The sequence below is a fragment of the Methanothermobacter sp. EMTCatA1 genome, assembly GCF_002356395.1.
GTDB lineage: Archaea > Methanobacteriota > Methanobacteria > Methanobacteriales > Methanothermobacteraceae > Methanothermobacter > Methanothermobacter thermautotrophicus.
This window is the reverse complement of sequence record NZ_AP018336.1, coordinates 918684-976354: the sequence shown is the minus strand read 5'-3', so window position 1 is coordinate 976354 and position 57671 is coordinate 918684. Positions and strand designations below refer to the sequence as shown.

Genomic DNA, 57671 nt, shown 5'->3' with positions numbered 1-57671 from the left:
GGGATTGGAATAGTCCCCCTTCATATAAATTCCATTTTCAATGACGCATGGACCTTTAAAAAATGGAAGTCTTCTGGAGCTGGTAGGGACATACTTCAACGTGAAAGGATCTACATGGGCAAATTTTTAATCTATGTGTTAACACAGGACTCCCATCTTCTCGATGATGTGATGAGATCTCTTAAGTATCCTTCAAGAGTTCCATCTCTTGGTATGGATGATGAGATGGTGATCATAAGAGAGCCGCAAAAAATTACCATGGAATCAAGGGAGGAAAGCACCGTACACAGCGTATTTACCTTGGAAGAGGGCATGAAGTTCAGGTATCAGCCACTGGCAACAAAAGTCTCTAATTTATTCCCGCCCAGAGTGATTTCAGTCAATCTCAACTTTAATAATAATGTAACCCCAAGAAAACCCACTAAATTTGCTCAGATAGTAGAGTTTGCAGGTCTTTCATGTGAAATGAGCAGAAATAAAGATCTTTACATTGACGAAGAGTACCACTATAACATAGAGTTCCTGTGATTCATTCAGTTACTACTTTTAACGGGGTGACGATGATGCTAATGATGAATTTAAAGGAGTTTGTCAGCGATCATAGAGCCAGATTTGAGGAATTATATGACACAGATCCTTCTTTTTTTGAGGAGAATCTTATAGCGAAAACCAATGATGAAAAATCATTCACCCTTGAAGGACATACGAGGGGGGCTTTAGAATCATTAAGGAAATTTCTCAATGAAAATACAGAGACCTTTGATTCATTTGCAAAGCGACACAAAATCGAAAAACAGCTACTCTTAGATGTATTATTTTTTGCAGTGTTTTTTCATGATATAGGAAAGGGAACCCTTGAATTCTATAATGATAAAATTTTAAAGAAACAGAAGTCATACCACCCCTTGTACTCTGTTTACTTTACTTATAACCTTGAAATGCCTAAAATTGGAGATGTTGACTACATTACGCTTTCGATACTCACACATCATACACTTCTTCACGATGATATTTATTCGGATGAAAGATTTGCGGAGCTGGAACCACCCACCTTTTTTAAGGAGACATTAAAATTTGCTAAAGAATATAAAAGATATTATAAAGAATTTTTTAATAGACCATGCCCCTACGAATTCAAATTTGAGCTGCCGTCCAAAAAGCCATACAACCTATTGAGGGACACATTTTCCTGGTCATCATGGGGAGAAGGAATCATTGATAACCTGAACACTATGCTCAGCCAAGCCACTCCTTCGAAAAAGAAAGAAGTAAAGGAGATATATGGCTTCATCACAGGAAACTTAATTAGAGCAGACTGGTTTTCAAGTGGATCCTATGAACTTGATGCAGAATTAATTTCTAAGGATGAACTTATCGATAAAATAAGAGCCAGAGCCAATTTAAGAGGTCATGAATTTCATGGTCTAAAGAGATTCCAGGAGGTCTCTTCTAAAAGTTCAGACAACATTTTTATAAAAATACCGACAGGCGAGGGTAAAACGGAAGCAGCCCTCTTATGGGCCTTAAATAATCTGAAGAACAGGCATACTAAAATAATATATACTATGCCCACGCAGGTGACTAGCAATTCAATGTATAAACGTCTTAAAGACTATTTTGGAAAAGATAAAGTGGGTATATTGCACGGATCATCTTCTATTATACTTGCAGAAGAATATAATGACGATCAGGAAAAGATTTGGAAGGAAAAAATAATTAACAAAACCTTTTCAAAGCCTATAACGGTTTCTACACTTGACTCATTTCTTTTGAGCTTTTTCAATGTTTATAAGTGGCCTCTCTCCCAATTGAATGTAGAAAACTGTCTCTTAATTGTTGATGAGGTCCATTCCTATGATTGGCAAATGATGGGTGTTCTAAAAAGAATATTGTGTGAACTTAATAATAGGGGCTGTAAATTCGCGATAATGAGCGCAACCTTCCCTGTGAATGTTGAGAATATTCTCTTAGAGGATCTGGACTATAATATGATAACTGAGGAGGGCCTTTTTGAGCACAGACCCTTTTCATTGAAGGCCGAAAATTCTTCTATCCTTGATAAAATAGATAGCATAATAAATAAATTCAATAATAATAAAAAGGTGCTTGTTGTCCTTAACACTGTTAACAAAGCAAAAGAGGTTTATAGGGCACTGGAAGAGTCCGGAAGCTTCAAAACAAGCGATTCTTTTGACAGGGATTCTAACCTAATTCTCTATCATTCTCAATTCACAAAGGCCCATAGAAAACAAAAAGAAAGTGAAATTGAGCTTAAAGAAAAATGGAAAAACAGGGGACTAGTTGTTGTAGCGACTCAGGTGGTTGAAATTTCCCTGGACATAGACTTTGATGTACTTTTCACAGAAATAGCACCAATAGATGCGATAACTCAGAGATTGGGTAGAATAAATAGATCTAAAGATCCGCATAAAAAAGGAGAGGTTTACATAGAAACCTGTATAGAAGCCGAAAATGGAAATGGTCGATGGGTCTATCCCTATGGGAGAGAGGTGATAGAGTGTTCGAAGAACATAATAGAGGATGGGGAGCCGTCCCTGGGTGAAATGAGTGAAATGGTCTTTAATCTTTACACATCCCTCCTTGAAATAGAGTCAATTAACCTTTCTTTTAACAAAAAACTCGAAAGAGGCTACAATAAGTACGATGAAATCATCAACAAAAGAGGTCCTTACACCATTCGCTTCAGGACTGAGAACATGGAAGAAGTTTCACGTTTACTCTCAATTAGAGATGTTGATGAGAGATTTGAAAAAATTGATGTAGTTCCTGCTGCATTCTTCGATGAAGAAGATCCTGATAAGTTTGAAAATACTGTGGGGATTTACAAATGGCTATTTCTTAAGATGCTACGTGAAGGGAAGGTGGATGATATGAAAAGGTTCTATCTTATTCATGGGGTTAATTATAGTTATGCCTATGGGTTTGAGGTTTCTGAAGGGGAACTCTGGAACATTATATAGTTTAAAGTGATTTCATGAAAGTAACTGGTGTCATGGTTCAGTATTATGTGGCCTGTAAGCGAGAATTATGGTTCTTTGCGAACCAGATAAACATGAACTATGATAACGAAGACATACAGATGGGGAGGCTCCTCCATGAAAAAACTTTCTCACGAGAAAAGAAAAGCATAAACTTCGGAGAAATTTCTATAGACTTCATGAATAAGAAAAATCTGACTATTTTTGAAATAAAAAAGTCAAGCAGCCTTGAAGAGCCTGTCAGATATCAGCTTTATTATTATTTATGGTATATAAGGAAATTCACAGGAAAAAACGTGAAAGGAGTGCTTGTGTACCCTACTGAAAAGAAAAGGGAAGAACTCCACTTAACGCCTGAATTGGAGTCGGAAATCGAGAAAATTGTTGAAAGCATAAAAAATGTTGTTAAAATGAAATACCCCCCTAAACCCGTTTCTAAACGTTACTGTCGTAGATGTAGTTATTATGAGTTCTGCATGATCTAACAGGTGATTCAATGAAGGACCCTTTGTATATAACTTCTCATGGGATACTGTCCCGGCAGGGAAATACATTATATTTTATCAATAAAGACATTAAGAAGCCTCTTCCAATAAACCGCATAAACGAGATAAACTGCTATGGTAAAGTTTCAATTAAATCAGGGGCATCATCTATATTGATGAAAAAGGGCATCCCGGTTAATTTTTTCAATAAATACGGTTATTATGAAGGGTCTTTATACCCGCGCGTACAGCTTAACTCCGGGCTTGTGGTGGTAAAACAGGCGGAACATTACTTGGATCCAACGAAAAGATCAGAAATCGCGAGGGAGATGGTTCTCGGTATTAAACATAACCTACTCAAAGCAATGAAGTATTACAAAAAAAGAGGGAAGGATGTTAGCGAATATATTGAGATGATAGAGAAAGAGGTTGTGGAAGGGAATGTTGCGCAGATAATGAGTAATGAGGGCCGCATGTGGAATTCTTATTATCAGAGCTTTAATAAGATCCTTAAAAGGTTTAAAATGGATAAACGTGAAATAAGACCGCCAACGACAGAATTAAATGCCCTTTTATCCTTTGGTAATTCATTATTATACGTATCCGCATTATCTGAGATATATCACACCTATCTCCATCCATCTATTAGCTTTCTGCATGAACCTGCTGAAAGGAGGTTTTCACTTGCCCTGGATATAGCAGATATCTTTAAACCGCTAATAGTTGGCAGAGTAATATTTAAACTAGTAAATAATAACATGATTTCAGAGAAGGACTTTGATAGAGATGTCGGTGTAATGCTTAAAGACAGGGGTAAACAGATTTTCCTCAAAGAATATCAGGCTAAGCTTGATACGACTATAAAGCACCCTAAACTCAAAAGAAAGGTATCCTATAAGTATCTGATGAGGCTGGAGTCCTATAAATTAATAAAACACTTTCTGGGCGATCAGAAATATGAGAGTTTCAGGGCATGGTGGTGAAACTGTAATTTATTATTTTAAGCACTTTTTTAGCAGGTGATTAAGTGTACCTCCTGGTGGTTTACGACGTTGATGTCAAAAGAGTTAACAAGGTTCATAAATTTTTGAAAATGTATCTTCATTGGAGACAGAACTCAGTTTTTGAAGGCGAAGTAAGTAAAGCGCAGTTTGGTGAGATAAAAACAGGACTCAGTGAATTGATAGATGATACATGTGATTCTGTGATGATTTATGAATTTCCCAGTAAAAAATATGTTTCTTCGCATGTCCTTGGAATTGAAAAGAACACTATTGGTTTTATAATTTAAGTCAGCCTTTATAAATAAGAGTCATCATTATAGGCAGACTTATAAGCATGTTAAAACAAAGCATTTTCAGCAAGTATTTAGCCTAAAAACAAAATAATCGGCTCGGCTTTAAAATAGACTGAATAGTATGGAAATATTTTCCGGTCTGAGTTAAGTGCAGGGACAGTGTTGTGCTTTAAAATAGACTGAATAGTATGGAAATTTGATGGGGAGGGTTCTTTGTGGTTTCGAATGAATGCTTTAAAATAGACTGAATAGTATGGAAATAAATCACAGTTTCATATAGTGTTCCTAATTGGACTCGCTTTAAAATAGACTGAATAGTATGGAAATTAGATTGTCCTGTAATCAGCTACCGTGTCAGTCCCGCTTTAAAATAGACTGAATAGTATGGAAATACTTGAGTGACGCATTCAGGTTTGCATGTCACATCATAGCTTTAAAATAGACTGAATAGTATGGAAATCTCGACTGGTTCGTCCTGGGTGCAGTTATGGGTTGGGGGCTTTAAAATAGACTGAATAGTATGGAAATTTTTCACAATTAGAGGGCAGATATCAGTCCATATTGGGCTTTAAAATAGACTGAATAGTATGGAAATTTCTCTCACATGTTCCCTTATCTCACGCATGTTCCTCGCTTTAAAATAGACTGAATAGTATGGAAATAGCACCGTTTCAAAATTTTTATGAACTTCATGAATATTGCTTTAAAATAGACTGAATAGTATGGAAATTATACAGATATACCGAAGTTAGGGATTTCCATACTAGCTTTAAAATAGACTGAATAGTATGGAAATTCCTTACGCCTAGCTCTCTGAAGGGCTAGGTCATACAGGCTTTAAAATAGACTGAATAGTATGGAAATCTCACTGAAAAGTCTCAGAGCCCCGGGGATCTGCGGGCTTTAAAATAGACTGAATAGTATGGAAATCGAGTACAGGTCACTCACAGCGGATGGGTACAGTTACAGCTTTAAAATAGACTGAATAGTATGGAAATGGAGTTCACGGGCAGTCTCCAATGGTGGTTTAAGGCGCTTTAAAATAGACTGAATAGTATGGAAATATGAAAATGGGGGCTTGGTTGTGGAGGTCTTACTTCGCTTTAAAATAGACTGAATAGTATGGAAATCATCTATACTCCTGCGGACCGTCAGTACCCTCCCCCGGGCTTTAAAATAGACTGAATAGTATGGAAATTGGGTTGTAAAGAAGTAGAATTAGAATTGTTCAGTGGGCTTTAAAATAGACTGAATAGTATGGAAATTTATATTCCTCAAGTGTGAGAATGTCACACTTGTAGAGCTTTAAAATAGACTGAATAGTATGGAAATTTCGTCGATTAGGCGTTTAATATCGTCAAGACGGTCATTGCTTTAAAATAGACTGAATAGTATGGAAATGCCACGCTAAACGGTCTGATCCAATGCCGGTTCATAGCTTTAAAATAGACTGAATAGTATGGAAATTATATTGATATAACGAATATCCAGGAGAATAAGCAATTGCTTTAAAATAGACTGAATAGTATGGAAATAATCATTCATCTGTTCAATAATATCCATAAATACCACGCTTTAAAATAGACTGAATAGTATGGAAATAATCATTTTCAACGTTTAACAAAACCCGTTCCGCCCGGCTTTAAAATAGACTGAATAGTATGGAAATGTATCTCCCCCTTTTTATGTTGTCAAGGGTGTTTTGCTTTAAAATAGACTGAATAGTATGGAAATTGGGTACTATTTTGTGGATATGTTAAAATTGTAGCTTTAAAATAGACTGAATAGTATGGAAATATAATAGTCGGGCATTTTGTATTCTAATTGCTATTTCGCTTTAAAATAGACTGAATAGTATGGAAATTACTCCTCAAGCGTAATGATATTACACATGAAGAGTGCTTTAAAATAGACTGAATAGTATGGAAATTGATGAATAAGCTATTTCCGGGCGTTTTTTGGGAAAAGCTTTAAAATAGACTGAATAGTATGGAAATAGGCTTTAAGGTTGCTTAAAGCTTTATTTGGTTTATTGTGCTTTAAAATAGACTGAATAGTATGGAAATTTTTCTATATCTTCGTCATCTCCAATGTGTAAAGCCCGCTTTAAAATAGACTGAATAGTATGGAAATAGTGTTTGTTTATGTTTTTAGTTGTTATTTTTGTTTTAGCTTTAAAATAGACTGAATAGTATGGAAATAGTACCTAATCGAAAGAGGGTATTCAGATGAGTATAGGGCTTTAAAATAGACTGAATAGTATGGAAATGAAGGTGATAGGATCACCATCACCTTCAACGAAGAGGGCTTTAAAATAGACTGAATAGTATGGAAATTGGGATGGCCTCTCCGTCAAATGTTATCTCTGTTGCGCTTTAAAATAGACTGAATAGTATGGAAATGGAGGGTGGAAAGGGAAAACCTGACACCCTCAAAATGGCTTTAAAATAGACTGAATAGTATGGAAATTCCTGTCAATAAAACTCAATATGTCACCCCATAAGCTTTAAAATAGACTGAATAGTATGGAAATCATTCCACATAAACCCTTCCTCAAACAGGCCATATTCCGCTTTAAAATAGACTGAATAGTATGGAAATCTCCTACATCAAGGATATAGGTTCAAACCTTGTTGAGCTTTAAAATAGACTGAATAGTATGGAAATAAGATTACGCGGTAGATCTCTACCGCGTAGCGTTAGGCTTTAAAATAGACTGAATAGTATGGAAATGTGACAGTTCATTGGTTTGTCGTTTGCTGTCAGGCTGGCTTTAAAATAGACTGAATAGTATGGAAATCCGGTATACCATTCACGGAGTGGTAGTGGGTCATCGGGCTTTAAAATAGACTGAATAGTATGGAAATTGAGTCCAGTCCTTGTAACTCCATGCATATCAGTGATCGCTTTAAAATAGACTGAATAGTATGGAAATCGTGAACGTGAAACATGTCTTCAACAAAGCAGATCATGCTTTAAAATAGACTGAATAGTATGGAAATGGGCGATCAGCCAGTACAATCAGGTTGGGGAAGACCCGCTTTAAAATAGACTGAATAGTATGGAAATAGACGTTCTGGTGGAGTTTTGGCTTGTAGGCTTGTCTGCTTTAAAATAGACTGAATAGTATGGAAATTCCGCGTTCCCGCGCGGGCAGATCGCAGGGTACTATGGCTTTAAAATAGACTGAATAGTATGGAAATAACTCGCTGACCTCCTGTCAGCGCAGATAGAAGAGCTTTAAAATAGACTGAATAGTATGGAAATTGTACTCCCGTGTGATGACCTGGCCTGTTTCTCGGAGGCTTTAAAATAGACTGAATAGTATGGAAATTGTTCAACGTATCCTTCTCTCCCTTTCAGGAGTTCCTGCTTTAAAATAGACTGAATAGTATGGAAATAAAGGGTGGTCGATGACGACCGCCTATACCTTTACGTGCTTTAAAATAGACTGAATAGTATGGAAATCACTGCTGCAGGATGTAGTAGTTGATGACGTAGAAGCGCTTTAAAATAGACTGAATAGTATGGAAATAAGGCCCTGCGCCCTGCCTCGTAGCAGGTCCTCATGAGGGCTTTAAAATAGACTGAATAGTATGGAAATATACTCCTCTCAGGGCCAAGGGAGAGATAATAGTCGAAGCTTTAAAATAGACTGAATAGTATGGAAATTTGAAGAGGTGAAAAGAATGGAGATAGGAAAAATGGGGCTTTAAAATAGACTGAATAGTATGGAAATCTGCGCCTAATTGCTATGTAATAGAATTCGTCAGCTTCGCTTTAAAATAGACTGAATAGTATGGAAATTCCTATTCAGCTCTTCATCGCTATATTCATCTGAATGGGCTTTAAAATAGACTGAATAGTATGGAAATTGCGGAGTCTGCGTGGTCTGCTCCAGGGGCAGTCACGCTTTAAAATAGACTGAATAGTATGGAAATTTGATTGCGCGGGCTTCCCTTTTTGGATCATCGTGGGCGAGCTTTAAAATAGACTGAATAGTATGGAAATGGCCCTCACGGGATTCCAGGAGGAGCCATCTGATGGCGGCTTTAAAATAGACTGAATAGTATGGAAATTAATGATCGTGATGGGTCGGGCGACTTCCTCGTAGAGCTTTAAAATAGACTGAATAGTATGGAAATAATGACCCTGACACAGAATACAATGCATTCAAGGCCCGCTTTAAAATAGACTGAATAGTATGGAAATATCTTCAATTTCATTTTCTCCCCTCTTCAAGGGGATCAGGCTTTAAAATAGACTGAATAGTATGGAAATTGAAGAGGTTATTCATGAATTGGGTGTGCCGGGTTCTGCTTTAAAATAGACTGAATAGTATGGAAATCTCTTCAGCAGAAACAGGAAGACAGAGGACAACCCCGGCTTTAAAATAGACTGAATAGTATGGAAATCGGTCATAGTGCCTGCTGTTCCGGCGTCGAATGTGGGCTTTAAAATAGACTGAATAGTATGGAAATATAAACTTGATAAACTTGACACCACCCTGTCATCAATGCTTTAAAATAGACTGAATAGTATGGAAATACACCAACGGATGCTGAATGGAATGCTGAGAACAAGACAGCTTTAAAATAGACTGAATAGTATGGAAATGGTGGAAATAATCAGAAAAAAGAAACATAGAAAAAAGAGCTTTAAAATAGACTGAATAGTATGGAAATTGGTGAATATCGATGACTGGAAGCACAGGGCAATATAGCTTTAAAATAGACTGAATAGTATGGAAATTATAGTAGTAGCTACATAAGTATGTATGCAAGCAGTGCTTTAAAATAGACTGAATAGTATGGAAATACGTTGAGTACTTGGAGTTCCTGGAGCCACCAGAATTGCTTTAAAATAGACTGAATAGTATGGAAATGTATCTGTGCTATGAGTTTAAGTACACGATAAAGTCCGCTTTAAATAGACTGAATAGTATGGGAATCAACTAACGGCGTGTCATGTTATTGCTTTAATAACAATATAGAAGTGACAAAACTTATATTCGTAATATAAAGCTATAACGAATAATAGAACCGGTTGACCTAGATCTTATTTTATGATTAACATTTCATTACAGCCGGTCTCCTCATGGTACTTAACCTTCCTTATCTTCATGTCATAATCATTAAATTCATCCATCAACGGTTTGAGGTGTACAGAACGTTTTCTTCTGTGTATATTGTACACAGGAAATATTCTAACCTCTTTCCCGATCCTGAGCATCTCCCTCACAGATTCAGCATGGAAACTGTAGTCCAGCAGGTCCTCATACAGGAAAAGGAAATTTGCAGATACCACCAGGTCAAATTCTCCATCTTCAAAGGGAAGATCCGGGAGTTCGCCGGCTATGTACCATGAGGGGTTCCTTTTATAGTCATCCAGGAACCTGCTGAGTACCATCCTCCTGTAATCTTCAACGGGTCTTCCATCCACCTTTAAATCCCTTAAAAAGTCTCTGTGGTTCGTAGTGTATCTCCTGAAGCTTTCATATGCCATTTTTTTAATTTCATCGGGTGTCCTCCTGTACAGGGGGTCCAGTGCAGTTACATTGAATCCCCGGTCATGCATTTCGCTCCTGAATGAACTCACACCTGCAGCACAGTCGAGGATCCTCGTCCCCTCGAGTTCTAAAGGGTCCAGGTTGAACATATCAATGTATTCCCTGAGCCCCCTCCCAATGAAAACCACAGCCTTCATACAGTTTGATTGTATGACCATCTATAAATTCCATTCGATATGGCCATATATTGACCATCTGATGTATATGTCATCTGCAAGATCATATAATTCTGACCGGTTTTTAGTGCCTCATCCCTCATTTTTTTGTCTTTCCGGGAATTATTAGAAGATTATAAATATCTCCATGAACAGAATAGATAAACGTGTAAAAAAATTGAAAGGGGGGTGAAAAATGAAGAGATTTACACTGGCACTTTCGCTTCTTCTTCTGGTTCTTGCAGTGGGAACCGTAAGTGCCGCAGACTCTGATAATCAGACTGATTCTAATGCACTCATAACAGGTACTGTTACTCAGTGTAACGGTACAGATCCATTTGAGGGCGCAGTTATAAATGTGGCCTCCATGGATGGCTCTACTGTAGCATCAGGGGTAACGGGTTCTGATGGAAGTTACTCTGTGAGTTTCCAGTCACCTGACCGGACATTTGTTGTCTCAGCTCTTGCAGCGGGGCATGTGGTACCTTCAAAGACGGTGACTCTTGATGAGTCAGGAAGAGCCACTGCCGACTTCAGGCTCGGAACCCTGAACCTGACCAAGGGTTCATGGGACATCATAGGGCTTGACCATAACAATGTGAACGTCGGCCCCAACCAGTACCTCATCCAGATACGTGTCAGGAACGATGCCCTGACCACCGCAACTAATGTAACAGCCAACCTCACATTCACTTCAACCAATCCCTACGTCTACCTCGCGGCGAATGAAACAGCCAGCAAGTACCTGGGTGATATAGCACCGGGTGCAACGGTGGATGTCTTCTACCTTGTGGAGGTATCAAGGAATTCACTTGCCTACCTGACGTCCAGGAATTATACGGTGACGGTGGGCGGGACGAACACGGGTTCCGCTGACACCATAAACGGAACACTCTATGTTGAGAAACTTATCTCACAGAACCGTAATGACGTGGTATCCATAACTGTGAGTAACCCGGCACCGGCCATTGGAGACGTGATTGCAGTCACAGTCGTATCAACAACGGCATCAGCCGGATATGATATCGTTAACCTTCCACTAACCAACTACAACCCGGCAATTATCCAGCCCATCAACGTAACGGTGACCTACGGACCAAACACCAGCAACAATGTACGCCTTGACGCACCGGGTCAGACAAACTTTGTATCTGTCTGGCTGTTCAACGTTACCGGCGCAGGGGTGACCAGGCTCTTAGGTCTCATAACAGACAGGAGCGGTTCAAGCTACCACTACAACTCAGACTTCGGTGAGAACATCACCATCAGGGCACTTGAGAGGGCCGACCTTGCAATTGCAAAAACGGCCAATAACACGGCACCCAACATTGGCGATACCGTCAGATTCACAATCACCGTGGTGAACTACGGCCCAAACAATGCCACCGGCGTTTATGTAACGGATCTTCTACCACCACAGCTGAGCTTCGTATCAGCAACTGCATCTAGGGGAACCTACAATAGCACCACAGGTATATGGACCATAGGAAACCTCGGATACTTCGAGACGGTAACCTTGAACATCACAGCCACGGTCACAGCAACAGGACCAGTTGTCAACAACGCCAACGTGACAGGTGACGTCTTTGACCCCGACATGGCAAACAACTACGCATCAGCAACCCTGAATTCTCCACCGGCATCAGACCTCACCATAGACAAGTCTGTTAACAATCCGGAACCCTATGTGGGTGAAAATATTCAGTACACAATCACTGTGAGCAACAGGGGACCTGATAACGCAGCAGGGGTTGTGGTGGAGGATGTTCTGCCGGCTGGACTGATACTCATCAGCGCGACGCCATCCAAGGGCTCCTACTACATGGGCACATGGAATGTGGGGGCACTGAACTACCTTGAAATAGCAACACTCACAATAATAGCCAGGGTCAACGCAACTGGATCACTGACAAACTTTGCAAATATCACATCACCAAACTTTGATCCCAACCCGGATAACAACAATGACACCGCCGAGGTGGTGGGAATCCCGGTGGCTGACCTGCGTATAGTGAAACAAGTGAGCGACCCGCGACCAAACTTTGGATCCGTTGTGACCTTCACGGTTGCTGTCACAAACCTCGGACCGAGCAACGCCACAGGTGTAACCGTCACAGATATACTTTCACCGGGCCTTGTCTACCTCAGTCACAGTGTCACACAGGGAACCTACAATGCCACAACCGGTGTCTGGTACATCGGAGCACTGAATTACGCGGCATCAGCCCTGATGAACCTCACAGTCCTTGTTAACACAACAGGTGATTCAAATAACACAGTATCAGTCACCGGTAATGAGCGCGACCCTGACAGGACCAACAATGATGCGGTATCAACCCTTAAAGCGGTATCAGCAGACCTTAGCATCCAGAAGACCGTTGACAGACCTGTTATAAATAACGGGGAAACCGCCACCTTCACGGTGATCGTGAGGAATGCGGGTCCAGACACACCATCAAATGTCGTGGTCTCAGATCTCCTGCCTGCAGGACTCTCAATCATATCATACACGGTTACACAGGGATCCTTCAACACAACAACTGGCGTCTGGGAGGTTGGCTCACTACCGGCCCTGTTCCAGGCAACCCTCATACTAATTGTAAGGGCAACCCAGGCAGGCTTCCAGACAAACATAGTCAACGTATCATCAGAGCTTCCAGATCCACTACCCGGAGACAACGTTGATGCGGTTACAGTTGATGTGAGGCCAAGCGCGGATGTTAAGATCACGAAGACCGTCAGCAACACAGCACCAGACTTCGGTGACACCGTGGTATTCTACATAACGGTAACGAACCTTGGACCGGACACCGCCACGGTTGTGAGGACCGTTGATACAATGCCATCAGGCCTCGTCTACCAGTCCCACGATGCATCCGCGGGTATCTACTTCTTGGAATTCAATGTATGGACTGTTGATTCACTGGCACCCGGTGCATCAGAGACACTGAACATCACCGTGCTTGTCAATGCCACGGGTGAGATGATAAACACGGTCTCAGTCACGAGCACCGAGTATGACCCTGACCTGACCAACAACCATGCTGCTGGGCTATTAAATGCAGAGGCCGTGGCTGATATCGCGGTACAGAAGACGGTCCTCCTGACACCAATCAACAATGGACAGATAACAAACTTCACGGTCACTGTCACCAACAACGGACCGAACGATGCAACAGGTGTCGCTGTAACGGATATACTACCACCAGGACTCGGACTGCTCAGTCACAGCGCCTCACAGGGAACCTTCGCAGGCGGGCTCTGGACTGTTGGAGACCTTGCAAATGGCACATCAGCAACCCTGGTGCTTGAGGTAATTGCAAATGCCGCAGGCATATTCACGAATTACGTGAATGCATCAGCCGAGGAGTACGACCCTCTGCTCTCAAACAACAATGCAACTGCTCTACTCACCGTGAACCCATCATCAGATATATCAATCACAAAGACGGTGTCAAACAGCACACCGAACTTCGGTGAGCAGATAACCTTCTTTGTGACGGTTACGAACAATGGACCCGACGATGCAACAGGGGTTACGGTAACAGAAATGCTTCCAGAGGGCCTTGTCTACCAGTCACATGCAATTTCACAGGGTATCTGCTATCCCCTTGCATGCATCTGGATAGTTGGAGACCTTGCAAACGGTGCATCAGCAACCCTCAACTTCACGGTCCTTGTGAACACCACAGGTGAACTGATAAACAGGGTTCAGGCAGTTGGGGATCAGTTCGATCCATACCCTGAAAACAACACTGCAAACGTCACAGTGACCATCCCACCGGCTGCTTATCTTGTGATAGATAAGGTGGTTAATGAGACGGTGGTTGACTTCAATGATACTGTGAGGTTCGTGGTTTCAGTTACCAATATGGATACTGATGATTCAGCGGGTGTTGTTGTTCATGACGGGTTACCTGCAGGTCTTGGCTACCTGAGTCACAGTCGTTCACAGGGAACCTATGATGCGGGTACTGGTGTGTGGCTTGTTGGTTCACCGGTGAGGGATAATGTGGCGACTATGGAGATTATAGGCAGAGTTGTTGTGAGTAACACTACCTTGACCAATATTGCCAATGTCACGTCTGATACGTACAATCCGAACCCTGATAGGGATGCTAACGCCACTTTCACAGTCAACCCACGGGCAGAGCTCACCATCACCAAGACGGCTGATAGGAGGGCTGTACGCCTCGGACAGAACGTGAAATTCACAGTAACGGTGACAAACAATGGACCTGATACTGCACTCAACACAACAGTGGTTGACAGGCTACCAGATTCAATGAGGTACGTATCATCCAGCGCCACTGTGGGATCATACAATCCGGTAACCGGCGTATGGCTGATAGGAGACCTGCCATCAGGTTCAAGCGCAGTCCTTGAAATAGTGGTCCAGATGATAAGGCGTGGCACATTCATCAACGTGGCAACGGTGAGCTCAGGCTCATCAAGCGGCGGCAACAACACGACAGAGGTCGATATCGAGGTCACAGAACCCACACCGGGTCCAGGACCTTCACCTGGCAGGGTACCGATGCAGCCAACGGGTGCTCCGGTAGCTGCACTCATGGCAGGCCTGCTGCTTCTAGCTGCAGGTTCAGCCATAGCAAGGAGAAGATAAAAAAATTTCCCTTCATTTTTTATTTTGGTATCCATCTACTGTGTAAGTGCTATTCTAAGTGCATCTTAAAGAGCACATTAAACCTACCGTGTAAGTGTTATTCTAAGTACAGCGTATGCCAGGTAAAATGCTACCAGTGCAACCCCCTCAACCCTCCTGAGCTCCATATCAGTCCACATGAAGTACATGACGGCCACTGTCACCCCCATGAGCACCGGAGCGTCAAGAATGAGGGATAGGGGCTCAACAGGGATCTTAACAAAGAGGGATGGAACCCCGATGCCTATCAGGATGTTGAATATGTTGCTCCCCAGGACGGTTCCAAGGGACAGGCTGCACATACGCTTCATTGCAGAGTTAACAGCAACGACCAGTTCAGCGAGGCTTGTGCCTATTGCGAGGGCAAAAAGACCGATTATCATCTCAGGAACATTCATGATCTCAGCGATCCCAACGGCACTGTATACGAGTATTCTGCAGAACACCACAAGACCAATGAATCCCAGGATGGCGGATATTATGGTTTTAGCATCAACCTCGCCATGATCCATGAGGTGGCTAGTATAGTAGCCCCTCTGTTTTTTTATGAGGACCCAGAGGTAAACACCGTAGAGTGCAAGGAGCACGACACCAGTCAGGGGTCCAACCGGCCCCATGAGCATGAAGAATGTGAGGATGAGTATGCTCAGAAGCCCGAAAAGACCATCCCTCCGGATCTCATCCCGGTTTGTTGTAACCGCACATGAAAGGATGGCTGATATGCCTATGATGCCGGCTATGTTCCATATATTTGATCCTATGACAACACCCACACCGAGATCAGGGTTTCCTGTGAGGACGGATATCAGTGCCGATCCAAATTCAGGAAGGGAAGTCCCTGCAGCGGCGACTGTCACCCCCAGTATTATCTGGGATATCCCCAGGCCCCTACCGATATCAACGATCCGATCCACGAATATGTCGGCCGACTTTATAACGCCAATAAGTGAGACAGTGAAGAGGAAGAGGAGGATGATAACTGACATGTTTAAACTTCTCTCCCCCATAAAACATAATCCTTTGGTATCCTCCATATATATATGATCGTGATAAATAGATCTTTAAGTGTAATGGTGGTCTTATGAAGAATCTTTCAAGGGAACTGGTTTCAAGGATACAGGAGATATCACGTCCAGTTAAGATAATGCATGTATGCGGGTCACATGAGCACACAATAATGCAGCATGGTGTAAGGTCCCTCCTTCCTGAGGAGGTGGAGGTGGTCGCTGGTCCTGGCTGTCCGGTCTGCTGTGTCCCGGCAAGGGAAATCGACGAGTGCATTGAACTTGCAAGGCAGGGTGTCACCATAACAACCTTCGGTGACATGCTCCGGGTACCGGGCTCCAGGGGATCCCTCGCGGATGCCAGGGCGGACGGTGCGGATGTCAGGATAGTCTACGGTGTGGGCAACGCAGTGGAGATAGCAAGGAAACTTGACCGGGAAGTCGTATTCATGGCAGCGGGATTTGAGACCACGGCGCCAACAACAGCCTCGGAGATACTCTCAGGACCACCTGAGAACTTCTCGGTTCTTTCATGCCACAGGCTCATACCACCCGCCCTCAGGTTTCTCATAGAGTCAGGTGAGGTGAACCTCAACGCCCTCATAGAACCAGGTCACGTGTCAACCATAATCGGCATGAAACCCTATGAGCCCTTCTCAAGGGACTACAACATACCCCAGGTCATAGCGGGCTTCAACCCCCTGGATATACTCATGGCGGTCTACATGATACTCCGACAGATCGATAGGGGGGAGGCAAAGGTTGAGAACGAGTATAAGAGGGCCGTGAAACCCGAGGGTAACCTCAAGGCCCAGAAGGTGATGGATGAGGTCTTCCAGGTAACCGAGAGGGAGTGGAGGGGATTCCCGGTCATACCCGAATCAGTCTATGAGATAAGGGATGAGTTCTCTGAATTTAATGCCCGGGAGAAATTCGATATAGAGGTTGAAGATACGGTTGATACACCGGCGGGATGCATCTGCGGTGCTGTATTGAGGGGTGTTGCAAGGCCAGAGGAGTGCAAACTCTTCAAGAATGAGTGCACCCCCACCAGTCCCATCGGGGCATGCATGGTGTCAAGGGAGGGCACCTGTAACATAGCCTACAGGTACAGCTCATTCTAGGTGTCAGGATGAGGGCCATTGCAGTTGACATCGACGGCACAATAACCGACAAAAAAAGGAGGTTGTCTCTGGAGGCTGTGAATGCCCTCAGGGGTGCCGAGGAGGCAGGGGTGCCTGTTATAATGGTTACCGGTAACATCCTCTGCTTTGCAATGGCAACATCGGTCCTGATAGGGACCAGCGGAGGGGTTGTGGCTGAAAATGGCGGTGTACTGCACATCAATGATGAGGTGAGGGTCCTGGGTGATATAAGTAAGGCTGAGATGGCCTACAGTCACCTCAAAGGGATTTATCCTGTCCGGAAGGTCCAGTTCTCTGACCTCAGGGTGTCGGAGATAGCACTGACCAGGGACGTACCTGCAGATACTGTCAGGGAGGCCCTCAGGGATTTTGATGTTGAGGTCTATGATACCGGCTTTGCCATACACCTGACAGACCCCTCAGTGAATAAGGGTTCATCCCTGGAGATCCTGCTTGAATCCAGGGGGATAGGAATGGAGGATGTCATGGCCATAGGTGACAGTGAAAATGACCTGGAATTCATTGAGGCTGCTGGATTCAGGGTTGCGGTTGCAAATGCAGACCCTGAACTGCGGGAGATGGCAGATTATGTGACCTCCGCAGCCCATGGAGAAGGGGTTGCAGAGGCGGTCAGGAGATTCATGGGGTGGTGAGCTGATGTTCGGGATTGGTGAAGAGGCGGTTAAACTCGCATTAAGGTATGGTGAGATGGCTGAGGTCTACATTGAGAGGGAGAAGACACTGGAGGTTGAGATCCAGCGTGACCTCATAGACTTCGGGAAAATTGAATCCATGACAGGGATAGGCATCCGCATCCTGAAGGAGGGGCGGATGGGATTTGCCTACACATCGGATCCTGATGGGGTGGACGTGGCTGTGAGGATGGCGGCCCAGAACCTCCAGCTTGCAGATCCTGATGAGAACTTCGGGTTCTCTGAACCCTCCACATATCCATCGGTGAAGGGGATCCATGACAGGTCCTTCGATGACCTTGAAGTTGAGGACTCCGTGGAGATGGCCGGTAGAATGATCGACAGGGTCCTGGAGGAGGGATGCAAACCCACCAGCGGCGGGTTCACCGCATCCAGGATTGAAACATTCATCATAAACTCGGAGGGTGTTGAGGCGTCATCATCTTCAACAGGGTTCTCAGCCCACATATCTGTGACAGCCGGGGAGAATGGCATGAAGACAACCGCCTACGAATCAGACTCCTCCTGCAAACTTGACATCAACCCTGAATGGGTAGCTGGAAGGGCCTGCCGGATTGCAAGGGATTCGATGGGGGGCAGGAGTATTGAAAGCGGCAGGATCCCGGCATTCCTGGACTATCATGCAGCAGCAGGACTCCTTGGAACATTCGCAGGTGCATTCAGCGCAGATAACGTCCAGAGGGGGAGGTCCGTACTGGCAGATAGGATTGGAAGCCAGGTCACAGGTGAGGGCCTCTCAGTATACGATGACGGTACCCTTGAGGGGGGCCTCGGATCAGCCCCCTTTGATGGTGAGGGGACACCCTCCCAGAGGACAGCCCTTGTTGAGGATGGAATTCTGAGGGGATACCTGCATAACATATACACAGCATCAAAGGGGCGGGCTGATAGCACAGGTAATGGCCTGAGGGGCTACATGGAGGTCCCGACTGTCTCAACCACCAACTTCATACTTGAATTTGACAGCACAGTGCCACTGGACGACTTCAGGGGGATCTTTGTCACAGATGTCCTTGGAGCCCACACAGCAAATCCAATATCCGGTGACTTCTCGGTGGAGGCCAACAATGCGTTCATGGTGGACTCAGGGGAATTCACACCTGTTAAGAAGGCAATGCTCTCAGGGAACATATTTGAGCTCATGATGAAGGTCTCATCAACGGACCTTGAAAGGAGACAGGTGGGGGGCTTTGTAACCGCGCCCCTCATGGTTGAGGATGTTCATGTCACAGGGTAACCGCCTTTATCACTCATGATCATGTCACTGAAGGATGCACTTCACCACTACCTCTCTGTGAGGGACGGTAGGACGGATGCCAGTTTCATGGTGGCCGCCAGGACAGCGGCATCCTTCCATGAAACCTCAGGGATGTCTGAACTCTGGAGGGAACATGAAAGGATAGAGAAGGGCATAGAGTGTTCAGGATCATGTGAAAGGTCCTTCCTTGATCTTAAAATCGAAATCGCTGAAAGGATCCTGGGGGAGTGTTCACTGTGCCCCTGGAGGTGCAAGGTTAACCGCCACAGGGAGCAGGGACACTGCGGTGTCATGGAGCCACGGGTGGCCTCGGAGTTCCTGCACTACGGGGAGGAGACCCCCCTTGTACCCAGCCATACCATATTCTTCTCTGGCTGCACCCTGCGGTGTGTCTTCTGTCAGAACTGGGACATATCCCAGAACCCCTCTGCAGGCAGACACATTGAGGTGGATGAACTTGCAGCGCTCATAGAGGAGAGGAGGCGCATGGGGGCAGCAAACGTCAACTTCGTGGGCGGAGACCCGACACCAGCACTTCCATATATCCTTAGGGTTCTATCCAGGGTTTCCATCAGTGTGCCTGTCGTATGGAACAGTAACATGTACATGACCAGGGAATCCCTCAGGCTCATAATGGGTGCTGCAGACCTCTACCTCACGGACTTCAAGTTCGGCAACAGTGAATGTGCAGAGAGACTGGCAGGTGCCGGTAACTACTTTGAGGTCGTATCCAGGAACCACCTCATGATAGCAGGTGAGGATATGATAATAAGGCACCTGGTGCTTCCAGGGCACCTGGAGTGCTGCACGAAGCCCATCATATCATGGGTCGCAGAGAACCTGGGAACAGACACTGTAATGAACATAATGGGCCAGTACCGGCCCCTCTACAGGGCTTCAGCTTACCCTGAGATCAACCGTCCCCTCTACATTGAGGAGCTGGAGGAGGCCAGAAGATGGGCCATGAGTGAAGGCCTTGAAAACCTTATCTAGGGGGAATCTGATGAAGATACTGATCACCGGGAGACCCGGCAGCGGGAAGAGCACCATGGTTGGAAGGCTGAGGGATTACCTTGAGGGCATGGGTCTTTCGGTTGGGGGGATCATAACACCTGAGGTGAGGGTGGGTGGTTCAAGGTGGGGATTTGAGGTCGTTGACATAGCATCGGGCAGGAGGGGCCTCCTTGCCTCAGTTGAAACAGAGGGCCCCAGTATTGGAAGGTACGGTGTAAATGTGGGGGTCATGGATGAACTGGCTGTCCCTGCAATCCGGAGGGCCATGCTGGAGGATGACTGCATAATCATAGACGAAATCGGCCCCATGGAGCTTAAGAGCCGGGAATTCAGGAGGACGGTAGACGAGGTCCTCAGCTCTGACGTCCTCCTCATTGCAGCGGTACACAGGAAAACCCTTCAAAGTATAAAAAAGAGGGAGGACATAAGGGTATTTGTTGTTGATCCTGAAAAACGGGACAGGGTTTACCAGAGGATAATTGACTTACTTGGTGATTATTATGGAATGCGCTGATTATGGTCTTACAAGAAAACTTGAAAGGGATAACCTCAACCTCAACCCCCTCCAGCGTGGCGGTGTTCTCCCCGCTGCTGCAAGGAAGGCCCTCCATGAATTCGGGGATGGTTACAGTGTCTGTGACTACTGTGATGGGAGGCTGGACCAGGTCACAAGGCCCGCCATAAACTGCTTCCTTGATGACCTTGCAGACTTCACAGGCTCCGATGCCGTGAGGACGGTTCATGGTGCAAGGGAGGGTAAATTTGCGGTGATGCATGCACTCTGTGAGAGGGGTGACACCGTTGTTGTTGATGGAAATGCCCACTACACAACACACCTTGCAGCTGAGAGGAACGGCCTTGAAATCGTTGAGGTGCCATCAACCGGACACCCCAGCTATGAGGTAACACCCGAAGCCTACAGGGAGGTTCTTGAGGAGACCATCGACAGGGTTGAGGTTAAACTTGCTGTGCTGACCCATGTAGATGGTAACTACGGAAACCTGACAGATGCACCTGGCGTGGCGGACGTCTGCAGGAAGCTGGGGGTCCCATTACTCCTGAACTGCGCCTACTCCATGGGAAGGCTCCCGGTTAACCTCAGGGAACTCGGGGTTGACTTCGTTGTTGGGAGCGGTCACAAGAGCATGGCGGCCTCTGGGCCTATAGGTGTGCTGGGGATGAGATCTGAGTGGGAGGACACTGTGCTCAGGAGGTCAGGGAGGCATGAGAAGAAGGAGCTTGAACTCCTGGGCTGCACATCACGTGGAGCGCCACTGGCAACCCTCATGGCCTCTCTGCCCTATGTGAGGGAGAGGGTTTCACGCTGGAACGAGGAGGTTAAGAAGACACGCTACCTTGTCTCTGAACTTGAGGATATCGGGGGTATAGAGCAGCTGGGTGTGAGACCCAAGGAACATGATCTCGTGAGGTTTGAGACCCCTGTTTTCCATGAGATAGCGGCTTCACATCCAAGGAAGGGCTTTTTCCTCTATGAGGAACTTAAGAAGAGGGGTATAGTTGGAATAAGGAGGGGCCAGACAAAGTGGTTCAAGTGCAGCATCTATGGAATGACAGAGGAGCAGGTTCAGTACGTGGTTGACTCATTCCGGGATATAGTTGAGGAGAACCGGTGAGTTTAGATTTAGTTTATTGAAAATAGAACAGTGAATGTTGCTTTCTATGAAAGAAGAGTAAGGGGGAAAATTAGAGCTGATTCCAGTAAGCTGTTCTCAATGATGTGAGGTAACATTTAGAGGACCACAGGGAACTGGATCTCCCTCACATCTCCATGGAGGACCTCCCGCGGCGCACCTATTACGTCCAGTCCCTTGTCCTCGACGTAGTCTATGAGCTTTCTGTAGGCCTCCTCACGGTCTTCTGAGTATTCTGTAAATATCACAGTATGACCCGGGATTGTGACTATCTTCACCTTCCCGTCACCCTCAGATTCGCCCTTTACAGGTATGCCCACATCGTATCTTCCCTCGTCCTTGAGGGGTGCTGTGTAGAAGATTACTGTGGGGTCACCGTCAGCTTCAATTTTATCATCTGATGATACAAAGTCTGAAACCTCTTCAAGGACCTCAAGTGTTTTACTGAATGGTCCTGTAAAGGTTATCACTGCAAGTTTCTCATCATCCAGTGTCCTTTTACCTATCATTATAATCACCGTTAACTAACGACCATCACGGGCTTTGTGGCTGATTTAAGAACCTTTCGTGTTATGCTTCCGGATATTATACGGTCAAGGCCGTGTTTGCCTGAGCTGCCCATTACAACGAGGTCCACGTCCTCGTCCTCCATGACCTCGAGGATCACCTCTGCGGGGTTACCCTCAAGTATAACCGTATCAAGACGGGTTTCTGTCATATAGCCCCGCTCCTGTTGAGAGCTGAATTCATCCTTAAGGAGGGATATTGCCTTCTCTGACTGTTTTTTCAGTATCTCCTCGAGGCGTCTGCTGATATCCTCGTCCCAGAGTTTCCTGTAGGAAGTGTCAACGACACTTATAGCCAGTATGTCTGCCCTGCTCATCCTTGCCATGTGGAATGCGTGCCGGGTTGCTTTCATGGCGTCCTCTGAGCCGTCTGTAGGTATCAGTATTCGCCGGTACACCTCTACACCCCTTCGCTTCCAAGGATTATGGAGTCGTCTGCTGAGTTCTGGAGTGCTATACTGAAACCTGGCTCTGCACCTATGACCAGGGTCTCCTTACCGTTCTCCTTTGCTATGTTTATGAGGGGGAGGAAGTCGGCGTTCCTTGTCATAATGGCAACCACATCGATGTTGGGGTTGTGTATGAGTTCAAAGGCTTCAACTGCAAGCTGAACATCCACATCACCCGCAACTATCATGGGTGAGAAGCCCTGGTTCACAACGGCCTCTATCAGCTTATCTGAGGCGTACTGGTTCAGTAGCACCTTTCCTACTTTGAGGTTTCCCCTGTCAAAGAGGAGGTTCTTTACAAATTCAAGGTCTGAACAGAATTCCTTTCTGAGCATGTTTGGACCATCAACAAGGAGTCCAAGACTCTTTTTATACTTTCTGCTGTTGTTTATTATCACAAAGTTATCGTCATTATCCATTTCATCCGTTCCTCTTTTTAACTTTTAATACCCTTATGTATCTAAAAACTTATATAGTTATGTGGTGCTGTTGAGAAGGAGTTTCGATGTTATTTTATGAGGACCTGAGGGCGGATTCAAGGAAAACCTCAAGGTCCTCCCAGAACCTGTCCCTGCTGATATTCCTGGCCTCCAGGACCATCCTGGATGTGAAATCAAGGTTCAGGGCATTTATGGCCAGTGTATGGATGTATATGGATAGCTCCACAGGGTCCAGGTCGCTGCGGATGCTTCCGTCATTCATGCCCTCCATTATGGCCTCAACCATGAGCCTCCACATTCCGGTACGGAGGTCCACTATCTCCCGCGCATCCTCACTTTCACTCAGCTCGAACCTCTCGGTGCCACTGTAGCAGTATATCCTGAAGTAGTCGGGGTGCTCCTTTGAGAAGCTGTAGAGGGCCTCCACCATGGCCCTGACCTTACCGTATCCATCTGTGTCGAGCTCCAGGCACCTTCTGTACATGCTGTGGAGTATGCGGACACCGTAGAGGTTCACTGCGAAGAAGAGGGATTCCTTGTTTTTGAAGTAGTAGTAGAGGAGGGCCTTGTTGACCTCTGCCTCCTCGGCTATCTCATCCATGGTCACTCTGTCGTATCCCCGTGCAAAGAATGCCTTCTCTGCCGCCCTTATTATCTGTTCACGTCTCCTTTCCCGTTCACGTTCGCGTCTTGATGGGGCCATGTGGATTCACCATTCTATATCTCTATGAATATCTGTTCCAGTATTTTAAAACATTTTTGCACCGGAAGATTTATATGTCATTAACTACAAGTTAAATTTTAACCGAAGGTTAAAAATTAACTGACGGTTAAAGAGGTGTTTCTTATGGCTGAAAAGAAACCCGTACCTGAAGACTGGCCACACATAGTTGGGGACTATGTGGTTGGCGATGAAGAAAGCCCGGTTGCGGTTGTCACCCTCGGGTCACACATGGAAGATGAGCCCGTGAAGGCTGGTGCTGCAATTTCAGGTCCACTTCACACAGAGAACCTTGGAATAGAGAAGGTTGTTGGGAACGTTATTGCAAACCCTAACCTGCGCTTCCTTGTTGTATGCGGTGCAGAGGTAATGGGGCACATCACAGGCCAGACCATGAAGGCCCTCCACAGCAATGGTGTAGATCTGGAAACAGGTAGGATCATCGGTGCAACCGGTGCAATACCCTACATTGAGAACATGCCGGAGGAGGCCATAGAGAGGTTCCGGAGACAGGTTGAACTGGTGGACATGGTTGATGTTGAGGATCCAGATTCAATAGCTGCAAGGATCCAGGAATGTGTGGTTCATGACTCCGGTGCAATGGAAGAGGAACCCCTCATTTTAAAGGTTCCAGAGATAGGAAAAGGGGATTCAGAAGAAAACACCTGATTATTTTTTTTAAGGGTCTGACCGCCACCAGAAGGCGGTCACTTCCTCCTATTTTCACGCCGGGACTGGGATTTGAACCCAGGAGGAGCAAAGCTCCACAAGATTTCCAGTCTTGCGCCTTACCTGGCTAGGCTATCCCGGCAGAACAGTTAGATTTCAGTTCAGAAAAAAGTTTTTTTTAAGCGCCGGGACTGGGATTTGAACCCAGGCGGAGAGAATCTCCACGGGATCTCAAGTCCCGCGCCTTACCTGGCTAGGCTATCCCGGCAGTATCAGATAAAAGAGATTGATAAACTCTTATTTATATAGTTTTTGGTGGTGAATTTAGTTAGAGGGGTTTACACCCCAGTTAACTTTTGAGTTCAATTTCAATGCTGACATTGTCAGGCACATTGACCTTCATGACCTGACGCATGGCCCTTTCATCAGCCTCTATACCCACAAGCCTCTTGTGGATCCGCATCTCCCATTTCTCCCAGGTAGCGGTTCCCTCACCATCGGGGGATTTCCTTGTTGGAACCACGAGCCTCTTTGTTGGGAGGGGGATTGGGCCTGACATGTCCACGCCTGTCCTTTCAGCAATCTTCTTGAGCTGGTCACAGACGTATGCCAGTTTTTCAGGGTCTGTCCCTGTCAGTTTAATCCTTGCTTTGTGCATTTAAATCCTCCTGTAAAAAAGGGAAGAGGTGGGTTTATTTTGCTGGTACGAGGTCTATGCACATTCCAGCAGCCACTGTCTGTCCCATGTCCCTTATGGCGAATCTTCCCATGTGTGGGATGTCCTTTATCTTCTCGATGACCAGTGGCTTGGTTGGTTTGACCTTCACAACAGCAGCGTTACCTGTTTTCAGGAAGTCAGGGTTTTCCTCTTCCACCTGACCTGTTGCAGGGTTCATTTTCTGCACCAGTTCAAGGAAGGTACAGGCAACCTGTGCTGTGTGGCAGTGGAATACAGGTGTGTAACCCACTGTTATGACACCCGGGTGCTGGAGAACAACGATCTGTGCTGTGAACTCCTTGGCAACCTTTGGTGGGTTGTCAAGGTGTCCTGCAACGTCTCCCCTTCTGATGTCGTTTTTACCGACACCCCTGACGTTGAAACCTATGTTGTCACCGGGTTCTGCCTGTTCGATCATTTCGTGGTGCATTTCGATTGATTTAACCTCTCCACTTACACCTGCTGGTTCGAATATGACGTTTTCACCCTTCTTAAGGACACCGGTCTCGACACGTCCCACTGGAACTGTACCGACACCTGTGATGGAGTAGACGTCCTGTATAGGGATCCTCAGTGGAAGGTCCACAGGTTTTTCAGGTGCTTCAAGGTCGTCGAGGGCTTCAACGAGTGTTTTACCCTTGTACCATGGGGTGTTTTCGCTCTTTGATGTTATGTTGTCCCCTTCAAAGGCGGAGAGCGGGATGAATTCAACGTCGCCTGGCTTGTAACCCACTGTTTTGATGAGGGCTGCAACCTCATCCTTGAGGGCGTTGAATTTCTCTTCGTCGTAGTTGACGAGGTCCATCTTGTTGATGGCGACTATGAGCTGGTTTATACCAAGTGTTCTTGATAGGAACACGTGTTCCTTTGTCTGGGGCATTACACCGTCGTCCACTGCGACAACAAGGACTGCTGCGTCTGCCTGGGACGCACCTGTGATCATGTTTTTAACGAAGTCACGGTGTCCAGGGCAGTCCACGATTGTGAACTCGTACTTGTCTGTTTCGAATTTGGCGTGTGCAAGGTCGATTGTAACTCCCCTTTCCCTTTCCTCGGAGAGCCTGTCCATGACAAACCTGAACTTGTCTTCACCTTCAGCTAACTGCTGCTCGGCGATTGCTCCGGCCTGCAGGAGCAGGTGTCCCACTAGTGTGGATTTTCCGTGGTCTACGTGTCCAATAAACGCCAGGTTCATGTGTTCTTTTTCTTTAGCCATAATATACCTCCATATATGATGGTTTAGCCTGATTTTTTAGATCCAGCAAATGGGCATGCTGTTTGTCTAAGGTAATTTCCTATATTCTTTTTAATTATATAAGTTTAATGGGGTTAACCCAGGTAGTGGTCTGCCCTGTAAGGTTCAGGACTGAGACCCTTCCTGGTCCTTACCTCCCTTGTTATGGTGTGCTGCAGTTCATTTGGAAGTCTCTCGAATCCAGCGTTCTCTGTTGACCAGAGACATCGTCCCTCGGTGGCTGACCTGATATCACCTGCGAATCCGAACATCTCTGCCACCGGTACAGTGGATTCAACGGTTACCATGTCACCCTCCTGGGTCATGTTGACGATCTGTCCGCGCCTGTTCTGTATCTCACGTGTTGCGCTTCCCATATAATCCTGTGGCACGTTGATGAATACCTTCTGTATGGGTTCAAGGAGTACTGGCTCTGCAGACATCATGGCACCGAAGATACCCTTCCTTATGGCTGGAAGTACCTGTGCGGGACCCCTGTGGACAGCGTCCTCGTGGATCTTGGCGTCCATGAGTTTTATTTTAACCCCCATGACCTTTTCCTTGGCGACCGGACCGTTGTCCATTGCACTCTCAAATCCATCCATGAGGAGTTCCTTGATCTCATCGAGGTACTGGATACCACGGGTCATGTTGATGAAGAGGTTCTTCTCATAGACATCCCAGACCCTTCTGGCCTCCTCCTTGTCCATACCTGCCTCAATGAAGTTCTTGGCCATCTCCTTACCCTTGACACGGCCCTCCTTTATCTTACCTTCCTGTATTGCCTGCATCACTGATGCTTCAACCGGTTCAATTTCTATGTAGAAACGGTTGTGTTTGTTGGGTGATTTACCCTCAACTGGCCCTGCGGTACCTGCAACGGTCTCCCTGTAGACGACTATTGGTTCGGATGTCTCTATCTCAACACCCTTCTCGTTGATCCTGTAGGCTATGATCTCAAGGTGGAGTTCACCCATACCTGAGATGAGGTGTTCACCGGTCTCCTCGTTTATCTCAACCCTTACGGTTGGGTCCTCCTTACCCACCTGTCTGAGCACCTCTATGAGTTTTGGGAGGTCCTTGGTGTTCTTGGCCTCAACTGCAACTGTAACCACAGGTTCGGAGATGTGTTCAAGGCCCTCGAAGGCCTTTATCTTCCTGCCGGTATCGCAGATTGTTTCACCTGCAACTGCATTCTTGGCACCTGTTATGGCTACTATGTTACCCGCCGGGACCTTGTCGGTGTTAACCCTCTCTGGCCCCATGTAGACACCGACCTGCTGGACACGTGCCTTGCTGTGGGAACCCACAAGGAAGACCTCGCTTCCCTTCTCTATTGTTCCACCGTAGACCCTTCCGGTGGCGACTTCTCCTGCATGTTTGTCTATGCTCACATCGGTTACCATCACCGCCAGGGGACCTTCAGGGTCTGTTTTGAGCATGGCCTGTCCCTCTTCACTTTCAAGGTCCCCTGACCATATTATTGGAACCCTGTATGCCTGGGACTGGGCAGGGCTTGGCAGGTGTTCAACAACCATTCCCAGGAGGACCTGGTGCAGTGGCACCTTCTGGGCCAGTTCCTTCTGGTTGTCCTCTGTGCAGTACTTGTAGATGTCGTTGAAGTTTATGCCGGTCTCCTGCATTATCGGGACGTTTATGGCCCAGTTGTGGTAGGCTGAACCGAAGGCAACACTTCCATCCTCAACACGGACCTGCCATTTATCCCTGAACTCCTCAGGGGCCATGTTCTTGATGAGTTTGTTTGCATTTGCTATGATCTTCACGAACCTCTCCTGGAGTTCACTGGCGTCCAGTTTCAGTTCGTTTATGAGTCTGTCAACCTTGTTGATGAATAGGACGGGCCTCACGTTTTCCTTGAGGGCCTGCCTTAGCACTGTTTCTGTCTGGGGCATTATGCCCTCAACGGCGCATACGACAACAACTGCACCGTCCACGGCCCTCATGGCCCTTGTAACGTCTCCACCGAAGTCAACGTGACCCGGGGTGTCGATGAGGTTTATGAGGTATTCATTTCCCTCGTAGGAGTGGACCATTGAGACGTTTGCAGCGTCAATGGTGATACCCCTGGCCTGTTCCTGTTCGTCGAAGTCAAGGAAGCGCTGATCTCCTGCCAGTTCAGCGGAGATCATCCCTGCACCAGCCAGGAGGTTATCTGAGAGTGTTGTTTTTCCGTGGTCAATGTGCGCCACTATGCCTATGTTGCGGATGTAATCTGGCTGGTACATGAGCTCCTTAATCTTACTAATCATTTTTGCACGTCTGCTCACTAAAACCACCTGTAAGTTTAATGTGCGGATCTGGCTATCCTTTCTTTCTCTTCCTTCTTCTGTATCGCGAAGCTTCTTGTGTCGTACTCTGCAGCCAGCATTATCTCATTTGCAAGGCACTCCTCTATGGATTTCTTGTTCTTGAATGCTGCCTGCATGGCGCCCTTGGTTATGAATCCGAGTGAAAGGTCCACCCTCCTCTGGGGGGAGATGTCAACTGCGACCTGGTATCCTATACCACCGTACTTGATCCTCGTGGTCTCCTCCCTTGGTGAGGTGTTTTCAACGGCCTTAACAAGGATCTGGACAGGGTTCTCCTTGGTCCTCCTGTTTATGATTTCAAAGGCCTTCTGCACTATCTTGTAGGCCTTGTTCTTTTTACCTGAGTTCCTTTCTGTCCTCATCACCTTGTTTATGAGTCTCTCAACAATGGAGACCTTTGACTTTGCGAACTGTCTCTTGACGTGTCTTCCCATTGTGTGCGGGACCAGGATACTGTCAAGGCAGATGTACTTGGCGAGGCCCATGTCCTCAACCTTGACCTCGTCCAGTTCCCATTTATCAAAAACTAAACTCATAAGGATTACCTCACAGGTTTTTCTATTTTCCCTTTAACCATTTCCTGCAGGGATACGTTGTTGACCTTTGTCACCTTCCACCTGACACCGGGTATGTCACCCATGGACCTTCCTGAAGGTCCACCTATGCCCTCAACAACAACCTCATCGTGTTCATCGATAAAACCAATGGCGCCGTCGCCAGGTGCGAAGGCTGTGATCTGTTTTCCGTTCTTTATGAGCTGGACCCTGACACATTTCCTTATGGCTGAGTTTGGCTGTTTTGCCTCTATACCAACCTTCTCGATCACTATACCCCTGGCCTGGGGTGCTCCCTCGAGTGGGTCCGCCTTAACGTCGAGGCGCAGTGATCTCCTCTTGTAGTGTGTGTCCTTCCATCTGAAGTTCTGCCTCTTGCTTTTAAGTTTCTTTGCTGCGAAAAGTCCTGGCAAATAAGATTCCTCCTGTAAAGATTATTTTATTATAATATTGCTTATGTTGTGCTGTCTTCTGGCCAGAAGCCTGGCCCTCTCAATGTTCTGCCCGCCACGTCCAATGGCGATTCTCTTGTTTTTCGGGTCTGTTTCAACTGTGGCTATCTTTTCACCGTTTTCCTTCTGGAGTATCCTGATACTCCTGACCTTGGCGGGTGCCATGAGGTTCTTTATGAACTCCACGGGGTCGTTTGAGTGTTCTATTACTTCAACACCCTTATCAAGGGCCTTCTGGACCTTGGCAACTGTGCTTCCCTTTTTACCTATGGCCAGACCCATATCACCCTTCTTGACAAGAAAGGTTACCCTGCCGTTTTCATCATCCACGATGCAGTCCTTCACCATTGCACCGGTCATGCTCTCGAAGAGTGCGATGTACCTTATCTCATTTGTGGTAAATTTGATAGTCACAGCAACCTACCCCACCATTTCCAGTATTGTTGAATCACCTGGATCCTGGATTAAAAGGGCCCCCACGGTGAATGGTTTACCGCAGACAGAGCCCAGTTCAACACTGGTGCCTTCATGGGTGTACACCGGGATCTCTGATAGCTTCGCATAGTATTCTATGTCCTCCTTGAGGTCCTCTGGAATGTTGCTGGCCATCACCACCAGTTTACCCTTACCCAGTTTGAGGCTCTGAATTGTCCTCTTTGATCCAAGGATAACATTACCAGTATCTACAGCGACTCGTATTCCTCTATCTATGTCCATCTACTGCCTCCTATTTTCTTTCTTTCATCACAACACTAACGGAACCTGTACCCAGGGGTATAGGTTGCCCTATAATAATGTTCTCTATGATACCGGTGAGGTGGTCCACCTCGCCCCTGATACTTGCTCTCAGAAGGTGCTTACCGGTTTCCTCAAAAGAAGCCCTTGCAAGAACACTGGCCTTTTCACCACTGATACCGTGCCTTCCAATGGACTTGACAGAGCCATCAGCGGTCATCATATCTGCAACGAGCATTATGTGCCTTATGTCAACTGTGAGCCCCTGTTCCTCCATGGTCCTCTTTGCTTCGTGTATTATTGCGTTTCTGGCAGCCTCTATGCCCAGAACTGTCTCTATCTCATGTATGTCGTTGGTCGTGGTTCGGACCTTATCCACACCCTCTTCTTTAAGAACAGCTCCAAGGTTTGAACCCTCAGTATGGATTACCCATTCATCATCCTCTTTACGGATAACCACCTTTCCTATGTTTTTAACCCCGCTTATCTGGAGTTTCCTCACCTTATCTGCGAGTAACCTGAGCTCCCTTATGGTGGGCTTCGGGGGTTCAAATCTCAGTATGTTCTTATCTATTTCTACTTTCTTAAAAGTTTTTTCCACCTTGGCCAGTATCTCATCATATTCAAGGTGCTTCTCCTGAATCTTCTCCTCATCCAGTTCAGCAACAACTGACATGTCAGCGTACTGGATGCTGAAATTCTTAAGCACATCGTTCAGGGTGCTCTTACCTATCTTGTTGGCCTTCCTTCGCACGAATTCCTCATCGTACCTGAGGTCCCCCTCGAAGTAGATGCTCATGGTTGGCGTGGATATCTTCTTCCGGGCGTCAACGATCTCTATGAGCCTTGGAAGACCCAGTGTAACGTTGAGCTCTGCCACACCTGCGTAGTGGAAGGTACGCATTGTCATCTGGGTACCGGGTTCACCCACTGACTGGGCTGCCACCGTCCCAACGGCCTCACCGGCCTCAACCCGGGCCCGGTCATAGGCTCTCCTGACCCTTCTTATGAGCTCATCCAGTTCATCATCACTGAGTTCATGCTTCCTCACGACCTCAGCTATGTCCTCAATGAGTTTCGGGGGGAACTTGGCCCTCTTCCTTTTGACAAGCTCCTGAACCTTGAGTATCCGCTGGTAATCATCCTCCACCGCATCCAGGAGTTCATCGCCATCAAGGCCCTGGTTTCTTTCGGCTATTCTGCTGAAGAGCCTCACCATCTCCTGGAGTTCAAGCTCCTTCAGCTTCTCCTCATCGGCAATCCGGGCCACATATTCCACCACGGGATCCGGGAGAAGGATCCCGTTCTTTGAGGAGTAATCCTCTATCTTCCCTATAATGTCCTGCACAGAATCACCTTACCCCTTTGACTTGAGCCTTATCTCCTCTACGAGTTTATCAAGGTCCACTATCTTTCCGTAGTCACTCTTGGCCGGATCAACGCCGTCTTCACCGAAGCGGTTCTGTATTATCACGCCCCTGTTATCAACGACCCTGCCGTTCTCATCGACTGTGAGGTCCTGGAGGGCGTTTACGAGACGCCTCTGCATGTAACCGCTCTGGGCTGTACGTATGGCTGTATCAACGAGACCCTCTCTTCCCCCCATGGCGTGGAAGAAGAATTCTATTGGGTCAAGGCCCTCCTTGTAACTTGAGTGTACGAATCCACGGGATTTTGCCCCGAGTTCTCCCTTCTTGAAGTGTGGGAGTGTCCTGTTATCATATCCTCTGCTGATACGGCCACCCCTGACGGACTGCTGCCCCACACAGGCTGTTATCTGGGTGAGGTTGAGCATTGAACCCCTTGCACCGGTCAGTGCCATTATGACGGCATGGTTTTCGTCCATGTCGAAGTAGCTCTCTGCGATTTCCCCTGACTTGTCCCTTGCTTCACCGAGGACCTGCATTATCTTCATCTCCAGGGTCTCCTCGAGGCTCCTTCCGGGTAGCGGTTCGAGTTCACCGTTCTCGTAGGCCTCAATGAGCTGGTCCACCCGTGCCTCTGCGTTCCGCAGGTGGGCCTCTATTCGCTCACGTGCCTCCTCAGGGATCTCCTCATCGTTGGTACTTGTGGTGAAACCCGCGTGCATTATACCTGCGATGGCGAGTTTGGTTGCTGAGTCAAGGAATTCCCTTGCGGCGTCGGTGCCGTACTCCTTGACGATATGGTCGAGGATCTTACCGGCGAAGGCACCGTAGGCCTTCTCGTCGATGACCCCTGAGATCAGCTGACCGTTTTCTATCACAACGTAGGCGTCGTTTTCACATTCCATTTCAAGGCATTCCTCGCATTTCCTGCAGACCTCGGCCCGGTAGACCATGTTGAGGTCGTCGGGGAGAACCATGCTGAAGATCTCCTTACCGGTCCAGTCACGTCCTCTCCTGTCTGGAAGTGGCAGTCCTGCCTTTTTGAGGATCTGGAAGACTTTCTCCTCACTGAAGACAGCACTCTTCCTTGTGAGGAGGTAGGCGCCTGAGATATGGTCATGTATACCACCTATTATGGGCCCACCGAATCTGGGTGATAGTATGTGTTCCTGGACACGCATGAGGGTCTTGGCCTCTGCCCGGGATTCCTCGGTCTGGAACACGTGCATGTTCATCTCGTCACCGTCAAAGTCGGCGTTGTAGGGTGGGCAGACACACAGGTTGAGGCGGAAGGTCTTGTAGGGCAGTACACGGACCTGGTGGGCCATCATGGACATCCTGTGGAGGGATGGCTGACGGTTGAAGAGTACGATGTCACCATCCTTGAGGTGTCTCTCAACTATGTATCCCGGTTTGAGGTTCTCAAGGACGACCTCCTTGGTCTCGTTGTAGATCCTTATCTTGCGTCCGTCGGGTCTTATGACGTAGTTGGCTCCCGGGTGGACGTCTGGCCCGTTTTCTATGTACTCCCTCATACGGTCTATGTTCCATTCTGTGACGTAGACCGGTACCGTGACCTCCCTGGCTATGATTTCAGGGACACCGACCTCGTTTATGCTGATGTTGGGGTCAGGGGAGATGACGGTACGGGCAGAGAAGTTAACCCTCTTACCTGAAAGGCTGCTCCTGAACCGTCCCTCCTTACCCTTGAGCCTCTGGGCCAGGGTCTTGAGGGGTCTTCCGGATCGGTGCCTTGCAGGTGGGACACCTGAGGCCTCGTTATCGAAGTAGGTGGTCACATGGTACTGGAGCAGTTCCCAGAGGTCCTCCACGATCAGCTGGGGAGCCCCTGCCTCCATGTTCTCCTTAAGGCGCTGGTTTATTCTGAGTATATCGACCAGTTTGTGGGTCAGGTCGTCCTCTGACCTTTCACCGGTTTCGAGGGTGATTGAGGGTCTCACCGTGACCGGGGGGACAGGGAGGACTGTCAGAACCATCCATTCTGGCCTTGCAACCTCTGGGTTGACACCGAGGATGAGGGCGTCGTCATCGCTTATCCTCTCAAGACGCTCCCTCACTTCACTGGGTGTGAGCTTGTAATCTCCCTCAACGATTGAGACGGGCTTGTCGAGTTTGATCTCCTCCTGTTCCTCCTCACAGTGGGGGCACTTATCACGGCGCGCCTCTGCGTATATCTCCTTTATTATTGGTGTGAGGCTTTCCTCCTTCTCCATGGCGTCCAGGATCCTCTGACGGTATTCCTCGATTTCAGTCTCGGTGAGAAGCACCCTCCCACATTTTCTGCACGTTGAGCGCAGGATCTTGTGTATGGTGTCTGCGAATCCCACGTGTATGACCGGCCTTGCAAGGTTTATGCTTCCGAAGTGGCCCGGGCACTCCCCTCCCTTGGCGCCGCAGGTCCTGCAGCGGAGGCTGGGGTCTATCACACCGAGCCTGGGATCCATGAGTCCGTTCTCTATGGGGTACCCGTCCTCGTCGTAGGTGTCCGGGGTGACGATCTGGGTGACGGACATCCTCCTGATATCCTCGGGGGACATGAGGCCAAAGTTTATCTGGGAAATTTTCTTTAAAATTCCTCTCAAGGTATTCTCTCCTTTTTGTTATTCCCTTAAATCCATTATCATGCCTTATCTTCCAGTATGAGTTTCGGGAAGATACAGAGACTCTTGAGTTCGTCGAGGAGTAATTTGAAGGCGTATGATACTTCCACAGGGAATGATTCTGAGTCCTCACATATAGGACAGTATTTCTTGTCCCTTATCTTGTCATAGACTGCTATCATACCACAGTCTGCACATACGAGTGCCTCATACTTGTCTGATTCATCAAGGAGCCTCTCCTTAAGGGCGAGGGCTGCTCCATGTGCGATAAGGCAGTCTCTTTCCATTTCACCGAATCTGAGACCTCCTTCCCTGGCCCTCCCCTCTGTTGGCTGTCTTGTGAGGACCTGGACCGGACCCCTGGATCGTGCATACACCTTGTCTGTTGTCATGTGGTGCAGTTTCTGGTAGTAGGCCACTCCAATGAATATCTCTGCCTCTATCCTCTCACCGGTTATGCCGTTGTAGAGTGATTCAACACCTGCACTTTCAAATCCGTTGGCCCTGAGGGCCTCCTTTATGTCATCCTCGTCCTCTCCTGTGAAGGGTGTTCCATCCACCCGGCGGCCCTCCATGCACGCAGCCTTACCCGCCAGCATCTCGAGGACCTGTCCCACGGACGTCCTTGATGGTATGGCGTGGGGGTTGACTATGAGGTCGGGCACTATTCCGTCCTCGGTGAAGGGCATGTCCTCCTGGGATACTATGAGGCCGACAACCCCCTTCTGACCGTGTCTTGAGGCGAACTTATCACCCAGCTCGGGCTGTCTCTGTTCCCTGACCCTGATCTTGGCGAGTCTGCTACCCTCGACAGTTTCTGTAAGGAGAACGGCGTCCACTATACCCTTTTCACCATGCCGCACGGTTACTGATGTTTCTCTTCTTCGCTCTGCCACGGTCCCGAATTCATCTATCTCTTCAAGGAAACGTGGTGGTGATGTTTTACCTATCAGGACGTCACCGGATGAGACCTCTGCCTCAGGGTTTATTATACCGTCCTCATCGAGGTGCCTGTAATCGCTCTCTGACCTGTAGCCCCTGACACCCTTCTCCGGTATCTCGAAGCGGTCCTCCTGACCACCGGGGTATCTCCTCTCGGCTGCCTCATAGGATCTGAAGAATGATGACCTTGCAAGGCCCCTCTCAAGGGATGCCTTGTTGAGTATGAGGGCGTCCTCCATGTTATAGCCCTCATAGGACATTACCGCAACAACGAAGTTCTGACCTGATGGTCTTTCATCGTAGCCTGTCACATCTATTATCCTTGTCTTGACTATGGGGACCTGGGGGTGGTGGAGGAGATGTGCACGTGTATCTGTCCTCAAGTCATAGTTTGATGCGTATAGACCCAGGGCCTGCTTGGTCATCCCCGCCTCCATGGTGTTCCTCGGTGATGAGTTGTGGTTTGCAAAGGGGATGATACCTGCGCAGATACCGAGCATCGTGGAGGGATCTATTTCGAGGTGGGTGTGTTCGTCATTGATTTCATCAGGGCTCATGGCTATGTAGGCGTTTTCCTCCTCCTCTGCGTCCAGGTACTCTATTATTCCAGCGGCTATGAGGTCGTCCCATGACATTTCCCCTGTTTCAAGCTTTTCAAGGTGTTCTTCTGTGAGGAGAGGTTCTCCGTCCTCAACTATGATCAGGGGCCTCCTGGCCCTTCCAGGGTCTGTGAATATGTAAATCTCATGGTTTTCAGGGTAATGGGTTATGTTCATTTCAGGGGAGACTTCTCCGGATCTCCTCTTTTTCCGCATCTCCTCAACAAATTCTTCAGGGTTTTCACAGGTTCCTATAAGCTTCCCGTTAATGTAAATTTTGGTTTTACTCACTTAACAGCCTCCCGGTGGAAAATTAGTTCACAACCCCCATTTTTTTAATGACCTCCTCAACCTCACTGGCATCTGAGCCCTCGGATATCTTTGCCAGCAGGGCGAGGTTCTTAACAAGACCACAGTTTGGACCCTCAGGGGTTTCGTTTGGACAGATCTTACCGAACTGTGTGGGGTGAAGGTCCCTTGCCTCGAAGTGGGGCTGGCTTCTGCTGAGGGGTGAAACGACTCTCCTCATGTGGGAGAGTGTACCCATGTAACTTGTCCGGTCCAGCAGCTGGCTCACACCTGCCCTTCCACCAACCCAGTTACCGGTTGCAATGGCGTGCTTGAGGTTCTCTGTCAGCACGTCGGATCTCACAGCCTGTTTTACGGATGGTTCCTTACCCCTGGCAAGGCTCCTCTCGAGCTGGTAGCTCATATCCCTGCTCAGGCTTGTGAAGGCCACCCTGAGGAGGTCCTCCATGAGGTCGCCTGAAACCCTGAGCCTCTTGTTTGTGTAGTGGTCCTTGTCGTGTGGCCTGCGCTCCCCTGATATGACCTGAAGGAGCATCTCGGTCATCTCGGCAAGGTATGTTGCCTTTTCCAGCCTCTTTTCGGGTTCTGTTCCTATGTGGGGCAGGAGGTAACGGTCTATAACGTCTTCAGCCCTTTTTATACGGTAGTCCTCGGTCATCCCCTTGGCGACGCGGTTACCGATGTACTTTATGGCGCTCCTTATGAGGTATTCTCTCCGGTCCTCTTCATCGAGTTCCTCCATCTCCTTTTTATTGAGGTTGAGCCTGTCGAGGGAGACCTGTATATCGTCTGCAGCTATCATCTGGTAGTTGAAGTCGTCTGATATGCTGGTGATGATTTCCTGGTCAGTTGCAAGTCCAAGGGCCCTGAGGAGTATGACGAGCGGGATTTCCCCTGGAACGTAGGGGAAGGATATTCTCAGGAAAACACCGGTCTTCCTTGGCTTACGGTACTCCAGGGATATTCTGGCCCTGAATCCACTCCTTATGGATGTTACTATTGCCCTTGCTCTGTTCTCATCCTCTTCACCGATTCTTTCAAGGATTATCTTGTTGGGAGCTATCTCCTCCATCGTGACGATGGACCTCTCTGATCCATTAACAATGAAGTAGCCTCCAGGGTCCGCGGGGTCCTCTCCCTTCTCCATCAGTTCCTTCCTGCTGAGGCCATGGAGGTGGCATATCTCCGATTTCAGCATCACCGGCAGCTCACCGATGTATACCTTTTCGAATTCCGTTTCAGGTCCCCCCTCCTTGAGGAGTCTCATCTCCAGGCTCATGTGGGCTGAGTAGGTGAGGTTTCTTAGCCGGGCCTCTGTGGGATATATCTTGCTCTTTGAGCCGTCAGCCTCCTTGATGAAGGGCTTCTCTATGCTCACCTTTCCTGTTTCGACCCGGTATTTTCCCTGTTCCAGTTCAATGGGTTCGCTTGTATCTATTATTTCCTGTATGCGGTTACTTACGAAGTCGTTGTATGAATGGATGTGGTGGTCCACCAGATCGTATTTATCAAAAAACGCGTCTACCAATCCCCATGCACTTTTTTTCATGGACTTCCTCCAAAACAAATTAGATGATGAAATGATCCTGCAGTGTTGATCTTAAAAACTAGTCCTGAACAAGCCTGTAGGTTACGAATTCCTCTGCAGTCGGACTTTTACGGATTATTTTCACTATATCCCCCCTTTTAGCACCTATGGCCTTGGCCACAGGGTCTGTTGTTTTTATTTTTGGAAGCTGTTCTGGATGCGCATCGAGTTCTTTCAGCACCCTCTTTGCTTCAGATTCATTCAAAATCACGTGTTCCGGAACCAGCTGGTGTTTCAAGATCTCCCTCTTCACAATTCAGTCCTCCAGATAAAAAGTCACCGTAAAATTAGATAGCGGGCCCGACGGGAATTGAACCCGCGACCACTTGGTTAAAAGCCAAGCGCTCTGCCAGACTGAGCTACGGGCCCTCAGGAAACGCCCTGGCCGGGAATTGAACCCGAGTCGCGGGCTCGACAGGCCCGCATGATAGCCCCTACACCACCAGGGCAGGTCTCTAGAATGAGAGCATTCCATTGTTCTCTAGTTACCTGCTTATATACTTTTCCATTCCTATATGACATGCATGCTATGAGTTATATTTTTCTAGTATTTAAAGCTTTCACACCATTGGTGGAGTCCCGCCTGCCGGACTTGAACCAGCAACCCTCGGATCTACAGTCCGATGCTCTGCCAATTGAGCTAAGGCGGGTTGATATACATCATTGGACATGATGTATATTTAAGCTTTGTGGATGGGACCACCCGGATTTGAACCGGGGTCTCAGGCTCCCAAAGCCCAAAGGATCGACCAAGCTACCCTATGGTCCCTTTTTGAAGCCCCGGACGGGAATTGAACCCGCGACCACGAGATTACAAGTCTCGCGCTCCACCAGACTGAGCTACCGAGGCATTTCCAATGTTAGTAACTACTCATTTATATAGTTTGTGGTTATGGGTGCCTGGATTCCTCAAGCACCCTGACTGCGGGAAGCTCCTCACCTGCAAGGAGGCTTATGCTGGCACCGCCTCCACTGCTGATATGGTTTATGCTGTCCTCAAAGCCCATCTTCACTGCTGCAGCAGCAAGGTGACCCCCGCCGATTATTGAGAAACCCTCTGAAGAGGATATTGCATTCAGTATGTCCTCGGTTCCTATGCTGAAATCAGGGTTCTCAAATACGCCTGCCGGTCCATTGGCAAAGAGGGTCCTTGCCTCACGTATCCTCCTGGCGTAGAGCTTTATGGTTTCCATTCCGATATCCTGTATCGGATGGTTGGGTATCTTTTTCACAGGAACATCAACCCTCTTGCCGTCCCTGCATACTGCAACATCAACGGGTACAAGTATCCTTTCAGGGAAGCGCTTCTTCAGTTTCTTCGCCACCTTGATGAAGTCACAGTATCCCCTGCTCTTGATGAAGTCCATGTTCACCTTACCGATCTTAACCCCGCATCCCGCCAGGAATATGTTGGCAACAAGGCCCGTTGTCAGTACAAGGTCTGCGCTACCGTTTTCAAGGACGTTCTTCATGACCATGATGGAGTCATCAACCTTCACCCCGCCGAGAACATAGACACAGGGCCTTTCAACATTCTCAAGGGCACCCTGAAGTGTTCGAAGTTCCCTCTCCATCACACGACCCGCAGCTGACGGTACCCTCAGGGCGAAGCCAACAAGGGAGGGCTGGGACCTGTGGGCTGCCGCGAAGGCGTCGTTGATGAAGTAGTCCAGGAGGGGCGCCAGCTTCCTAACAAGGTGTGTCTCCGCCTGTTCCTCAGGGTCTCGCTTGAGCACCTCCTCGGAGTAGAAGCGGACGTTCTCAAGGAGGATTATCTCACCATCACCCAGTCCTGAGATGTTCTCCCTTGCAGCGGATCCGAATATGTCCTCAACGTACTTAACGGGCCTCCTGAGTATCCCGGAGAGCGCCCTGGCATGCTGCTCCAGTGTTGTGAAGTCATTCTTCCCGGGTCTGCTCTGGTGGGCCATCACAACTGTCCTGGCACCCCTATCTGAGAGTTCCCTTATGGTCTCTGCATGGAGCCTCATCCTTGTATCATCGAGTATTGTCCCATCATTGGGGTCCACAGGCGAATTTATGTCCACGCGGACAAGGACTGTTTTTCCTGTGACTTCAATGTCATCCATGGTTTTAAATTTAAAGGACACCGGGATCACCATCAAACCTTACTTACAAGATCCAGAAGGGCGTCCCGTGGGCTGTCAGCCAGGATGATGCCTGATGCAAGAAGAACACCCTCGGCCCCCAGGTCAACAGCAGCCTTCATGTCGTCTCCTGTGGATATTCCGGCGCCACAGAGCACACTGACCTCAGGGTTCACCTTCTTCACAGCATCAACACTTCCCGTTATAACCTCAGGTTCGGCCCTTGACACAGGTATTCCGGATCCTATGAGTTCAGGGGGTTCAACCGCCACGAAGTCCGGTCCCAGGGCGGCGGCAGCAGCAGTGGTCATGACGTTGTTCGTGCATACCACGGACATCATCTCAAGTTCCTTCATCCTTGATATCACCCATTCGATGTCTGCAAGTTGCATCCGCTTTTCTGAATGGTTTATGAGGGTTCCTGCTGCACCTGCGTCCCTGGCGCACTCTGCAAGGATGCTCCCTGTGTGTCCACCAGCATCAACGGCGTCAATGTGCTGTGCCAGCACCGGTATTTCCACAGCATCACTCACCAGGTGGAGGTCCATGTGCTGCGGTGCCACAGCCATGTTAACACCGGTCTCATCTGCGACATCCTGGCATATTGATGCAAGTTCGAGGGCTCTCTCACCTGTTGATTCGAGGTATGTTTTAAAATTCAGTATGACGATGGGTGTGTCCTTCAACTCCAAATCCTCCAGCATGATTAATGGGATATCTCATAGTATGGTTGAGGTGTATTATAAAATATGCTGTGACATCCGTGCGGGAGTTGTTGAAGGGGTTCATGAATGAATTTGCCTGTAATATCCAGCGCATCCCCACATAGTGAAGGTGTTAAATGCAGAAAGCTGTTGGATGATGTTAAACCAGTGAAAAATTAAATTGTAAACATTATACTACATGTTGTAGGTCTTCACAACGCGTGTTGCGCGACCGCAGGTTGCAGTATAATGTTTACTACCGTAACGCTTGGTTACCAGTGACGGTTCAAAGCTCGTCCACCTGCCCTCAGAATACACGTGAAGCCATCGGTGTCTTGATGATGATGAGGTGGCACCCTGCACGACCTTCACCTTGTAGCCGTTTGCTGCAAGTTTCCGGGCAGACCAGTCAGAGAGTCCCCAGCAGTCCCCATAGCCTGTCTTTTCAACGCCTTCAGCTGTGTGTGGCCCGCCTGATCTGTGATTAAGGTTCCTGTTAATGTAGGATGCAAGCTTCTCAAGGCCCTCATCGCCCTGGAGATTGTTAAGCTCATCAGAGCTTACAGCCCGGGTGTATGCTTTTCTTGAGGTTGTCCTGTAGGTAGCACGGCTCCTGTATTTCTTCTTTGTCTTTGTCTTATAGGCAGCCTTTGTCCGGTACGTGTACTTCTTTTTTGTCTTTGTCCGGTAGGTTTTCTTCACGGTACCCCTGGAAGCATGGACCTTGCTGTATCTCTTGTACTTCTTGTACTTGGATGCTGCATCAACCTTTGGCAGGGATGTGGACTTTGCTGTTATCTTATCGCCACTGGAATCCTGAAATTCCAGCTGTCCGATGGGTATGGTACTCACTGCTACTGCAAGTGCAAGTAGAGCGAGGTAACGCGAGTGTCTCTTAATCTTACCGCCTCCACTGATGGCAGGATCTACCCGCCGACCTTACCATGAACCTTAATCACATCACCACTATATATAAACCTTTGTTTCCGGAATAAGACAAAAAGGCTTATATAATGCTTTTTTCAGCATTCAGAGGATTCTGATCATGAATTGATAATGGCGCCCCAATACTCTGTTAAAAGGTTTTATTTTTTCTAAAGAAGGAATATGGGACCCTAAAAAAAGCCTAAAAGCTTTTAAATTAAATCAGCACTTCAAGCACATCCAAGCACATTTCAATGGATTCAATTCCATCATGGACTTTTAAGAGAGCTTATATGACAAAACCGGGGATTATAAGACAGTTTAAACAAAGCATTTTTAATAATTATTTTAAATTTATTATTATAAATTCTCTGGCTGATGTGGCTCATGTGAGATGGCTTAACCTGGGCTCATGTAATCCCCGCTGCCCGTGTCCCGGCACTATTGTTTGAATAGGACATACCACCATGTCCACTCAGAGGACATGCGGGCATATATTTAAATGTAGCTGCAGAAATCATATCAAGGGCAGAACATCTGAAGAAAATGTTAGAGATGGGTTGGTCATGTACCTGGAAGAATCTCAGAGAAGAATGGAGAGGATGGGATACCGCTTTGTGGGAGAGCACAGACATTCAGCGGTTAAAACCTGCCTCTGGACAAAGAAGAGCATAGTCAATGAGGGAGTATGCTACAAGGAAAAATTCTATGGAATCAGGAGCCACAGATGCCTCCAGATGTCTCCAAGTGTGCCATTCTGCCAGCAGAAATGCCTCTTCTGCTGGAGGGACCTCTCATCAACAGGGACAGCATGGGAGGGCCCCCATGATGAACCCGCAGATATAATCGATGGGGCCATAGAGGCACAGAGGAAACTGCTATGTGGATACCTCGGCAATGAGAGGGCAGATAAAATCAAGGTGATGGAGTCACAGGACCCAACAAATGCTGCCATATCACTTGCAGGGGAACCAATGCTCTACCCTGACATGGATGGCCTCCTGAGGGAATTTCACAGGAGAAACTTCACAACATTCCTTGTAACCAATGGCCTGGCACCCATGAACCTTGAAAAACTTTCAGAGGAACCCACACAGCTCTACATATCCCTGGACGCCCCTGACAGGGACACCTATAAGGAACTCTGCAGGCCACAGATACCAGGGGCCTGGGATCTCCTCAACAGCTCACTTGAACTCATGCCATCCTTCAGCTGCAGGAAGGTCCTCAGGATCACCGCAGTAAGGCATATTAACATGAAGGATCCTGTGGGGTTCGCCAGGATGATCGAGAGGGCCAGACCCGACTTTGTTGAGGTAAAGGCCTACATGTACATAGGCTACTCAAGAAGACGCCTTGATATAGAGAACATGCCCCTCTTCTATGAGGTCCATGAATTTGCAGAAGAACTTGCGGCTGCATCTGGGATGGAGATTGTGGATGAATCACGGGAGAGCAGGGTTGTTCTTCTGGCTTAGGGCGCCGGATTCTGGATGACCAGACACCACCCTTAAATAATTCATCCACGATAATTATTAATCAGGTGGTAATTATGAGGCAAATTCTTCCATTAATTCTAATTGCATTCCTTGTGGCCGCCCCTGTATTTGCAGTTTCAGGGTTCTCTGTGACACTTGGGGAGGCCACCAGCAGCAATCCGTCATACAAAAGCGCTGTGATGGACTACTTCAAAGCAAAGACAGATAAGGACCTTCAGAGTGCTGATATTAAGATTGTAACAGCATCAGAGGTCAACGAGGTTTCACGGGGCGTCACAGGCCGTGTGTACTCACCATCACAGATACTGTCCTGTGCAATGGTGGACCTCTCCTACAGTGACGGTATCAAGGTCTCGGTTGATACCAGCAAGATAAGGGTTGTAACACCTGAGATGTATGCAAGCGCCCTCAGGTCATCGGGGATAGATCGTGGCTACGTAGTAGTGACTTCACCGGTACCTGCATCAGGGGAGGCTGCACTTGCAGGGGTCCTGAAATCATATGAGATCGCCGTCGGAGAGCAGATACCAGAGGAGGCCAAGAGGGTATCTGTTGAGGAGATATACCTCCAGAGCAGGCTTGTTAACGAAACAAACGCCACAGGGGATAGGGTGGCTGAACTCTTCGATGAGGTCAAAAACAGGACCCAGAGTCAGAACCTCCAGGACCCCGCTGACATACAGAGGGTCGTGGTTGATGTATCACAGCAGATGAACATCAACCTCACAGAGACCCAGGTCCAGCAGGTTGCCGATTCGGTTGCAGCATCCCAGAGGGTTCAGGGAAGCCTCACAGAATTTAAACAGAGGCTGGAGGGTGTTAGCCAGCAGGTTGGAGGCTCAGGTATACTGGACCAGATATATGCGTTCCTGCAGGGCATCTACAACTACATCATGGGGATTGCATCCCCCTAGATTATTTTTTAGAGTGCCGGAGTTCCAGGGGATTTTAGTGGTGGCGTACTTTCCAGCCTGGAGTAGTTCAGGGGGTCCCCTTGTTCAGGGGCATCCTTTTCGGTGACAGGTCTTCACATCAGACCATAATATATATTGAGGATTATTACAATATCTCCTAATTATGTTGATAGCTCAGAATAACCTTCAGTTCATACTGGAAGTTGCAGTGATAATCCATGTTGGCATAATTCTGCTCTTCAATGTGGTGGCGGCACCCCTCAGTCTTGTGATGTTCCTGGGGACCGTGCTGACAGTCGCACTTGCACTCATATTCTCACTGGATGCAGCTTTTCTCCTGCTACCCTTCCTATCACACCATGAATTCACCCACCCCTTTGGACCCTTCGCGGTTTTATTCTGGGTTACCATGGTTGCATCCTCAAACCTCCTCACCGAGGCGGGTATAGGATCAGCATCTGTTAAGAAGCTTTCACTTCTACTCTTTTTTGTAATAGCCATCTCCGGGGGGCTGATGCACAGGTCATTCCTGGTGCTCTGGCTCCTGGGATGGGCCTTCGGCTATCTCCTCATGTCAAAGAGTTTCAGGAGGAGCACAAAGATAACCCCAAAATCGGTCCTATCATTCATCCTCGCAGGTGCTGGCGGATTCGCCCTCATGGAGTTCCTCTCGAAGGTCCTCAATAAGAGCGTTCTGAGTCCAATGCTTAGGATCACAAGGCTGGAGGAGAACACGGTTCCAAGCCTTTCACTGGTCCTTAAAAATACGACATTCTGGGGGCATGTGCAGGGTTCCTGTTACTGGAAATCTGCCTGCCTGGGGGGCGCCGATGGATACATCACCCTCCCCGTCACCATGATCCAGAACCTGGGGCTTCCATACCATATATTCTACGGGGTTCTGGTGGTTAAGAAGGACTACATCGACTACATGCTCCCGGGTATATTTGCGGTGGCCTTTGACGCGGGCTTCTTTGGGCTGTTCTTCCTCCTCTTCTGGGTTATGATAGTCACCTTCTGTGGGCTCAGTGTTCTCAGGAGGTATCAGGAGCAGAGGCTCAACGGTAGCAGGATGTACCTTGGCAGGGAGGCCCTCCTTATAGGGTCCCTTGCAGCGTTCCTCTCACAGAGCCTGGTGGGCCTCTTCATATTCAACAGGTCATTTAACTCATCAGCCCTTCTCACATACATAATAATATCCGCCCTTGTAATGGCCCACACAGTTACCGTTAAGAGGACCATCCCGTGATCATCTAATTCTGACACTAAGGAGACGATCAGGGCAGGCTTCTATGCATGCAGGAAGCAGAACATCAGCATCCATGCAGAGCACGCATTTGTGTGCCGTCAGGTCCGTAAAGGTTATGCATCCTGCAGGGCATGCCTCAAGGCAAAGTTTGCAACCGACACACCTCTCCGAGTCAATAATGGGAATATTATTTATTATTTTTACTGCACCAACCCTGCAGGAAGTCATGCATGGCGCATCAGGGCATTGTCTGCAGAAAAGGGGCTTCTTAACGTTCTTACCATACTTTATTCTACTTTCACCATGAAGCTGTTCACAGGCTGAGGCACACAGACCACAGCCTGAACACATCAGTTCATTTTTGATTATTATTCCACCCATAACTTCACCTTATGATTGAGGGCTCTCTGACAGCTTCCCTTGGTTTCCAGTCCCTTCTATCCAGGATATTCATTATTTCATCCTTGTGCTTGTAAGGAATTTCTTTTTCACTTCTCAGGAAAAGATCTATGTCTTCGGGAATACATCCATAATATTTCATGTGAAGATCCACATAGTTACTCAGTTTAATCATGCGTCCCCTGGGTGTGTCATTTGGTCTTATACACATCTTTGAGGCCATAACAATACACTCATTTATACTCTCTGCTGCATATGTGAGGTGTATGGGGGCTGGTTCTGAGGGGACGGGGGAACCATCACCTCTATCAGTAATTAGCCTTGGCGCAGATTCACCGAGGTAGAGGCGGCGGTACTTTGACGCATGGGGGCCCAGTACCGCCGGTATGCCCCACCGGTTGGCACCGGTGATTATTGCAAATGCCTTCTGTGACATTGCACCCCAGCCTATGACACACACGCCTATCCTGTTAAGTATGTAATCTGCTATTTCTACTGTGTTTCTTTCCATGGGGATCTTGGCGAATATTCCGGCTATCTTTATGGCGCTTCCAATGGCATGGGAGTTTGCAACACAGGGGCCAAGGTTTAGAAGTCCGCCCCTATCAAAGTCTCCAGGGTACCTTTCATAGAGTGTCTTTCCATCATCGTCATGTGAAAGGGCTATATCCATGGCTGCGCATCCAGCTGCCATTACTATGTATCCCCTTTTAAGAAATTCTTCAGCAATTAGCTGCACGTCTACCTCACCCGCAGGGTAGTTGGAGCAGCCTGCAAGTGAGATTACACCGGGTATATCCCCGAACACTATTGGCGCACCAACCCTCCTTATTTCTATGTCCTGGACCGGTCCTCTTCCAGCCCTTATGAGGAATTTTTCTGCTGAACCCTTACGTGACTCCCTTATGAGGTCCAGTATGGGAATAGATTCTTTACAAACCTCCATGCATCGGCCGCATCCAGCGCATTTTTCATAGAGCTCTGATAGGGATCTGAAATCACCTCTCTTTGCTTCTTCAATGGCATTCCTCAGGGGTAAGAGGGCAGGACAGGTGCGGTCACATTCCCCGCAGAGATTACAGTATTCTATGAGGGAATTTATGTCCATATCCCATCTTACTTCAGGTTTTTTTGGTGGGAGACACCGTGAATCACATGGGAGACACTTTAGACAGTTTTCTCTGGATTTTTTCCAGGAATTTTTGCCTGAATTTCTGTGGAGCTGCATTGCGAGGTTCACAGCAACCATGGCAGCCTTCTTTTCATCCTTTAAGAGAACACCATTCATTCCCTGCAGTATTCTGTTTACAATTTTGTAGGGATTTTCGTCACTCATATCCTCCAGACCCATACTGCACTTGTCACTTGTTGCAATTACCATGATCCCCATTTCACTGCAGATTTCATATACATCTGATCTTATGCACTGTTCATCCAGCACCACCACATCTGGTATGCCGGATCTGAGGAATGCCAGCTGTCTGGATATGGGTCCAACTATCTTTGAGGATTTTGAGTATCTGCCCATATCAATGGCTGTACAGCAGAGTCCACAGATTTCAATTTCATCTTCAACGCCTATATCCTCTGCGTAATCTATGATTTCAGCAGAGGGTGCTACATTGTGCCCTATGCAGAGTATAACTGGTTTTGTTCTGTCTATGACATCCATTCCAATTTCAAGGAGGTGGGTTTCTGATTCCCCTGTGGGGAGTTTGTACTGGTTTATCTGCGCTATCTCTGCAATTTCGAGGGAGAGGGTGTCCATCATCCCTGCGTGGAGTGCCTTTGACTCAAAATCTATCGCATCACCTTCCTGCCCTGTGTGAACAGAGGCCATGAGGTTCGTCAGCTCCCTCTCTATATATGACATTATCATGTCAAGGTCAGCAGGGGTTTTTGGTTCTATACCTGTTACCGTGGTGGAGATGGGGGCCATTATATCTATTGAACTGTCGTAGTGGAGCTTTGACGAGGGATCCTTTTCAAGGAGTCTGTCCACAAGATCCCTCGCATGGGCCGCATGGGCCGAAGCACCTATTACTGAGGTTGAAAGGGCCTCCCTGGCCTGCTGTTTTTCGATATTTATGCCGCAAGCACCCTTTTTGCTGTATGAGAGGTCGCACTTGCCGTAGGTACACATGCAGCATAGTTCGCAGAGGGGAGCATAGAATGGTTTGAAGTAGGATAAGAGCTTTCTGTCCCACTTTCGTAGCGTATCATAATCAGACGATACCCTCTTACTTTCATAGGGTTTTCTTTTGAGGTATTCATCAATCTCACCAAATTCAAGGTGCAGTCCTTTCACATTTATTCTGGATGCCTGTGGCATTTTTTCACCGTACACCAACAACTATAAATATCATTATTAATCATTATAATTGTATAAAGAAGTATTTAAATGTTGTGAAAGCATGACAGCATGGAACCCTGCACTATCGTCTTTGAGGAATTCAACGGTTCTACCACCAGAAATGGTTGCATCAGCAATCAAAAAGGCTAAAAGGCCACTGATGGTTATAGGATCCCTTGTAAATAGCATTCCAGACGATATAACTGATAGGATAACTAGAATAACTGAAAAAGGAGACATGGAAGTCGCCTTAACTGGAGGATCCAGCCTTAAGGGCGATAGATTCAGAAGAAGAAACATCATAGGGTTAATTGAAATTGTAGATAACCTCAAAAACCCTGCATGGAAAGGCTTCGATGGAAATGGCAACTATGACCTCGTATGCTTCATAGGAGTACCGTACTATATTGGCTCCCAGGGTCTTTCAACCCTCAGGGCCTTCGCGCCACACCTTAAAACAGTGACTCTCTGCAGATACATGCACCCCAATGCAGATATATCCTACCCCAACATGTCCTATGATGAGTGGTTAAAATGGCTTGATGCACTCATAGAAAACCTTGAATAGAATATTCAAACCTAAAGAAATTATAAAGAAATTAGGCCTTTGCTATCTCCACGGCCTTCTCAGCAGCCCTTTCAAGGGACGTCTCAAAGGGTATTCCGGCCTCCCGCAGGATCCTCTGACCCTCCTCCTCATTGGTCCCTGTCAGGCGTATCACAAGGGGCACATCCCTCCCGGTATTCCTGAGGGCGTTCACAACACCGCGAGCAACGTCATCGGCCCTGGTTATACCGCCAAGGACGTTGAGGAATACAACCCGGACTGAGGGATGGGATATGACGAGGTCAAGGGCCCTCCTTATGACGTCCTCTGAGGCACCGCCACCGATGTCGAGGAATGTGGCGGGTTCCCCGCCCTTCAGTTTTATGAGGTCCATTGCGGTGAGGGTTAACCCGGCACCGTTACCTATAACTGCAATATCACCATCGAGCTTCACAAAGGCAAACTCCTCGGGTTCATACTCCTCCATTTCCATAAATTCCCTGTGGCGGTAAATGGAGTCGTCATCCACCTCAAGCTTTGCGTCTGCTGCAATGACACTGTCCCCTGAGATGACCAGGGGGTTTATCTCTGCAAGCCTGGCATCGTACTTCCTGAAGAGCTGATATAACTTCCAGATCACTCCACCGACAGAGGGTATCAGTTCACTTTCAAGACCCATCTTCCTTGCAATCTCCCTGGCCTCATAGGGAAGGAACTCATCGAGGGGGTTGATGTGGTAGCGCACGATCTTTTCGGGGGATCTGGCCGCCAGTTCCTCTATATCAACCCCTCCCTCGGCACTGGCCATTATGAGGGGCATCTTCGCTGTCCGGTCAATGACGGCACTCACGTAGAGCTCCCGGTCTATGGTTATCTTCTCCTCTATGAGGACCTTCTCAACGGTTTCACCACGGACCTCTGAGGAAAGGAGGTCCCCGGTAACTTCAGCGACACCTGAGGGGGATGCGAACCTTATACCACCGGCCTTTCCCCTTCCACCTGTAAGGACCTGGGATTTAACTGCAACATCACACCCCAGCTCCGCAGCTATCCTTTCAGCTTCTTCAGGGGTCTCTGCAACACCTCCACGGGGGGTGCTTATACCCTCAGCCCGGAATATCTCCTTGGCGCTGTACTCATAGAACTTCATCTGCTTCCCTCCATTATAAGTTCGCGGCCGGCCTGGAATGCCATGAGGTTCTTCTCCTCTGTACCTGGGGGTACACTGTCCTTTATGGCCTCCTCAGCGGCCCTGACACTCACAATCCCTGTTGCCTCGGTGAGGGCCCCGATCATGACCATGTTGGCCACTATGGTTATGCCAACCCTTTCCTCGGCTGTTCTGGTTGCGGGGGCCCTGAAGTATTTAACCTCCCGCGCCCTGATGAAATCCTTTATTTCAGCTTCAACAACCATATCAGGGTCAACTATGAGGGTCCCTCCCATTTTGAGGTCGTCCATGTATGTCAGGAGGGCCTGATGGGACATTGCAACGAGTATCTCAGGGCTCTGAACCTTGGGGTAGTCTATCTCATGGTCACTTATCACGACCTCCGCCCTTGAAGCCCCTCCCCGGGCTTCGGGACCATATGACTGGGTCTGAACGGCGTATAGACCATCATAGAGACTTGCAGCCTTACCAAGGACTATGCCTGCAAGTATAACTCCCTGTCCACCGAATCCAGCTATTCTGATTTCCTTTCTCACTTCAATCATCCCGGTAAGCTGATCTGATCATATCAAGGGCCCTGCCTGCCTTCTCATCAACCATACTGCAGATCTTTTCGCAGAGTTCAGGCTGTGGCCTGTTTGCAAATTCTCCAACTATGATTTTACCCTCAACTTCATCTGCTTCCATCTTAAGGGCCTTCCTCCTGTTAAGGCTGTTCTCCTTCATGAACTTCATCATCTCCACCGGGGAGCGCATCCTGTTCTTCCTCCCGAAGTAGGTGGGGCACTGGGATATGGCCTCTATGAATGAGAAACCCCTGTTCTTCAGCCCCTTCTTTATGGAGTTTGCAAGCTGGAGGGGATGTGCGGTGGTCCATCGGGCCACATAACTTGCCCCGGCAGCGGTTACAAGCTCTGCAAGGTCAAATGGATCCTCAAGAGCCCCATATGGTGCTGTGCTCCCATAGCTACCCTCTGGGGAAGTTGGGCTTATCTGACCGCCTGTCATCCCATATATGCTGTTGTTAATACAGATCACCGTCATGTCGATGTTCCGCCTGGCACCATGGATGAGGTGGTTACCGCCTATGGCTGCGGCGTCACCATCACCTGTGAATACAACCACGTCAAGTGAGGGGTTCCCGAGCTTGAGACCGGTTGCAAAGGATATGGGTCTTCCATGGGTTGTGTGGAGTGAGTCACAGTTAACGTAACCTGGAATCCTTGAGGAGCAGCCTATACCTGAGACCATTGCAATGTTTTCAAAGTCAATGCCGGCCATCTCCATGCCCTTGAAGAAGCTGTTGAGGACTATTCCGTTACCGCATCCTGCACAGAATATGTGTGGAAGCCTCTCCCTTCTGAGATACCTGAGGTAAGGGTTTTCTCTTTTTTCCATCTAAACACTCCTATCTGTTCATCTTCAGGATCATATTGAGGATCTCCTCTGGCCTGTGGATCTCCCCACCAATCTTAGGGAGGAGTTCAACCTCGGCCATTCCAGCAGCAACACGCTGGACCTCATAGAACATCTGGCCGAGGTTCATCTCAACCACCAGCAGCTTCCCGGACCTCTCTGCGGCAGCCCTCACTTCGGTTTCAGGGAAGGGCCACGGTGTGTTGATCTTCAGGTATCCTGCTCTGACACCATCCTTTCGGGCCATCTTGACGGCCGTTGCAACTGAACGTGAGGGGGCGCCGTAGGAGATAACAGTTATATCGGCATCCTCTGTCAGTTCCTTCTGGACATCGGTTATCCTGTCCCTCTGCCTGAGTATCTTGTCACAGAGCCTCTTAACCAGCCTGTGGTGTCCCTCTGGGTTTGATGCGTCAGGGTAACCCCTCTCATCGTGTGTCAGTCCAGTTACGGGTATCCTGTAGCCATCACCAAAGGCCGGCATCTCGGGGATACCATCCTCAGGGGCCCTGAAGGGAAGGAACTCCTCCGGGGGAACTGAGGGACCTTTCCTTTTTCTGATTTTCACACGGTCGGGGATGGTTATCTTCTCTCTCATGTGGCCCACTATTTCATCTCCCATGACCATCACCGGGACCCTGTATTCCTCTGCAAGGTCGAAGGCGCGGACCGTGAAATCGAAGCATTCCTGCACCGATGATGGGGAGAGTGCTATGACCTCGTAGTCCCCGTGGGAGCCCCACCTGGCCTGCATCATGTCGCTCTGGGAGGCCATTGTGGGCTGTCCTGTGGAGGGGGAACCCCTCTGTACATTCACGATTACTAGGGGTGTTTCTGTCATGGCGGCGTATCCCACGTGCTCCTGCATGAGGGAAAAACCGGGTCCTGATGTGGCGGTCATCCCCCTGACACCACTCCAGACAGCACCTATAACAGCCCCCAGGGCCCCTATCTCATCCTCCATCTGCACAAACACACCACCCTCGCGGGGGAGGAGGAGGGCCATTTCCTCTGCTATCTCGGTTGATGGGGTGATGGGGTAACCCGCGAAGAACCTGCACCCTGCCTTGATGGCTCCGCGTGCGCAGGCATCGTTTCCCTGGATAAAATACTCCTCAGTCATCTTCATACACCACTATCGCCTGATCTGGACACAGGAGCATGCAGAGCTTGCATCCCGTGCATTTTTCCAGATTTTTCGGGACTGGCTCATGCACACCCTTCCTGTTGAGTTCCTCTGATCTAACATAGACCCCTTCGGGGCAGAACTCTCTGCATATGTCACATCCCTTACAGAGATCTGAATCTATCTTTATCATGGTCATCTTCCATCGTGGTTATTATCTTAGCTTTGCCTTCAGAATTTAAATAATTAATCAAGAATAATATTATTCAGAAGTCAGATTATAATAAATATCTGGTGTTCCCTTCATTATTCAGAAGTCAGATTATAATTTATCAGGGTATTTCCTTCACCTAGTTTTCAGCAGATGCTCCTGTCATTCTGGGGTAAAGATGTGTAAATTCCGGTTTTTCATGTTTTCCAATGTTTTTTCCTGGGTCCTATGCACATCAGATACCTGAGATTCTCCGTGTCATGGTCTCATTCTTCTATGTACATCAGAGGATACCTGAGTTCCTCCAGATACTCCATGCGGACGGTTATCCTTTCTGAACCATGCTCCACGGTCAACCTCACCCTCAGCATGTCCCCGGTCAGGGAGACGTAACCGAAGTCCCCCGCGGTTTTTCTGATCATCTCCCTGTCTATATGGACCTCAACGTCCCTGATGGCTGGCTGAAGTTTTATGGACTCACTGATGGCACTCTCAAGTCCATCGGCTGTCTCGAGGCTGACAGGCGTCCCGACGAACTGGTGGAAGAGGGCCCCCATACTTATGCCACCCTCGAATATGGCCCTCTCCCTGTCTGACAGGTTTGAAAAGTACTTCTCTCCAGGTTCCTTCATATCAAACACCACTAAAATCTTCAGTTCATTCATTTCCAGTAAAAGCTTTTCTCTCAGGTAATATCAATCACTTTAAACTTCACCCTTTATTCAAATGCCGAGGATGTTGTTGAATTCCATTAGCTTATCAGAGATGAATTCTGGAGGTATCGGGAACAGGTATCCCAGCACAAGGAATACAGTCAATCCGATGACCGCTGCAAGGAGAAACCTCCTATCCTCCTCAACAGGATAGAAGCGTGTAACCAGAAGTCCAGCAGAGAGGAAACCCAGGATTATTGGAATCGAGTAGTAGCTCTTGGGGTTATCGACCCTGACATTCCTCTGGTAGGGTTTTATACCCTCCAGGTGGCACTCAACTATCAGTCTCTCCCTGGTGGACCCCAGGGGGTGGCAGGTTATGAGGAAAAGTTTCGCTCCCTGATTCACAGGCATCTGGTAGGAGGCCGGCACAATGAATGACCTGTTAATACGGTATTCAGCAAATCCTACGCCCGGCCAGTTCAAGTATACACTATCCCCTGCCCTGAGTTTATCCAGGTGAAGGAATGGAGAACCATAGAGGGTCCTGTGCCCGAAGAGTATAACCGTCCGGTTTCCTGGCGGGTGGGACATGGGTTCATGGTACACCCCGTAAAAGACTGACCTGTTGTTGATGGTCTCTGTGAGATTTATGGATGGTATTTCAATAACAGGGGCCCTTACATCAGGACTGTGGACGGTTACCTGGGATGAATAAAAACTCACCTCGATGAGGGCGTAGAGGGATACTATGAACATGCCTGTGATTATCAGAAGAGTTGATGCTCTCATGTTCCTGAAAAATAAAAAATGGTTTATTGGATCAGCGTATGATCCTTGTGTATGCAACTGCGGCTGCTGTCACCAGCACACCGATCACCAGGGGCCCGTAGGGCGCACCGGTCTTCGCCCCTGAAGTGGATGATGCTGATGTTTCGGTTCCATAGAGGGTGCCTGGAGGGTAGTATCCGCTGCCCCTTGAGCCGTTACCACTGACCCTGGCTGGCCATTCATAGGTGTAGATGAACCTCTGTGATGTCTCGGGCTCCATTGTGACATCCCAGGCAGCCACCTGTGTGCTCACAAAGAGGTCATCATCCACGAAGGCCTTCGGGCTGCTGTATATAAGTCTGGAGTTTGCAGGGGCTATTGGGGCCCTCACGATTCCGGAGACGGATTCCTCATCCAGGTTTATCAGTGTGAATCCGAAGGTTCCCTTCCAGTATTTGAGGTCAAGTGAGGGGTTCAGCACCTCTATCTCATTTGGCATGAACCATGAAGCCATGAGGCCCGGCTCGTTTATGAGGGGCCAGTAGTTGCTGTCATCAGATTCAACGTTAACGATATAGCTGGGTATCTCCCCCATGTCACCTGTGGCCTGAAGGCCGAAGGACACGGTCTTTGTCTCTCCAGGCTTGATCTTCCATCCATAGTCCCCTCCAAGTTCAGAGCTCCTTGATTTAACCATCTTAAGCGCTGCAGGATCTGTCCACTGGATCAGCCATCTTATGGTGCTGTTCTCGGACAGACTTCCCTGGTATACATGTCCTATCTTGAAGTACTGAACATTGTTATCATTGTTCTTTATCTTAACGGTGATAACAGCTGTGAGATCCTTCAACCTGAAACTTGTTGCTTCTGGCTTCTCCTTAACCCAGGTCTCCTTTGCAGCGGAGCCCGTATCTGAGACTCCCAGGACAGAAATAACAAATATTGCCATTATAGCAGTATACACCAATTTTTTCATAAGCATCCCCACATAGAATAATAAATAAAAATTAATTAATTTTTGGTTAGCCGTATATTCTCTGCAGCTCCTGTATCATCCACTGGGGTGCGTTCTGTGTTGGTACTGTAAGGATTATGCTGTTCATGTTCTGTATCAGGAACAGGACATCTTCCCTTGGAACCTCCAGTATGATGAGGTAGTTGGTGTCCAGCTCACCCAGATTTGATGATCTTTCGTAATCTGAGAGTCTTATACCATAATTCTGGAGTATGGCGTTGATCTCTGCCTCATCGAGTCCTCCTGATGCTGCAGCCCTCAGCAACTGCTCAACATCAGTTGATGATGCCCTCTCATTTTCGCTCTGTGATGTTATACTGTTCAGTGTAAGTCTCTGAGTGTTAAGTATTCGCGCATCAACGGCTCCACTGTCCTTTGACCGGAGAATTGCAAGGACGGTGGCGCCACTTATACGGGGTGTTGATGCCGCCGTTGATGTGTTGTTCCCGGTTGCATTCTGGTTGAGGTAGACGTCCACCATATCCCCTACACTTATAAGCCCACCGGCTGCCTGCAGTCTTGTTATCATGATGGGCACGGCAACTGTATCCGGGGTCTGGATCTGTGTGTTGGCAAGCACGGTTGCATCTGCCTGACTCACAAATTTCTTGGCATCATCAACCTTCATTATCACACGTTTCTCCTGGTTGTTATCGGTGTAGTTCACCATGACCCTGCCTACACGGTCCTTCTTGATGTTAATCTGCTGGTTCTGATAGGTGCGCCAGGACTGTGTGGCTGGCCCCACAACATCAACTGCAAGGGCTTCCTCGGGCGTCACCGCGGCGTCTATCTGGGCAAGTATGGCCTGTTTCTGGGGATCAGTTGCAAGGGGCCCCTTGAAGAGGGCGTCGACCTCGGCGATCTTTGTGGCCTTGGCATTCTGCAGGGTCTCCTGGTATGGCTGGTAGACCAGGAAGTAGTACCCCGCCCCTGCAAGCACAAGGATGATAAGGCCGAATACAAGGGCACCTATTATGGTTCTCTGTTCCTCCTCAGGGATTCTCCTCCCTATACCACCCGAAGGGCCCTCTGGCTTCTTGGGTGGTGGTGTGAGCCTTGGTCTTGGCTTTTCACCGCCTAATCGTGGCTTTGATCTTTCCCCACCTTTAAGCGGCTTCCGGTCCTCTGACTTCTCAGGAGGCTTCAGTCTCGGACGGGGTTTGGGCATGGGTCGAGGTTTTTTCTTATCAGAACCACTCCCACCACTGAATTTACCCACAAGTCCCTTCAGTTTACCCCCAATGTCAGAATCGCCTTTATCGTTGTTTTTACGGAGGTCAGGAGGATTATTTTTTTTATCCCTATCATTACCCTTAATCTTGTCCAGCATTCAGATCACATCTCTTTTAGGTAGTATGGGCACTGCAATATAGGTCAAAGTAGCGATGAAGAGTATTATCGCCACGGGACATGCTACAACCCTGATGGTTCCGAGGATCTCTACAGCTGCAACCAAGAGTATGGTCGCGATTATCAGTATGAGAGCTGTAGCGGCCCCCATACCATCCATCCGCGGGTATTCTATGCTGCTTATCATCAGAACTGAAACTGCAATCATTATGAAGGCAGCACTCAGTTCACTGTAAAATCCCGTGAGATAGAATGATGATATTGTAACGGCCGCGACGGGTATTGGCAGACCCGTGAAGTTCTTCCCACCCCCTGTGAGAACATTGAACCTTGAAAGTCTCATTACACCACATAATACTATTAAGAGACCCACTAATATATTAATATATCGAAAATCAGCGGCCGCTGAATAGATGAGAATTGCCGGGGCAACACCAAACGAGATCACATCCGAAAGGGAATCCATGTTTTTACCGAATCCATGGATGTCACTTCTTTCTATTTTTCGCGCAACCCACCCGTCAAGGGAATCAAATAATACTGCAAGGAGCATCAATATGCATGCAGCGTTAAGGGAACCATCAATGGATAGCAGGATGGACAGATAACCCGAAGATGCATTTAACATTGATAAAAGATCTGGAAAAGCTATAAATGAGGTTATTTTTTTATCGTTCATCAATCGCCACCTTTTTTACTTATAATCTGGTGTAGTCCTCATTCCACTGCACATTCATCCGTTTTTGACCGGAGAACCTTGCCACCACTGTCTCTCCGGCCATGGGTCTTGAACCGGTTCTCACAAGCACCTCACAGTTCTCAGGGAGTACCAGGTCCACCCTGGAGCCGAATCTTATCATACCTATACGGTCGCCCCTCTCAACATATTCGCCCTCTTTAACGTACTGCACGATTCTCCTTGCAACGAAGCCCGCTATCTGGACAACACCAACGTTCCCATAATCTGTTTTTATCACAATTAAGTTTTTTTCGTTTTCAGTGAGTACCCT

51 protein-coding genes, 7 tRNA genes and 1 CRISPR repeat array (2 of these 59 cut by a window edge) are annotated in these 57671 nt (G+C 47.8%); of the genes, 17 read left to right on the top strand and 41 right to left on the bottom strand.

Annotation, left to right across the window (positions count from 1 at the left end; all coding sequences use genetic code 11):
* The 5 genes in view from cas5 to cas2 are tightly spaced (at most 44 nt apart) and all read left to right on the top strand, a layout consistent with a single transcriptional unit that may run on beyond the window.
* Positions 1 to 528, top strand: the 3' portion of a protein-coding gene (cas5, locus tag tca_RS05155) for a CRISPR-associated protein Cas5 (RefSeq protein WP_286708625.1). The gene continues 171 nt to the left of window position 1, outside the view; the window shows 528 of its 699 coding nt (coding positions 172–699); its start codon lies off the left edge, out of view; its stop codon occupies positions 526 to 528.
* A gap of 35 nt (positions 529 to 563) precedes the next feature.
* Complete coding sequence (cas3, locus tag tca_RS05150; RefSeq protein WP_286708624.1) at positions 564 to 2981, top strand: CRISPR-associated helicase Cas3'; 2418 nt, start codon at positions 564 to 566, stop codon at positions 2979 to 2981.
* A gap of 14 nt (positions 2982 to 2995) precedes the next feature.
* Positions 2996 to 3484, top strand: coding sequence for a CRISPR-associated protein Cas4 (gene cas4 / locus tca_RS05145; protein WP_048175677.1), 489 nt, complete (start codon positions 2996 to 2998; stop codon positions 3482 to 3484).
* A gap of 11 nt (positions 3485 to 3495) precedes the next feature.
* On the top strand, positions 3496 to 4467 hold the full coding sequence (gene cas1b, locus tca_RS05140; RefSeq protein WP_048175676.1) for a type I-B CRISPR-associated endonuclease Cas1b: 972 nt from the start codon (positions 3496 to 3498) through the stop codon (positions 4465 to 4467).
* Positions 4468 to 4511: 44 nt separating this feature from the next.
* Entirely contained in the window at positions 4512 to 4775 is a 264-nt protein-coding gene (gene cas2 / locus tca_RS05135) for a CRISPR-associated endonuclease Cas2 (RefSeq protein WP_286708623.1), read from the top strand.
* 105 nt (positions 4776 to 4880) lie between these two features.
* A CRISPR array of direct repeats spans positions 4881 to 9732; the repeat unit is 30 nt; unit sequence GCTTTAAAATAGACTGAATAGTATGGAAAT.
* A gap of 107 nt (positions 9733 to 9839) precedes the next feature.
* Here the strand turns inward: cas2 and tca_RS05130 are convergent.
* Positions 9840 to 10487: a hypothetical protein gene (locus tag tca_RS05130; RefSeq protein ID WP_286708622.1), complete on the bottom strand. Its 648-nt coding sequence runs from the start codon at positions 10485 to 10487 to the stop codon at positions 9840 to 9842.
* A gap of 214 nt (positions 10488 to 10701) precedes the next feature.
* Here tca_RS05130 and tca_RS05125 point away from each other — a divergent pair, with 214 nt between their 5' ends.
* Positions 10702 to 15129: a CARDB domain-containing protein gene (locus tca_RS05125; RefSeq protein ID WP_286708621.1), complete on the top strand. Its 4428-nt coding sequence runs from the start codon at positions 10702 to 10704 to the stop codon at positions 15127 to 15129.
* Positions 15130 to 15212: 83 nt separating this feature from the next.
* Here tca_RS05125 and tca_RS05120 read toward each other — a convergent pair whose 3' ends face one another.
* The gene (locus tag tca_RS05120; RefSeq protein ID WP_286708620.1) at positions 15213 to 16154 is read right to left on the bottom strand and encodes a calcium/sodium antiporter; all 942 of its coding nucleotides are present in this window, start codon (positions 16152 to 16154) and stop codon (positions 15213 to 15215) included.
* 95 nt (positions 16155 to 16249) lie between these two features.
* Here tca_RS05120 and hypD point away from each other — a divergent pair, with 95 nt between their 5' ends.
* From hypD to pscS, 6 genes are read left to right on the top strand one after another with little or no spacing between them, the layout of a single operon-like run.
* Positions 16250 to 17296: a hydrogenase formation protein HypD gene (gene hypD / locus tca_RS05115; RefSeq protein ID WP_048175671.1), complete on the top strand. Its 1047-nt coding sequence runs from the start codon at positions 16250 to 16252 to the stop codon at positions 17294 to 17296.
* 8 nt (positions 17297 to 17304) lie between these two features.
* Positions 17305 to 17970, top strand: coding sequence for a phosphoglycolate phosphatase (locus tca_RS05110; protein WP_115891996.1), 666 nt, complete (start codon positions 17305 to 17307; stop codon positions 17968 to 17970).
* A gap of 4 nt (positions 17971 to 17974) precedes the next feature.
* On the top strand, positions 17975 to 19267 hold the full coding sequence (locus tag tca_RS05105; protein ID WP_115891997.1) for a TldD/PmbA family protein: 1293 nt from the start codon (positions 17975 to 17977) through the stop codon (positions 19265 to 19267).
* 15 nt (positions 19268 to 19282) lie between these two features.
* A complete protein-coding gene (locus tca_RS05100) occupies positions 19283 to 20281 on the top strand; it encodes a radical SAM protein (RefSeq protein ID WP_211305645.1) in 999 nt (332 codons plus the stop codon).
* A gap of 10 nt (positions 20282 to 20291) precedes the next feature.
* On the top strand, positions 20292 to 20816 hold the full coding sequence (locus tca_RS05095) for an NTPase (RefSeq protein WP_115891998.1): 525 nt from the start codon (positions 20292 to 20294) through the stop codon (positions 20814 to 20816).
* Positions 20803 to 21936: an O-phospho-L-seryl-tRNA:Cys-tRNA synthase gene (gene pscS / locus tca_RS05090; protein ID WP_286708619.1), complete on the top strand. Its 1134-nt coding sequence runs from the start codon at positions 20803 to 20805 to the stop codon at positions 21934 to 21936. Before tca_RS05095 ends, pscS begins: the two co-directional genes overlap by 14 nt.
* A gap of 116 nt (positions 21937 to 22052) precedes the next feature.
* Here pscS and tca_RS05085 read toward each other — a convergent pair whose 3' ends face one another.
* The 4 genes from tca_RS05085 to tca_RS05070 form a co-directional block, all read right to left on the bottom strand.
* Positions 22053 to 22463 carry a transcriptional regulator gene (locus tca_RS05085; RefSeq protein ID WP_286708618.1) on the bottom strand — a complete coding sequence of 137 codons (411 nt, stop codon included), beginning with the start codon at positions 22461 to 22463 and terminating at the stop codon, positions 22053 to 22055.
* An 11-nt stretch (positions 22464 to 22474) separates the two neighbouring features.
* The gene (locus tag tca_RS05080) at positions 22475 to 22918 is read right to left on the bottom strand and encodes a universal stress protein (protein WP_286708617.1); all 444 of its coding nucleotides are present in this window, start codon (positions 22916 to 22918) and stop codon (positions 22475 to 22477) included.
* 2 nt (positions 22919 to 22920) lie between these two features.
* The gene (locus tca_RS05075) at positions 22921 to 23388 is read right to left on the bottom strand and encodes a TIGR00288 family NYN domain-containing protein (RefSeq protein ID WP_286708616.1); all 468 of its coding nucleotides are present in this window, start codon (positions 23386 to 23388) and stop codon (positions 22921 to 22923) included.
* Positions 23389 to 23482: 94 nt separating this feature from the next.
* Positions 23483 to 24112, bottom strand: a complete 630-nt coding sequence (locus tag tca_RS05070) for a TetR/AcrR family transcriptional regulator (RefSeq protein ID WP_286708615.1) — start codon at positions 24110 to 24112, stop codon at positions 23483 to 23485.
* A gap of 144 nt (positions 24113 to 24256) precedes the next feature.
* Between tca_RS05070 and mtrA the strand changes: the two genes are divergently transcribed.
* On the top strand, positions 24257 to 24799 hold the full coding sequence (gene mtrA / locus tca_RS05065; protein ID WP_286708614.1) for a tetrahydromethanopterin S-methyltransferase subunit A: 543 nt from the start codon (positions 24257 to 24259) through the stop codon (positions 24797 to 24799).
* A gap of 57 nt (positions 24800 to 24856) precedes the next feature.
* Here mtrA and tca_RS05060 read toward each other — a convergent pair.
* The 22 genes from tca_RS05060 to tca_RS04955 all read right to left on the bottom strand — a co-directional run bounded on the left by tca_RS05060 (position 24857) and on the right by tca_RS04955 (position 41912).
* A tRNA-Ser gene (locus tag tca_RS05060) sits at positions 24857 to 24941 on the bottom strand.
* Between the two features lie 41 nt (positions 24942 to 24982).
* Positions 24983 to 25067, bottom strand: a tRNA-Ser gene (locus tca_RS05055).
* 81 nt (positions 25068 to 25148) lie between these two features.
* Positions 25149 to 25457, bottom strand: coding sequence for a 30S ribosomal protein S10 (gene rpsJ, locus tca_RS05050; RefSeq protein ID WP_010876685.1), 309 nt, complete (start codon positions 25455 to 25457; stop codon positions 25149 to 25151).
* A gap of 34 nt (positions 25458 to 25491) precedes the next feature.
* A complete protein-coding gene (gene tuf / locus tca_RS05045) occupies positions 25492 to 26733 on the bottom strand; it encodes a translation elongation factor EF-1 subunit alpha (protein WP_286708613.1) in 1242 nt (413 codons plus the stop codon).
* 113 nt (positions 26734 to 26846) lie between these two features.
* On the bottom strand, positions 26847 to 29039 hold the full coding sequence (locus tag tca_RS05040; protein ID WP_286708612.1) for an elongation factor EF-2: 2193 nt from the start codon (positions 29037 to 29039) through the stop codon (positions 26847 to 26849).
* A gap of 17 nt (positions 29040 to 29056) precedes the next feature.
* A complete protein-coding gene (rpsG, locus tag tca_RS05035) occupies positions 29057 to 29617 on the bottom strand; it encodes a 30S ribosomal protein S7 (protein ID WP_048175661.1) in 561 nt (186 codons plus the stop codon).
* A gap of 5 nt (positions 29618 to 29622) precedes the next feature.
* The gene (locus tca_RS05030; protein WP_048175660.1) at positions 29623 to 30048 is read right to left on the bottom strand and encodes a 30S ribosomal protein S12; all 426 of its coding nucleotides are present in this window, start codon (positions 30046 to 30048) and stop codon (positions 29623 to 29625) included.
* Between the two features lie 21 nt (positions 30049 to 30069).
* Positions 30070 to 30501, bottom strand: a complete 432-nt coding sequence (locus tca_RS05025) for a NusA-like transcription termination signal-binding factor (RefSeq protein ID WP_010876680.1) — start codon at positions 30499 to 30501, stop codon at positions 30070 to 30072.
* A gap of 6 nt (positions 30502 to 30507) precedes the next feature.
* A complete protein-coding gene (locus tca_RS05020; protein ID WP_010876679.1) occupies positions 30508 to 30804 on the bottom strand; it encodes a 50S ribosomal protein L30e in 297 nt (98 codons plus the stop codon).
* A gap of 10 nt (positions 30805 to 30814) precedes the next feature.
* On the bottom strand, positions 30815 to 32170 hold the full coding sequence (rpoA2, locus tag tca_RS05015; RefSeq protein WP_286708611.1) for a DNA-directed RNA polymerase subunit A'': 1356 nt from the start codon (positions 32168 to 32170) through the stop codon (positions 30815 to 30817).
* Positions 32171 to 32179: 9 nt separating this feature from the next.
* On the bottom strand, positions 32180 to 34792 hold the full coding sequence (gene rpoA1 / locus tca_RS05010) for a DNA-directed RNA polymerase subunit A' (protein WP_286708610.1): 2613 nt from the start codon (positions 34790 to 34792) through the stop codon (positions 32180 to 32182).
* A gap of 38 nt (positions 34793 to 34830) precedes the next feature.
* On the bottom strand, positions 34831 to 36642 hold the full coding sequence (gene rpoB / locus tca_RS05005; RefSeq protein ID WP_286708609.1) for a DNA-directed RNA polymerase subunit B: 1812 nt from the start codon (positions 36640 to 36642) through the stop codon (positions 34831 to 34833).
* A gap of 22 nt (positions 36643 to 36664) precedes the next feature.
* The gene (locus tag tca_RS05000) at positions 36665 to 38209 is read right to left on the bottom strand and encodes a DNA-directed RNA polymerase subunit B'' (protein WP_286708608.1); all 1545 of its coding nucleotides are present in this window, start codon (positions 38207 to 38209) and stop codon (positions 36665 to 36667) included.
* A gap of 58 nt (positions 38210 to 38267) precedes the next feature.
* Positions 38268 to 38501: a DNA-directed RNA polymerase subunit H gene (locus tca_RS04995; RefSeq protein WP_010876674.1), complete on the bottom strand. Its 234-nt coding sequence runs from the start codon at positions 38499 to 38501 to the stop codon at positions 38268 to 38270.
* Positions 38502 to 38543: 42 nt separating this feature from the next.
* Positions 38544 to 38617 (bottom strand) — tRNA-Lys (locus tag tca_RS04990).
* An 8-nt stretch (positions 38618 to 38625) separates the two neighbouring features.
* Positions 38626 to 38697 (bottom strand) — tRNA-Asp (locus tag tca_RS04985).
* Positions 38698 to 38825: 128 nt separating this feature from the next.
* Positions 38826 to 38898: transfer RNA gene (locus tca_RS04980), tRNA-Tyr, on the bottom strand.
* A gap of 44 nt (positions 38899 to 38942) precedes the next feature.
* A tRNA-Pro gene (locus tca_RS04975) sits at positions 38943 to 39017 on the bottom strand.
* A 7-nt stretch (positions 39018 to 39024) separates the two neighbouring features.
* A tRNA-Thr gene (locus tca_RS04970) sits at positions 39025 to 39098 on the bottom strand.
* A 40-nt stretch (positions 39099 to 39138) separates the two neighbouring features.
* Entirely contained in the window at positions 39139 to 40338 is a 1200-nt protein-coding gene (locus tca_RS04965) for a phosphoglycerate kinase (RefSeq protein WP_286708607.1), read from the bottom strand.
* 32 nt (positions 40339 to 40370) lie between these two features.
* On the bottom strand, positions 40371 to 41060 hold the full coding sequence (tpiA, locus tag tca_RS04960; protein WP_286708606.1) for a triose-phosphate isomerase: 690 nt from the start codon (positions 41058 to 41060) through the stop codon (positions 40371 to 40373).
* A 195-nt stretch (positions 41061 to 41255) separates the two neighbouring features.
* Complete coding sequence (locus tca_RS04955; protein WP_286708605.1) at positions 41256 to 41912, bottom strand: transglutaminase domain-containing protein; 657 nt, start codon at positions 41910 to 41912, stop codon at positions 41256 to 41258.
* 638 nt (positions 41913 to 42550) lie between these two features.
* On the opposite strand from tca_RS04955, the gene twy1 reads away from it, so the two are divergent.
* From twy1 to tca_RS04940, 3 genes are all read left to right on the top strand, one after another.
* Complete coding sequence (gene twy1, locus tca_RS04950; RefSeq protein ID WP_048176622.1) at positions 42551 to 43462, top strand: 4-demethylwyosine synthase TYW1; 912 nt, start codon at positions 42551 to 42553, stop codon at positions 43460 to 43462.
* Between the two features lie 74 nt (positions 43463 to 43536).
* The gene (locus tag tca_RS04945; protein WP_286708604.1) at positions 43537 to 44397 is read left to right on the top strand and encodes a DUF1002 domain-containing protein; all 861 of its coding nucleotides are present in this window, start codon (positions 43537 to 43539) and stop codon (positions 44395 to 44397) included.
* A 163-nt stretch (positions 44398 to 44560) separates the two neighbouring features.
* Positions 44561 to 45646: a hypothetical protein gene (locus tag tca_RS04940; protein WP_286708603.1), complete on the top strand. Its 1086-nt coding sequence runs from the start codon at positions 44561 to 44563 to the stop codon at positions 45644 to 45646.
* Here the strand turns inward: tca_RS04940 and tca_RS04935 are convergent, their stop codons facing one another.
* Both tca_RS04935 and cdhA read right to left on the bottom strand, forming a co-directional pair.
* Complete coding sequence (locus tca_RS04935; protein ID WP_286708602.1) at positions 45647 to 46027, bottom strand: 4Fe-4S dicluster domain-containing protein; 381 nt, start codon at positions 46025 to 46027, stop codon at positions 45647 to 45649. It lies immediately after the preceding gene.
* A gap of 4 nt (positions 46028 to 46031) precedes the next feature.
* The gene (gene cdhA / locus tca_RS04930) at positions 46032 to 48377 is read right to left on the bottom strand and encodes a CO dehydrogenase/acetyl-CoA synthase complex subunit alpha (RefSeq protein ID WP_286708601.1); all 2346 of its coding nucleotides are present in this window, start codon (positions 48375 to 48377) and stop codon (positions 46032 to 46034) included.
* An 82-nt stretch (positions 48378 to 48459) separates the two neighbouring features.
* On the opposite strand from cdhA, the gene cdhB reads away from it, so the two are divergent.
* Positions 48460 to 48966, top strand: a complete 507-nt coding sequence (gene cdhB / locus tca_RS04925; protein WP_286708600.1) for a CO dehydrogenase/acetyl-CoA synthase complex subunit epsilon — start codon at positions 48460 to 48462, stop codon at positions 48964 to 48966.
* A gap of 31 nt (positions 48967 to 48997) precedes the next feature.
* Here cdhB and sucC read toward each other — a convergent pair whose 3' ends face one another.
* The 11 genes from sucC to tca_RS04870 all read right to left on the bottom strand — a co-directional run.
* On the bottom strand, positions 48998 to 50095 hold the full coding sequence (sucC, locus tag tca_RS04920; RefSeq protein ID WP_286708599.1) for an ADP-forming succinate--CoA ligase subunit beta: 1098 nt from the start codon (positions 50093 to 50095) through the stop codon (positions 48998 to 49000).
* Positions 50092 to 50652 carry a 2-oxoacid:ferredoxin oxidoreductase subunit gamma gene (locus tca_RS04915; RefSeq protein WP_286708598.1) on the bottom strand — a complete coding sequence of 187 codons (561 nt, stop codon included), beginning with the start codon at positions 50650 to 50652 and terminating at the stop codon, positions 50092 to 50094. The genes sucC and tca_RS04915 overlap by 4 nt, the downstream gene beginning before the upstream one ends.
* A 1-nt stretch (position 50653) precedes the next feature.
* Positions 50654 to 51514, bottom strand: coding sequence for a 2-oxoglutarate synthase subunit KorB (korB, locus tag tca_RS04910; protein ID WP_286708597.1), 861 nt, complete (start codon positions 51512 to 51514; stop codon positions 50654 to 50656).
* A gap of 10 nt (positions 51515 to 51524) precedes the next feature.
* Positions 51525 to 52655 carry a 2-oxoacid:acceptor oxidoreductase subunit alpha gene (locus tag tca_RS04905; RefSeq protein WP_286708596.1) on the bottom strand — a complete coding sequence of 377 codons (1131 nt, stop codon included), beginning with the start codon at positions 52653 to 52655 and terminating at the stop codon, positions 51525 to 51527.
* Positions 52648 to 52851 (bottom strand): ferredoxin family protein, encoded by a 204-nt coding sequence (locus tag tca_RS04900; RefSeq protein ID WP_286708595.1) that lies wholly within the window; start codon positions 52849 to 52851, stop codon positions 52648 to 52650. The genes tca_RS04905 and tca_RS04900 overlap by 8 nt, the downstream gene beginning before the upstream one ends.
* A gap of 284 nt (positions 52852 to 53135) precedes the next feature.
* Complete coding sequence (locus tca_RS04895) at positions 53136 to 53501, bottom strand: dihydroneopterin aldolase family protein (RefSeq protein ID WP_286708594.1); 366 nt, start codon at positions 53499 to 53501, stop codon at positions 53136 to 53138.
* A gap of 90 nt (positions 53502 to 53591) precedes the next feature.
* Positions 53592 to 54314 carry a class E sortase gene (locus tca_RS04890; protein ID WP_286708593.1) on the bottom strand — a complete coding sequence of 241 codons (723 nt, stop codon included), beginning with the start codon at positions 54312 to 54314 and terminating at the stop codon, positions 53592 to 53594.
* Between the two features lie 31 nt (positions 54315 to 54345).
* On the bottom strand, positions 54346 to 55242 hold the full coding sequence (locus tca_RS04885; protein ID WP_286708592.1) for a hypothetical protein: 897 nt from the start codon (positions 55240 to 55242) through the stop codon (positions 54346 to 54348).
* A gap of 73 nt (positions 55243 to 55315) precedes the next feature.
* The gene (locus tag tca_RS04880) at positions 55316 to 56641 is read right to left on the bottom strand and encodes a DUF515 domain-containing protein (protein WP_286708591.1); all 1326 of its coding nucleotides are present in this window, start codon (positions 56639 to 56641) and stop codon (positions 55316 to 55318) included.
* A complete protein-coding gene (locus tca_RS04875; RefSeq protein ID WP_286708590.1) occupies positions 56642 to 57340 on the bottom strand; it encodes an archaetidylserine synthase in 699 nt (232 codons plus the stop codon).
* Between the two features lie 19 nt (positions 57341 to 57359).
* Positions 57360 to 57671, bottom strand: the final stretch of a protein-coding gene (locus tag tca_RS04870; RefSeq protein ID WP_286708589.1) for an archaetidylserine decarboxylase. The gene runs 393 nt beyond the window's last position; the window shows 312 of its 705 coding nt (coding positions 394–705); its start codon lies beyond the right edge, outside the window — the gene reads right to left on this strand; the stop codon is at positions 57360 to 57362.

Excerpts from the sequence above, each read along its gene's own strand:
- cas3 (WP_286708624.1), top strand. The coding sequence starts at position 564 with ATGCTAATGATGAATTTAAAGGAGTTTGTCAGCGATCATAGAGCCAGA.
- cas4 (WP_048175677.1), top strand. The coding sequence starts at position 2,996 with ATGAAAGTAACTGGTGTCATGGTTCAGTATTATGTGGCCTGTAAGCGA.
- cas1b (WP_048175676.1), top strand. The coding sequence starts at position 3,496 with ATGAAGGACCCTTTGTATATAACTTCTCATGGGATACTGTCCCGGCAG.
- tca_RS05130 (WP_286708622.1), bottom strand. The coding sequence starts at position 10,487 with ATGAAGGCTGTGGTTTTCATTGGGAGGGGGCTCAGGGAATACATTGAT.
- tca_RS05125 (WP_286708621.1), top strand. The coding sequence starts at position 10,702 with ATGAAGAGATTTACACTGGCACTTTCGCTTCTTCTTCTGGTTCTTGCA.
- tca_RS05120 (WP_286708620.1), bottom strand. The coding sequence starts at position 16,154 with ATGTCAGTTATCATCCTCCTCTTCCTCTTCACTGTCTCACTTATTGGC.
- hypD (WP_048175671.1), top strand. The coding sequence starts at position 16,250 with ATGAAGAATCTTTCAAGGGAACTGGTTTCAAGGATACAGGAGATATCA.
- tca_RS05110 (WP_115891996.1), top strand. The coding sequence starts at position 17,305 with ATGAGGGCCATTGCAGTTGACATCGACGGCACAATAACCGACAAAAAA.
- tca_RS05105 (WP_115891997.1), top strand. The coding sequence starts at position 17,975 with ATGTTCGGGATTGGTGAAGAGGCGGTTAAACTCGCATTAAGGTATGGT.
- tca_RS05100 (WP_211305645.1), top strand. The coding sequence starts at position 19,283 with ATGATCATGTCACTGAAGGATGCACTTCACCACTACCTCTCTGTGAGG.
- tca_RS05095 (WP_115891998.1), top strand. The coding sequence starts at position 20,292 with ATGAAGATACTGATCACCGGGAGACCCGGCAGCGGGAAGAGCACCATG.
- pscS (WP_286708619.1), top strand. The coding sequence starts at position 20,803 with ATGGAATGCGCTGATTATGGTCTTACAAGAAAACTTGAAAGGGATAAC.
- tca_RS05085 (WP_286708618.1), bottom strand. The coding sequence starts at position 22,463 with ATGATAGGTAAAAGGACACTGGATGATGAGAAACTTGCAGTGATAACC.
- tca_RS05075 (WP_286708616.1), bottom strand. The coding sequence starts at position 23,388 with ATGGATAATGACGATAACTTTGTGATAATAAACAACAGCAGAAAGTAT.
- tca_RS05070 (WP_286708615.1), bottom strand. The coding sequence starts at position 24,112 with ATGGCCCCATCAAGACGCGAACGTGAACGGGAAAGGAGACGTGAACAG.
- mtrA (WP_286708614.1), top strand. The coding sequence starts at position 24,257 with ATGGCTGAAAAGAAACCCGTACCTGAAGACTGGCCACACATAGTTGGG.
- rpsJ (WP_010876685.1), bottom strand. The coding sequence starts at position 25,457 with ATGCACAAAGCAAGGATTAAACTGACAGGGACAGACCCTGAAAAACTG.
- tuf (WP_286708613.1), bottom strand. The coding sequence starts at position 26,733 with ATGGCTAAAGAAAAAGAACACATGAACCTGGCGTTTATTGGACACGTA.
- rpsG (WP_048175661.1), bottom strand. The coding sequence starts at position 29,617 with ATGAGTTTAGTTTTTGATAAATGGGAACTGGACGAGGTCAAGGTTGAG.
- tca_RS05020 (WP_010876679.1), bottom strand. The coding sequence starts at position 30,804 with ATGGACATAGATAGAGGAATACGAGTCGCTGTAGATACTGGTAATGTT.
- tca_RS05000 (WP_286708608.1), bottom strand. The coding sequence starts at position 38,209 with ATGAAAAAAAGTGCATGGGGATTGGTAGACGCGTTTTTTGATAAATAC.
- tca_RS04965 (WP_286708607.1), bottom strand. The coding sequence starts at position 40,338 with ATGGATGACATTGAAGTCACAGGAAAAACAGTCCTTGTCCGCGTGGAC.
- tpiA (WP_286708606.1), bottom strand. The coding sequence starts at position 41,060 with ATGCTGGAGGATTTGGAGTTGAAGGACACACCCATCGTCATACTGAAT.
- twy1 (WP_048176622.1), top strand. The coding sequence starts at position 42,551 with ATGTACCTGGAAGAATCTCAGAGAAGAATGGAGAGGATGGGATACCGC.
- tca_RS04945 (WP_286708604.1), top strand. The coding sequence starts at position 43,537 with ATGAGGCAAATTCTTCCATTAATTCTAATTGCATTCCTTGTGGCCGCC.
- tca_RS04940 (WP_286708603.1), top strand. The coding sequence starts at position 44,561 with ATGTTGATAGCTCAGAATAACCTTCAGTTCATACTGGAAGTTGCAGTG.
- tca_RS04935 (WP_286708602.1), bottom strand. The coding sequence starts at position 46,027 with ATGGGTGGAATAATAATCAAAAATGAACTGATGTGTTCAGGCTGTGGT.
- cdhA (WP_286708601.1), bottom strand. The coding sequence starts at position 48,377 with ATGCCACAGGCATCCAGAATAAATGTGAAAGGACTGCACCTTGAATTT.
- cdhB (WP_286708600.1), top strand. The coding sequence starts at position 48,460 with ATGACAGCATGGAACCCTGCACTATCGTCTTTGAGGAATTCAACGGTT.
- sucC (WP_286708599.1), bottom strand. The coding sequence starts at position 50,095 with ATGAAGTTCTATGAGTACAGCGCCAAGGAGATATTCCGGGCTGAGGGT.
- korB (WP_286708597.1), bottom strand. The coding sequence starts at position 51,514 with ATGGAAAAAAGAGAAAACCCTTACCTCAGGTATCTCAGAAGGGAGAGG.
- tca_RS04905 (WP_286708596.1), bottom strand. The coding sequence starts at position 52,655 with ATGACTGAGGAGTATTTTATCCAGGGAAACGATGCCTGCGCACGCGGA.
- tca_RS04900 (WP_286708595.1), bottom strand. The coding sequence starts at position 52,851 with ATGATAAAGATAGATTCAGATCTCTGTAAGGGATGTGACATATGCAGA.
- tca_RS04895 (WP_286708594.1), bottom strand. The coding sequence starts at position 53,501 with ATGAAGGAACCTGGAGAGAAGTACTTTTCAAACCTGTCAGACAGGGAG.
- tca_RS04890 (WP_286708593.1), bottom strand. The coding sequence starts at position 54,314 with ATGAGAGCATCAACTCTTCTGATAATCACAGGCATGTTCATAGTATCC.
- tca_RS04885 (WP_286708592.1), bottom strand. The coding sequence starts at position 55,242 with ATGGCAATATTTGTTATTTCTGTCCTGGGAGTCTCAGATACGGGCTCC.
- tca_RS04880 (WP_286708591.1), bottom strand. The coding sequence starts at position 56,641 with ATGCTGGACAAGATTAAGGGTAATGATAGGGATAAAAAAAATAATCCT.
- tca_RS04875 (WP_286708590.1), bottom strand. The coding sequence starts at position 57,340 with ATGAACGATAAAAAAATAACCTCATTTATAGCTTTTCCAGATCTTTTA.